Source organism: Streptomyces sp. NPDC058001, from assembly GCF_042886315.1.
Taxonomy (GTDB): domain Bacteria; phylum Actinomycetota; class Actinomycetes; order Streptomycetales; family Streptomycetaceae; genus Streptomyces.
Genome location: NZ_JBHVQT010000011.1, coordinates 187,396 through 243,548, shown reverse-complemented (window position 1 = coordinate 243,548; position 56,153 = coordinate 187,396). Strand labels below are relative to the sequence as shown.

At 70.1% G+C, this 56,153-nt stretch carries 52 protein-coding genes and 1 tRNA gene (1 of these 53 running past the window's edge); 24 read left to right on the top strand and 29 right to left on the bottom strand.

What is annotated here, in order from left to right; translation table 11 throughout:
- Positions 1-707: the 5' portion of a pyruvate dehydrogenase (acetyl-transferring) E1 component subunit alpha gene (gene pdhA, locus ACFVT5_RS27785; protein ID WP_389893895.1), read on the bottom strand. 442 nt of this gene lie to the left of the window's left edge; 707 of the gene's 1,149 nt are visible here — the first part of the coding sequence; the start codon lies at positions 705-707; its stop codon lies off the left edge, out of view.
- A 212-nt stretch (positions 708-919) separates the two neighbouring features.
- Between pdhA and ACFVT5_RS27780 the strand changes: the two genes are divergently transcribed.
- Positions 920-1,453, top strand: a complete 534-nt coding sequence (locus ACFVT5_RS27780) for an Lrp/AsnC family transcriptional regulator (protein ID WP_389893583.1) — start codon at positions 920-922, stop codon at positions 1,451-1,453.
- 83 nt (positions 1,454-1,536) lie between these two features.
- On the opposite strand, the gene ACFVT5_RS27775 is transcribed toward ACFVT5_RS27780, so the two are convergent.
- Together ACFVT5_RS27775 and ACFVT5_RS27770 are read right to left on the bottom strand one after the other, a co-directional pair.
- Positions 1,537-2,127, bottom strand: a complete 591-nt coding sequence (locus tag ACFVT5_RS27775; protein WP_389893893.1) for a TetR/AcrR family transcriptional regulator — start codon at positions 2,125-2,127, stop codon at positions 1,537-1,539.
- Between the two features lie 17 nt (positions 2,128-2,144).
- Positions 2,145-3,659 (bottom strand): 3-hydroxyacyl-CoA dehydrogenase, encoded by a 1,515-nt coding sequence (locus tag ACFVT5_RS27770; protein WP_389893580.1) that lies wholly within the window; start codon positions 3,657-3,659, stop codon positions 2,145-2,147.
- Between the two features lie 148 nt (positions 3,660-3,807).
- Here ACFVT5_RS27770 and paaN point away from each other — a divergent pair, with 148 nt between their 5' ends.
- The gene (gene paaN, locus ACFVT5_RS27765) at positions 3,808-5,499 is read left to right on the top strand and encodes a phenylacetic acid degradation protein PaaN (protein ID WP_389893577.1); all 1,692 of its coding nucleotides are present in this window, start codon (positions 3,808-3,810) and stop codon (positions 5,497-5,499) included.
- 48 nt (positions 5,500-5,547) lie between these two features.
- Here paaN and ACFVT5_RS27760 read toward each other — a convergent pair whose 3' ends face one another.
- Genes ACFVT5_RS27760 through ACFVT5_RS27750 form a run of 3 tightly spaced genes read right to left on the bottom strand, consistent with a single transcriptional unit; the run spans position 5,548 to position 8,774 of the window.
- Complete coding sequence (locus ACFVT5_RS27760) at positions 5,548-6,363, bottom strand: TrmH family RNA methyltransferase (RefSeq protein WP_389893574.1); 816 nt, start codon at positions 6,361-6,363, stop codon at positions 5,548-5,550.
- 30 nt (positions 6,364-6,393) lie between these two features.
- Positions 6,394-7,692 carry an HTTM domain-containing protein gene (locus tag ACFVT5_RS27755; protein ID WP_389893571.1) on the bottom strand — a complete coding sequence of 433 codons (1,299 nt, stop codon included), beginning with the start codon at positions 7,690-7,692 and terminating at the stop codon, positions 6,394-6,396.
- Positions 7,689-8,774 carry a DUF5819 family protein gene (locus ACFVT5_RS27750; RefSeq protein WP_389893568.1) on the bottom strand — a complete coding sequence of 362 codons (1,086 nt, stop codon included), beginning with the start codon at positions 8,772-8,774 and terminating at the stop codon, positions 7,689-7,691. The genes ACFVT5_RS27755 and ACFVT5_RS27750 overlap by 4 nt, the downstream gene beginning before the upstream one ends.
- A gap of 209 nt (positions 8,775-8,983) precedes the next feature.
- Between ACFVT5_RS27750 and paaA the strand changes: the two genes are divergently transcribed.
- The 6 genes from paaA to ACFVT5_RS27720 all read left to right on the top strand — a co-directional run bounded on the left by paaA (position 8,984) and on the right by ACFVT5_RS27720 (position 14,019).
- Entirely contained in the window at positions 8,984-10,033 is a 1,050-nt protein-coding gene (gene paaA / locus ACFVT5_RS27745) for a 1,2-phenylacetyl-CoA epoxidase subunit PaaA (RefSeq protein ID WP_389893565.1), read from the top strand.
- Positions 10,030-10,326, top strand: coding sequence for a 1,2-phenylacetyl-CoA epoxidase subunit PaaB (gene paaB / locus ACFVT5_RS27740; RefSeq protein WP_389893562.1), 297 nt, complete (start codon positions 10,030-10,032; stop codon positions 10,324-10,326). The genes paaA and paaB overlap by 4 nt, the downstream gene beginning before the upstream one ends.
- Positions 10,323-11,057, top strand: coding sequence for a 1,2-phenylacetyl-CoA epoxidase subunit PaaC (gene paaC, locus ACFVT5_RS27735; RefSeq protein WP_389893559.1), 735 nt, complete (start codon positions 10,323-10,325; stop codon positions 11,055-11,057). The genes paaB and paaC overlap by 4 nt, the downstream gene beginning before the upstream one ends.
- Positions 11,051-11,713 (top strand): 1,2-phenylacetyl-CoA epoxidase subunit PaaD, encoded by a 663-nt coding sequence (gene paaD / locus ACFVT5_RS27730; protein ID WP_389893556.1) that lies wholly within the window; start codon positions 11,051-11,053, stop codon positions 11,711-11,713. Before paaC ends, paaD begins: the two co-directional genes overlap by 7 nt.
- Positions 11,713-12,771 carry a 2Fe-2S iron-sulfur cluster-binding protein gene (locus ACFVT5_RS27725; protein ID WP_389893553.1) on the top strand — a complete coding sequence of 353 codons (1,059 nt, stop codon included), beginning with the start codon at positions 11,713-11,715 and terminating at the stop codon, positions 12,769-12,771. Before paaD ends, ACFVT5_RS27725 begins: the two co-directional genes overlap by 1 nt.
- A gap of 114 nt (positions 12,772-12,885) precedes the next feature.
- Positions 12,886-14,019, top strand: a complete 1,134-nt coding sequence (locus ACFVT5_RS27720) for an acyl-CoA dehydrogenase family protein (protein WP_389893550.1) — start codon at positions 12,886-12,888, stop codon at positions 14,017-14,019.
- Positions 14,020-14,044: 25 nt separating this feature from the next.
- On the opposite strand, the gene ACFVT5_RS27715 is transcribed toward ACFVT5_RS27720, so the two are convergent.
- From ACFVT5_RS27715 to ACFVT5_RS27700, 4 genes are all read right to left on the bottom strand, one after another.
- The gene (locus ACFVT5_RS27715; protein WP_389893891.1) at positions 14,045-14,374 is read right to left on the bottom strand and encodes a rhodanese-like domain-containing protein; all 330 of its coding nucleotides are present in this window, start codon (positions 14,372-14,374) and stop codon (positions 14,045-14,047) included.
- A 52-nt stretch (positions 14,375-14,426) separates the two neighbouring features.
- Complete coding sequence (locus ACFVT5_RS27710) at positions 14,427-15,311, bottom strand: J domain-containing protein (protein ID WP_389893547.1); 885 nt, start codon at positions 15,309-15,311, stop codon at positions 14,427-14,429.
- A gap of 203 nt (positions 15,312-15,514) precedes the next feature.
- A complete protein-coding gene (locus tag ACFVT5_RS27705; RefSeq protein ID WP_389893544.1) occupies positions 15,515-17,020 on the bottom strand; it encodes a DUF2252 domain-containing protein in 1,506 nt (501 codons plus the stop codon).
- A gap of 91 nt (positions 17,021-17,111) precedes the next feature.
- Positions 17,112-17,531: a winged helix-turn-helix transcriptional regulator gene (locus ACFVT5_RS27700; protein WP_389893541.1), complete on the bottom strand. Its 420-nt coding sequence runs from the start codon at positions 17,529-17,531 to the stop codon at positions 17,112-17,114.
- A gap of 179 nt (positions 17,532-17,710) precedes the next feature.
- Here ACFVT5_RS27700 and ACFVT5_RS27695 point away from each other — a divergent pair, with 179 nt between their 5' ends.
- Positions 17,711-18,367 carry an FMN-dependent NADH-azoreductase gene (locus ACFVT5_RS27695; protein ID WP_389893538.1) on the top strand — a complete coding sequence of 219 codons (657 nt, stop codon included), beginning with the start codon at positions 17,711-17,713 and terminating at the stop codon, positions 18,365-18,367.
- A 200-nt stretch (positions 18,368-18,567) separates the two neighbouring features.
- Here ACFVT5_RS27695 and ACFVT5_RS27690 read toward each other — a convergent pair.
- Positions 18,568-18,654, bottom strand: a tRNA-Leu gene (locus ACFVT5_RS27690).
- Between the two features lie 699 nt (positions 18,655-19,353).
- Between ACFVT5_RS27690 and ACFVT5_RS27685 the strand changes: the two genes are divergently transcribed.
- The 6 genes from ACFVT5_RS27685 (at position 19,354) to pknB (ending at position 27,604) form a co-directional block, all read left to right on the top strand.
- Positions 19,354-20,283, top strand: coding sequence for an FhaA domain-containing protein (locus ACFVT5_RS27685; RefSeq protein WP_389893535.1), 930 nt, complete (start codon positions 19,354-19,356; stop codon positions 20,281-20,283).
- A gap of 10 nt (positions 20,284-20,293) precedes the next feature.
- Positions 20,294-20,809, top strand: a complete 516-nt coding sequence (locus ACFVT5_RS27680; protein ID WP_389893532.1) for an FHA domain-containing protein — start codon at positions 20,294-20,296, stop codon at positions 20,807-20,809.
- 132 nt (positions 20,810-20,941) lie between these two features.
- The gene (locus ACFVT5_RS27675) at positions 20,942-22,510 is read left to right on the top strand and encodes a Stp1/IreP family PP2C-type Ser/Thr phosphatase (RefSeq protein ID WP_389893889.1); all 1,569 of its coding nucleotides are present in this window, start codon (positions 20,942-20,944) and stop codon (positions 22,508-22,510) included.
- A 25-nt stretch (positions 22,511-22,535) separates the two neighbouring features.
- A complete protein-coding gene (locus tag ACFVT5_RS27670) occupies positions 22,536-23,954 on the top strand; it encodes an FtsW/RodA/SpoVE family cell cycle protein (protein WP_389893529.1) in 1,419 nt (472 codons plus the stop codon).
- Positions 23,951-25,420 (top strand): peptidoglycan D,D-transpeptidase FtsI family protein, encoded by a 1,470-nt coding sequence (locus ACFVT5_RS27665; protein WP_389893526.1) that lies wholly within the window; start codon positions 23,951-23,953, stop codon positions 25,418-25,420. Before ACFVT5_RS27670 ends, ACFVT5_RS27665 begins: the two co-directional genes overlap by 4 nt.
- Positions 25,421-25,588: 168 nt before the next feature.
- On the top strand, positions 25,589-27,604 hold the full coding sequence (gene pknB / locus ACFVT5_RS27660) for a Stk1 family PASTA domain-containing Ser/Thr kinase (RefSeq protein ID WP_389893523.1): 2,016 nt from the start codon (positions 25,589-25,591) through the stop codon (positions 27,602-27,604).
- 89 nt (positions 27,605-27,693) lie between these two features.
- Here the strand turns inward: pknB and ACFVT5_RS27655 are convergent, their stop codons facing one another.
- From ACFVT5_RS27655 to ACFVT5_RS27630, 6 genes are all read right to left on the bottom strand, one after another.
- A complete protein-coding gene (locus ACFVT5_RS27655; protein ID WP_389893520.1) occupies positions 27,694-28,425 on the bottom strand; it encodes a class E sortase in 732 nt (243 codons plus the stop codon).
- Positions 28,426-28,495: 70 nt separating this feature from the next.
- A complete protein-coding gene (locus ACFVT5_RS27650) occupies positions 28,496-29,848 on the bottom strand; it encodes a class E sortase (protein ID WP_389893517.1) in 1,353 nt (450 codons plus the stop codon).
- Positions 29,845-30,486 carry an aminodeoxychorismate/anthranilate synthase component II gene (locus tag ACFVT5_RS27645; protein ID WP_389893887.1) on the bottom strand — a complete coding sequence of 214 codons (642 nt, stop codon included), beginning with the start codon at positions 30,484-30,486 and terminating at the stop codon, positions 29,845-29,847. The genes ACFVT5_RS27650 and ACFVT5_RS27645 overlap by 4 nt, the downstream gene beginning before the upstream one ends.
- An 11-nt stretch (positions 30,487-30,497) precedes the next feature.
- Entirely contained in the window at positions 30,498-30,674 is a 177-nt protein-coding gene (locus tag ACFVT5_RS27640) for a hypothetical protein (protein WP_389893514.1), read from the bottom strand.
- Positions 30,675-30,796: 122 nt separating this feature from the next.
- On the bottom strand, positions 30,797-31,522 hold the full coding sequence (locus tag ACFVT5_RS27635) for a class E sortase (protein WP_389893885.1): 726 nt from the start codon (positions 31,520-31,522) through the stop codon (positions 30,797-30,799).
- A 43-nt stretch (positions 31,523-31,565) separates the two neighbouring features.
- Positions 31,566-32,345 carry a DUF881 domain-containing protein gene (locus ACFVT5_RS27630; protein WP_389893512.1) on the bottom strand — a complete coding sequence of 260 codons (780 nt, stop codon included), beginning with the start codon at positions 32,343-32,345 and terminating at the stop codon, positions 31,566-31,568.
- 152 nt (positions 32,346-32,497) lie between these two features.
- Between ACFVT5_RS27630 and crgA the strand changes: the two genes are divergently transcribed.
- Positions 32,498-32,752 carry a cell division protein CrgA gene (crgA, locus tag ACFVT5_RS27625; RefSeq protein WP_389893509.1) on the top strand — a complete coding sequence of 85 codons (255 nt, stop codon included), beginning with the start codon at positions 32,498-32,500 and terminating at the stop codon, positions 32,750-32,752.
- A 303-nt stretch (positions 32,753-33,055) separates the two neighbouring features.
- Here the strand turns inward: crgA and ACFVT5_RS27620 are convergent, their stop codons facing one another.
- Positions 33,056-33,958 (bottom strand): rhomboid family intramembrane serine protease, encoded by a 903-nt coding sequence (locus tag ACFVT5_RS27620; protein WP_389893506.1) that lies wholly within the window; start codon positions 33,956-33,958, stop codon positions 33,056-33,058.
- Positions 33,959-34,107: 149 nt separating this feature from the next.
- Complete coding sequence (locus tag ACFVT5_RS27615) at positions 34,108-34,635, bottom strand: peptidylprolyl isomerase (RefSeq protein ID WP_389893503.1); 528 nt, start codon at positions 34,633-34,635, stop codon at positions 34,108-34,110.
- 329 nt (positions 34,636-34,964) lie between these two features.
- On the opposite strand from ACFVT5_RS27615, the gene ACFVT5_RS27610 reads away from it, so the two are divergent.
- Complete coding sequence (locus ACFVT5_RS27610) at positions 34,965-35,699, top strand: DUF5324 family protein (RefSeq protein ID WP_389893500.1); 735 nt, start codon at positions 34,965-34,967, stop codon at positions 35,697-35,699.
- Between the two features lie 686 nt (positions 35,700-36,385).
- On the opposite strand, the gene ACFVT5_RS27605 is transcribed toward ACFVT5_RS27610, so the two are convergent.
- The 4 genes from ACFVT5_RS27605 to ACFVT5_RS27590 are packed head-to-tail and all read right to left on the bottom strand — an operon-like array spanning position 36,386 to position 40,642.
- A complete protein-coding gene (locus ACFVT5_RS27605; protein ID WP_389893498.1) occupies positions 36,386-37,471 on the bottom strand; it encodes a FecCD family ABC transporter permease in 1,086 nt (361 codons plus the stop codon).
- Positions 37,471-38,490, bottom strand: a complete 1,020-nt coding sequence (locus ACFVT5_RS27600) for a FecCD family ABC transporter permease (RefSeq protein ID WP_389893495.1) — start codon at positions 38,488-38,490, stop codon at positions 37,471-37,473. The genes ACFVT5_RS27605 and ACFVT5_RS27600 overlap by 1 nt, the downstream gene beginning before the upstream one ends.
- A 25-nt stretch (positions 38,491-38,515) precedes the next feature.
- Positions 38,516-39,577: an iron-siderophore ABC transporter substrate-binding protein gene (locus ACFVT5_RS27595; protein WP_389893492.1), complete on the bottom strand. Its 1,062-nt coding sequence runs from the start codon at positions 39,575-39,577 to the stop codon at positions 38,516-38,518.
- Between the two features lie 45 nt (positions 39,578-39,622).
- Positions 39,623-40,642, bottom strand: coding sequence for a MarR family transcriptional regulator (locus ACFVT5_RS27590; protein ID WP_389893489.1), 1,020 nt, complete (start codon positions 40,640-40,642; stop codon positions 39,623-39,625).
- Positions 40,643-40,846: 204 nt separating this feature from the next.
- Between ACFVT5_RS27590 and ACFVT5_RS27585 the strand changes: the two genes are divergently transcribed.
- Both ACFVT5_RS27585 and ACFVT5_RS27580 read left to right on the top strand, forming a co-directional pair.
- Positions 40,847-41,782: an ABC transporter ATP-binding protein gene (locus ACFVT5_RS27585; protein ID WP_389893486.1), complete on the top strand. Its 936-nt coding sequence runs from the start codon at positions 40,847-40,849 to the stop codon at positions 41,780-41,782.
- A 5-nt stretch (positions 41,783-41,787) separates the two neighbouring features.
- Positions 41,788-42,684 carry an ABC transporter permease gene (locus ACFVT5_RS27580; protein WP_389893483.1) on the top strand — a complete coding sequence of 299 codons (897 nt, stop codon included), beginning with the start codon at positions 41,788-41,790 and terminating at the stop codon, positions 42,682-42,684.
- Between the two features lie 66 nt (positions 42,685-42,750).
- On the opposite strand, the gene ACFVT5_RS27575 is transcribed toward ACFVT5_RS27580, so the two are convergent.
- Entirely contained in the window at positions 42,751-44,070 is a 1,320-nt protein-coding gene (locus ACFVT5_RS27575) for a UDP-glucose dehydrogenase family protein (protein WP_389893480.1), read from the bottom strand.
- A gap of 360 nt (positions 44,071-44,430) precedes the next feature.
- Between ACFVT5_RS27575 and ACFVT5_RS27570 the strand changes: the two genes are divergently transcribed.
- The 3 genes from ACFVT5_RS27570 to galU all read left to right on the top strand — a co-directional run bounded on the left by ACFVT5_RS27570 (position 44,431) and on the right by galU (position 47,930).
- Complete coding sequence (locus tag ACFVT5_RS27570) at positions 44,431-45,750, top strand: glycosyltransferase family 2 protein (protein WP_389893477.1); 1,320 nt, start codon at positions 44,431-44,433, stop codon at positions 45,748-45,750.
- Positions 45,743-46,882: a glycoside hydrolase family 26 protein gene (locus ACFVT5_RS27565; RefSeq protein ID WP_389893474.1), complete on the top strand. Its 1,140-nt coding sequence runs from the start codon at positions 45,743-45,745 to the stop codon at positions 46,880-46,882. Before ACFVT5_RS27570 ends, ACFVT5_RS27565 begins: the two co-directional genes overlap by 8 nt.
- A 94-nt stretch (positions 46,883-46,976) precedes the next feature.
- Complete coding sequence (galU, locus tag ACFVT5_RS27560; RefSeq protein ID WP_389893471.1) at positions 46,977-47,930, top strand: UTP--glucose-1-phosphate uridylyltransferase GalU; 954 nt, start codon at positions 46,977-46,979, stop codon at positions 47,928-47,930.
- A 35-nt stretch (positions 47,931-47,965) separates the two neighbouring features.
- Here galU and ACFVT5_RS27555 read toward each other — a convergent pair whose 3' ends face one another.
- Positions 47,966-49,120: a glycoside hydrolase family 26 protein gene (locus ACFVT5_RS27555; RefSeq protein WP_389893468.1), complete on the bottom strand. Its 1,155-nt coding sequence runs from the start codon at positions 49,118-49,120 to the stop codon at positions 47,966-47,968.
- Between the two features lie 221 nt (positions 49,121-49,341).
- On the opposite strand from ACFVT5_RS27555, the gene ACFVT5_RS27550 reads away from it, so the two are divergent.
- Together ACFVT5_RS27550 and ACFVT5_RS27545 are read left to right on the top strand one after the other, a co-directional pair.
- On the top strand, positions 49,342-50,103 hold the full coding sequence (locus ACFVT5_RS27550; protein WP_389893465.1) for a hypothetical protein: 762 nt from the start codon (positions 49,342-49,344) through the stop codon (positions 50,101-50,103).
- A gap of 381 nt (positions 50,104-50,484) precedes the next feature.
- Positions 50,485-51,558, top strand: coding sequence for a TauD/TfdA family dioxygenase (locus ACFVT5_RS27545; RefSeq protein WP_389893463.1), 1,074 nt, complete (start codon positions 50,485-50,487; stop codon positions 51,556-51,558).
- Positions 51,559-51,680: 122 nt separating this feature from the next.
- Here the strand turns inward: ACFVT5_RS27545 and ACFVT5_RS27540 are convergent, their stop codons facing one another.
- The 4 genes from ACFVT5_RS27540 to ACFVT5_RS27525 are packed head-to-tail and all read right to left on the bottom strand — an operon-like array spanning position 51,681 to position 56,010.
- The gene (locus ACFVT5_RS27540; RefSeq protein WP_389893460.1) at positions 51,681-52,844 is read right to left on the bottom strand and encodes a hypothetical protein; all 1,164 of its coding nucleotides are present in this window, start codon (positions 52,842-52,844) and stop codon (positions 51,681-51,683) included.
- Positions 52,841-54,052 (bottom strand): Dabb family protein, encoded by a 1,212-nt coding sequence (locus ACFVT5_RS27535; RefSeq protein WP_389893458.1) that lies wholly within the window; start codon positions 54,050-54,052, stop codon positions 52,841-52,843. Before ACFVT5_RS27535 ends, ACFVT5_RS27540 begins: the two co-directional genes overlap by 4 nt.
- A gap of 21 nt (positions 54,053-54,073) precedes the next feature.
- Positions 54,074-54,661 carry an aromatic-ring-hydroxylating dioxygenase subunit beta gene (locus ACFVT5_RS27530; protein WP_389893455.1) on the bottom strand — a complete coding sequence of 196 codons (588 nt, stop codon included), beginning with the start codon at positions 54,659-54,661 and terminating at the stop codon, positions 54,074-54,076.
- Positions 54,658-56,010 carry an SRPBCC family protein gene (locus tag ACFVT5_RS27525; RefSeq protein WP_389893452.1) on the bottom strand — a complete coding sequence of 451 codons (1,353 nt, stop codon included), beginning with the start codon at positions 56,008-56,010 and terminating at the stop codon, positions 54,658-54,660. The genes ACFVT5_RS27530 and ACFVT5_RS27525 overlap by 4 nt, the downstream gene beginning before the upstream one ends.
- Positions 56,011-56,153 lie beyond the last annotated feature (143 nt).

Genomic DNA, 56,153 nt, shown 5'->3' with positions numbered 1-56,153 from the left:
CCGTCGACCAGGCGTCCGCGCATGCCGTACCCGACGGCCTTGTGGGCCAGGGACGGCGCGGCGGTCTGCTTGGCGAGCGGTACGGAGATGGCGAAGCCGTTGTTCTGCACCAGGAAGACGACGGGTGCCTGCCAGACGGCCGCGAAGTTCAGCGCCTCGTGGAAGTCGCCCTCGCTGGTGCCGCCGTCGCCGACCATGGCGAGCGCCACCACGTCGTCGCCGTTGAGGCGCGCGGCGTGCGCGAGACCCACGGCGTGCGGGAGCTGGGTCGCGAGGGGGGTGCTGAGCGGCGCGACGCGGTGTTCGGACGGGTCGTAGCCGGTGTGCCAGTCGCCGCGCAGCAGGGACAGCGTCTCGACGGGGTCGACGCCGCGCGCGACGACGGCGAGCGTGTCCCGATAGCTGGGGAAGAGCCAGTCCTGTTCCTGGAGGACGAGGGCGGCGGCGACCTCGCACGCCTCCTGTCCGGTGCTCGACGGGTAGACGGCGAGCCTGCCCTGCCGGGTGAGGGCGGTCGCCTGCGTGTTGTAGCGACGGCCCCGGACCAGCTCCGCGTACAGCCGGCGCAGCAGGTCGACGTCGGCCGTACGGCCGGCCGGGGTGCCCAGCACGCGGTACGGCTCCGCGTCGGGCAGCAGCGGGGCGGGGTCGGTACGGGGCTGCCAGGCGGGCGGCGGCGTGGGGCGGTATGCGCCACGCTGCTCCATCACCGGCGTGCTCTGCCTCTTCACGCGTGCACCTCCTCGTCGAAGCGGTCTCCCCCAGGGGAGCGGTCGAGGCGCGACAACGTGACTCGCCTCACCTACCGATTGTTCGGTCGTCGGCACATTTTGGCTACAGGCACCGTCAGGCTGTGGACAAACGGTTCTCCACAGCTTGGGATGGACGCAGTACGTCCATGGTAGAGAGGCGGGGGGACATGGCATCTGAACGAATGGCCGAGGAACAGGACGCGGGCGGCACCGATTCCGTGGCGCGCCCGCAGGAAACCGTCCCCGACCTCCCTCCGCGCCCGCTGGACGCGATCGACCGGGACATCCTCCAGATGCTCCAGACGGACGGCCGTGCCTCGATACGGTCGGTCGCCGAGCGGGTCCATGTGTCACGCGCCAACGCGTACTCGCGCATCAACCGCCTCATCGAGGACGGCGTCATCCGTGGCTTCGGCGCCCGGATCGACCATGAGCGCGCGGGGCAGGGCGCCTCCGCGTACATCACCCTGAAGATCGTGCAGAACTCCTGGCGCACGGTCCGCGAACAGTTGCGGGCGCTGCCCGGCGCCTCGCACATCGCGCTGGTCAGCGGCGACTTCGACGTCCTGCTCCTGGTGCACACGCCGGACAACAGGGCGCTGCGGGAGCTGGTGCTCACCAAGCTCCAGGCGATCCCCGAGGTGCTGAGCACCCGCACGCTGCTGGTGTTCGAGGAGGACAACCTGGAGCAGGCGCCCTGACGGGACCGCGCGCGCCGCGCGCTGGGTGCCGACCCCGGCCTACAGGGCTGTCCAGCCGCTGGGCCACCGGGTCGCCGGGCCGCTCAGGGCTCCGCGCGGAGCCCTTCGAAGACCATCCGGACGACGGCGTCGGCGACCTCACGGTCCCCGCTGCCCCGCCCGTCGGGCCGGTACCACTCCACGATCGAGTTGATCATCCCGAACACCAACCGGGTCGCGAGCCGCACCTCGATGTCACCCCGTACGTCCCCGTCGGCGGCGGCGGCCTTCAGCAGTTCGGCGACCTGGTGGTCGAAGTCCCTGCGGCGCTCCAGCGCCCACCGCTCGGTGGGCGTGTTCCCGCGCACCCGCAGCAGCAGCGTCACATACGGCAGTTCGTCGGTCAGCACCTCGACCATGCGCCGGGTGACGTGCTCCAGGCGCTCCACGGGGCGCCCCACGCGCGCGTGCTCCTCTTCGAGGATCGCGAACAGTCCGTCGATGGCCCGGCTGACGGCCCGCCGCAGCAGCTCCTCCTTGCCCGCGACGTGGTGGTATATCGAGGACTTGGAGATACCGGCCGCCTTGGACAGGTGCTCCATGGAGGTGCCGTCGTAACCGCGCTCGATGAACACGCCGACGGCGACGGCGAGCAGGGAGTCCGGCGTGTACGTGTCGCGCTTGCCGGGGGGCATGGCGCCCTGGGCAGTGGTCATGAGGCGGACTCCCGCTTCTCTGAGGCGTACGCGTGACGGTAGAGCGCCAGCGAGGGCGCGTAGCGTCCGGAGGGGTCGCGCAGATGCAGGTCGTCCAGAAGGGAATGCGCCCAGGTCCTGCCGAGTCTGCGGTTCCATTCGAAGGGCCCCAGCGGGTAGTTGACACCCAGCCGCATCGCCGTGTCGATGTCCTCCTCGGTGGCGACGCCTTTGGCGACGGCGTCCATGGCCAGGTCGATCAGCCGGGCCACCGTCCGCGCGACGATCATGCCGGGGACGTCGCCGATCACGCTGACGTCCTTGCCGAGCGCCTGGAAGAGACCGATGGCCTCCCTGAGAGTGCGCGGCGACGTGTCCTGTGAGGCCGCCAGGGCGATCCGGGTCGCCGAGCGGTAGTCGAAGGCCAGGTCGAAGTAGACGACGTCACGGAACTCGACGGAGGTCTGGCCGTCCGCGAGCGCGAGCTGTCCGCCGCCGGGCAGCACCAGCCGGGTGCCGTGGTCCTCGTCCTCCTCGCGCACGGGGACGCCCGCCTCACGGATCAGGTCGAGCAGGTCACCCGCGGGTCCGAGGTCGCCCTCGACGACGACATGCGCGGGCGGCGGCACGGGGTCCGCGGTGTGCGGTTCGGGCTGCTCGGCGTCGTCCCCGTACGCGTACCAGCCGCGGCCCGCCTTGCGGCCGAGCATGCCGGACTCGACCAGCCGGCGCTGGGCCAGCGAAGGGGTGAACTTCACGTCGTGGAAGAACGCGTCCCACACGGAGCGCGTGACGGCCTCGTTGACGTCCTGCCCGATGAGGTCGGTCAGTTCGAAGGCGCCCATCTTGAAGCCGCCGCACTCGCGCAGGACGGCGTCGATGGTGGCCGGGTCGGCGCCCTGGTGCTCATGCACGGCGAACGCCTCGGCGTAGAAGGGGCGCGCGATCCGGTTGACGATGAACCCGGGGGTGTCCGCGCAGGCCACCGGGGTCTTGCCCCAGTCGCTGGCCATCTCGTACGCGCGCGTGGCCGACGAGAAGTCCGTCGCGAAGCCGGAGACCACCTCGACCAGGGGCAGCAGCGGCGCCGGGTTGAAGAAGTGCAGTCCGAAGAAGCGGCCCGGGTGGGCGAGTGCGCCACCGATGGCGGTCACCGACAGGGACGACGTGTTGGTGGCGAGCAGGCAGTCGTCGTCCACGACCTCCTCCAGCGCGCGGAAGAGCTGCTGCTTGACGTCGAGTCGTTCCACGATCGCCTCGACCACGAGGCCGGAACCGGCCAGCGCGGCGAGGGCCTCGGCGGGCTGGAGCCGGGCGGTGGCCGCGTCCCGTTCGGCGGCGGTGAGCCGGCCTTTCTCGACGAGCCGGTCGAGGCAGGCGGCGAGGGCGACGGCGGCGGTCCGCGCGCGCCCCGGGACGGCGTCGTACAGCCGCACCGGGTGACCGGCGACGAGCGCGACCTGGGCGATGCCCTGGCCCATGGTGCCGGTGCCGACGACGGCCACGGGGCTGCTGAGGTCGAGTGCTGTCATGCTCGCGATCCTCCCGCACCGGGTTGTCCACAGGTTCAGCGGACCCCCTTGTCCCGACCGATCGTTCGGTTACTCTAACTCTGTCCGCCCTTTCCTGCCCAGCTCGCCGGCTCGACGAAGAGCTGCCCCGACGAGGAGTTGGTCCCTGATGGTCGCCGAACTCACCGCGCATCAGCTGGTCGAGAAGCACCGGCCGGTGCTCGACCAGGCCCTGGAAGCGATCCGTACCCGCGCGTACTGGTCCCCGCACCCCGAGCACCCGAAGGCGTACGGCGAGCACGGCAGCCTGAGCGCGGCCGAGGGCAAGTCCGCCTTCGACGCACTGCTCGGCACCCGGCTCGACCTCGCCCAACCCGGCACGGACGACTGGGTCGGCGGCGAGACCTCGCCGTACGGCATCGAGCTGGGCGTCACCTACCCCCACCCGGACCTGGACGTGCTGCTGCCCGCCATGCGCGCGGGGACGCGCGCCTGGCGCGACGCGGGCGCTGAGACGCGCGCCGTGGTCTGTCTGGAGATCCTGGCCCGCATCAGCGCGCGCACGCACGAGTTCGCGCACGCGGTGATGCACACCAGCGGGCAGGCGTTCATGATGGCGTTCCAGGCGGGCGGGCCGCACGCGCAGGACCGCGGCCTGGAAGCGGTGGCGTACGCGTATGCGGAGCAGGTCCGCACCCCCGACACCGCGGAGTGGACCAAGCCGCAGGGCAAGCGTGACCCGCTCGCGCTGACCAAGCGGTTCACGCCGGTGGGGCGCGGTGTCGCCCTGGTGATCGGCTGCAACACCTTCCCGACGTGGAACGGCTACCCGGGCCTGTTCGCCTCACTCGCCACGGGGAACGCGGTGCTGGTCAAGCCCCACCCGCGCGCGGTGCTGCCGCTCGCCCTCACGGTCCAGGTGGCCCGCGAGGTGCTCGCCGACGCGGGCTTCGACCCGAACCTCGTCGCACTGGCCGCCGAGCGTCCCGGTGAGGGCATCGCGAAGACGCTCGCGCTGCGCCCCGAGATCAAGATCATCGACTACACAGGGTCGACCGCGTTCGGCGACTGGCTGGAGACCCACGCCCGGCAGGCGCAGGTCTACACGGAGAAGGCCGGCGTCAACACCGTCGTCGTGGACTCGACCGACGACTACACGGGCATGCTGTCGAACCTCGCGTTCTCACTGTCCCTGTACAGCGGCCAGATGTGCACGACACCGCAGAACCTGCTCATCCCGCGCGACGGCATCACGACGGACGCGGGCCCCAAGTCGTACGAGGAGGTCGTCGCCGACCTCTCCGCCTCGGTCGCCGGACTCCTGGGCGACGACGCCCGCGCGGGCGGCCTGCTGGGCGCGCTGGTCAACCCGGACGTCCGCGCCCGCCTGGAAGCCGCTCCCGGGCTCGGCGAAGTCGCCCTGGCCTCACGCGAGATCAGCAACCCGGAGTTCCCGGACGCCGTGGTCCGTACGCCGGTGATCGTCAAGCTCGACGGCGCCAAGCCGGACGCGGAAGCCGTGTACCTCGAAGAGTGCTTCGGCCCGGTCTCCTTCGCCGTCGCCGTCGACTCGGCGGCCGACGCGCTGGAGTTGCTGCGGCGCACGGTGCGCGACAAGGGCGTGATGACGGTCGGCGCGTACACCACGTCGGACGAGTTCGCCGAGGCCGTCGAAGAGGTCTGCCTGGAGGAGTGCGCCCAGCTCTCGCTGAACCTCACGGGCGGGGTGTACGTCAACCAGACCGCCGCGTTCTCGGACTTCCACGGCTCGGGCGGCAACCCGGCGGCGAACGCGGCCCTGTGCGACGGGGCGTTCGTGGCCAACCGGTTCCGGGTCGTAGAGGTACGCCGAGAGGGCTGACGGGACAGTGGGTCGCGGAAGTCCGTCCAAGCGGTACCCGGGCTCCGCTCAGACGGACTTCCGCGACCCGCGCTCCTGGCGTGCGAGCGCCGTCCCGGAAGTCGTCGACCAGTGGAAGAGGGTCATCGCCACACTGGTCGCCAGGTTGTAGCTGGACACCTGGGCCCGCATCGGCAGCGACAGGACGTGGTCGGCACGCGCGCGGAGGGGTGCGGACAGGCCGGTGCGTTCGGAGCCGAACGCGAGCACCGCGTCGTCGGGCAGTTTCAGGCCCCGGATGTCCTCGCCCTCCGCGTCGAGCGCGAACAGCGGCCCACGGGGCAGCGCGTCGACGTCCATCCGCTCGACGGCCGTCGCGTAGTGCAGCCCCGCGCCACCGCGTACGACGGTGGGGTGCCAGGGGTCGAGCGTGCCGGTCGTGATCACTCCGGTCGCGCCGAAGCCGGCCGCGAGGCGGATGACGGCCCCCGTGTTGCCGAGGTTGCGCGGGTTGTCGAGCACGACGACGGGCGCGGTCCTGGGCAGCCGCGCCAGCGCCGCGAGCTGGTCGGTGCGGGACGGGCGTACCGCGAGGGCCGCGACGCCCGTCGGGTGCACGCGCGGGACGAGGCCGCGCAAAGTCGCGTCGGGCACCTCGACCAGGAGAGCGTCCAGGGCCGCCGTCACATCGGGCGCCAGTTCGTCCGCCAGGGCCAGCGTCGCGGCCCGGTCGGCGGTCAGGGCGACGGGAATCCGCGCGTGGAAGCGCAGGGCGTGCTTGAGGGCGTGGAGGCCGTCCAGCAGCACGGCGTCGTCGGCGAGCCCCCGCCAGGCGCGCACGGCCCGGTCGCCGTCACCGCTGTCGTGCGCTGCCGTCACCTTCATGCGGGCCAGCCTACGTGCGCGCCGGGACGGTCACCGGCCCGCCGGCGGAGGCGGCCCCTCCGCCGGAAGAGGGGTCCCCTGCCGGTCGGGAACGGGTCCCCACGCGCGCGGGTCGCCGCCGCTCCCGGCGACCGGCATCTCAGCGGTGCGCTGCCCCGGCACCTTCCCCTGCGCGCCGCCGCCGCGCGGCAGCACACGTCCCCGCACACGTCCCCGCGCGCGGGAGGCCCATCCGCCCACCCGGCGCAGGAACGACGTCGGCAGGAAGACCGCGTCCGCCGCGATCATCGCCAGCGAGAAGAACGGCAGGCCCAACGTCACCGCTATGACCGCGTGCTCACCGATCATGACGGCGAGCAGCACGTTCTTGACACGGCGGTTGAACAGCGTGAACGGGAACGCGACCTGCACGATGACCGTCGCGTACGTGACGACCATGATGAACAGCCCGTACGACGACATCAGCTCGGACAGCGCGGGCCACGGCGAGAAGTAGTCCAGGTTGAGCGGGTAGTAGACCGCCGTACCGTCCTGCCAGCGGCTCCCCTGGATCTTGTACCAGCCCGCCGTCGCGTAGATCAGACACGCCTCGACCATGATCACGAGGAGCCCGGCGTTGTGCGCGAGGTTGGCGATGACGTCGAGAAGGAGCCGGGGCTCACTTCGCGGCGCGTGCCGGTTCACCAGCCACCACAGGCCGTGCACCGCCCACAGGCCCCAGAAGATCAGCAGCCAGCCCCAGCCGAGTTCGCCCATGAACGTCACCGCGGACAGGACGAGTCCGAGCACCCACCACAGCACCGGTCCCACGACGTCCTCGCGGAAACGCCCTCCACGCGCGTGTGCCTCACGGGCCCGCCGCGCCCTGCGCGCGTCCAGCGACCAGACCTGCCCGCAGCGGGTGACCACCAGATACATCGACATCAGATGGATGACGTTGTCGCCGCCGTCGCCCATGAAGATGCTGCGGTTCTGGAGGGACAGCACACCGACCATGAACAGCACGGACATCACACGCGTGTGCCAGCCGAGCATCAGCAGCAGGCTCGACAGGATCGCGCAGCCGTAGACGATCTCGAACCAGACCTGGCTGTCGGACCACATCAGGGCCGTGAACGCCTCGTTGCCGGCGATGAGCTGCTGCGCCATGTCCCAGCTCCAGGGCCCGTCGGGCCCGTACAGCTCCTGGCGGTGGGGGAGTTCGCGCAGCAGGAACAGCAGCCAGGTGGCCGAGAAGCCGATCCGTATGACGGCCGTCTGGTAGGGGCCCAGGGCGCTGCCGGTGACACGGTCGATGCCCCGCGCGAGCGGGTCGCGGTTACGGCTCACCGGGCTCCCGCCTCCGTCCGGGCGTCGTCCTGCGCGCGGGTGCCGTCGGCGGCGGCGACGGAACGGTCACCGTCCGACACGGACCACCAGGCGAGCTGCCGGTACACCGGACGCGAGTCGACCGTCTCCTTGCTCCACGACGGGGGCGGCACGTTCGTGGTGCTGGAGCGCACCTGTATCCGTACGACGACGGCCCCCTGTCCCCCGGGCCGCTCGTCCTGCACGCGCTGGACGACGATGCGGCGGATGTAGCGCTCGGACAGTTCGCCCCGCATACCGTTCGGACGGTTCTCGTTGTCGTGCGACGCCACGAAGAAGTCCCAGGCCCGACGCAGTTCGTTCTGGTCCGTGTGGCTCGGCAGCAGATTGCCGTCTATGGCGGCACCGTCGCGCGCGGAGAGGTCGTACCAGCCGGTGGTGGTTGAGGATCCATCGGCGCTCCGCACCTCGGCACGGGCCTGCACGGCGACGTTCTGTTGCAGGGGATTGGGCGCGAACAGCTTCCAGTTCTGCTCGAACTCGGGATAGATCCACTCGTCGACGACCTGCCCGTGCCGCTTGGTCAGGGTGTTCGACGGGGCGACGTGCAGAAACACCATCGCGATCTGGACGCAGGCCACGAGCGCGACGACGGCGAGGGTCAGCGCGGCGACGATCTGGTACGGGAAGGACAGCGCGGCTATCCCGGAACGAGCCCCGGGCGGCGCGTCGTGGGGCGGGGGTGCGGGAGGTGCGAGGGGTGCGGGGTGGGTGGGGTGGGTGGGGTGAGTGGGGTGAGTGGGGTGAGTGGGGCGCCCGGACGGAGCAGTGCGGGGCGACGAGGAGGGAGGGGACGGGAGAGGCTGATCCGAGGGGCCGTCCGGTCCGGCCGGTCCGTCCACGCCGCCCGGGTGGCTGTCCGGGTGGTCGTCCCGGTGGTCGTCCGGTCCGGGGCTCGCGGCGCCATCCTCACCCCGCGTCCCCGAAGCCCCCGCCGAGCGGGCCCGCCGCTCGGCACCCCGGTCGACGCCCTGGTCCGCGCCCTGGTCGGCACCCGGGTCCGCGTCCGCGACGGCGTCCGCGTCCCTGTCGTACGAGTCCATTCCGCCCCGATCCCCTCCCCGATCCCGGCCGTTCGCCGCGGCCGGTCCCCGCCACGTCGCACCGGCACGGTACTCAGGCCCGTCCGCCGAGCACAGCGTTCGCGAGGTTATCCACAGGGTTGACACCTTACGGCGCCTGGTCCCACCATTGAATTCAACGGACCGAACGATCGGTCGGTCCGCCTGGCTCACGAATCGAGGGGACCGGCATGACGACAGCAGCAGCGCGGCAGACGGCCCGACCGACGCCGGACGGGACCGCGGCCGACGCCGCGACCACCGCGGCGTTCGAGGCCGTCTTCGATGCCGCGGTCGCGGCCGACGAGCGCATCGAGCCCCGCGACTGGATGCCCGACGCCTATCGCGCCACCCTCGTGCGACAGATGGCGCAGCATGCCCACTCGGAGATCATCGGCATGCAGCCCGAGGCCAACTGGATCACCCGCGCACCCTCCCTGCGCCGCAAGGCGATCCTGATGGCCAAGGTGCAGGACGAGGCCGGGCACGGCCTCTATCTGTACAGCGCCGCGGAGACCCTCGGCACCGGCCGCGACGAACTGCTCGACAAGCTCCACTCCGGCCGCCAGAAGTACTCCTCGATCTTCAACTACCCCACCCTGACCTGGGCAGACGTCGGCGCGATCGGCTGGCTGGTGGACGGCGCCGCGATCACCAACCAGGTCCCCCTGTGCCGCTGCTCCTACGGCCCGTACGCCCGTGCGATGGTCCGCATCTGCAAGGAGGAGTCCTTCCACCAGCGCCAGGGGTACGAACTGCTGCTCGCCCTCAGCCGCGGCACCCCGGCACAGCACGACATGGCACAGGACGCGGTGAACCGCTGGTGGTGGCCGTCGCTGATGATGTTCGGCCCGCCCGACGACGAGTCGGCACACAGCGCGCAGTCCATGGAGTGGAAGATCAAGCGCCATTCCAACGACGAACTGCGGCAGCGCTTCGTGGACATCTGCGTACCCCAGGCGGAATCCCTGGGCCTGACACTCCCGGACCCGGACCTGAAGTGGAACGAGGAGCGGGGACAGCACGACTTCGGCCCGATCGACTGGACGGAGTTCCGCGAGGTCCTGAAGGGCAACGGCCCGTGCAACGAAGAGCGGATCACCCAGCGCCGCACGGCCCATGAAGAGGGCGCCTGGGTCCGGGAAGCGGCGGCGGCCCACGCGCGCAAGTGGAGCGACACCACCGGACAGAGCTCCGGCACAGGGCAGCACGACACCACCAGTGGGAAGGCGACGGCATGAGTGACTCGACGGCGACGGACTGGCCGCTGTGGGAGGTCTTCGTGCGGTCCCGGCGCGGCCTGTCCCACACCCACGCCGGCAGCCTGCACGCACCCGACGCGGAGCTGGCCCTGCGCAATGCCCGCGATCTGTACACACGGCGCGGTGAGGGCGTCTCGATCTGGGTGGTCCCGTCCACCGCGATCACGGCGTCGTCACCGGACGAGAAGGACCCCTTCTTCGAACCGTCCGCGGACAAGCCGTACCGCCACCCCACGTTCTACGAGATCCCGGAAGGGGTGAAGCACCTGTGACGATCACCGCATCCGCCACGGCCCTGGCGCTGGGCGACGACGCGCTGGTGCTGTCGCACCGGCTGGGGGAGTGGGCGGGCCACGCACCCGTCCTCGAAGAAGAGGTCGCCCTGGCCAACATCGCCCTGGACCTCCTCGGCCAGGCCCGGGTCCTGCTGTCCCTCGTCGGCGACGAGGACGAACTGGCGTATCTCCGCGAGGAGCGCGCCTTCCGCAACCTCCAGCTCGTGGAACAGCCCAACGGCGACTTCGCCCACACCATCGCCCGCCAGCTCTACTTCTCCACCTACCAGCGTCTGCTGTACGGGCAACTGGCCGTCGGCGACAGCGAGTTCGCACCCCTCGCGGCGAAGGCCGTCAAGGAGGTCGCCTACCACCAGGACCACGCCGAGCAGTGGACACGGCGCCTCGGCGACGGCACCGACGAGAGCCATGAGCGGATGCGGCGGGCCTGCGCGGCGCTGTGGCGGTACACCGGCGAGATGTTCCAACCCCTTGACGGCCCGGATGGTCTGGGTGGCCTGGGCGTCGACCTGGAGGGCATGGAGGCCGCCTGGCTGCGCTCGGTCGGCGGCGTCCTGGCGGAATCCACGCTCAGCCTGCCCGAGGGCCCACGCTCCGGGGCATGGACGGCCGGCGCGGGCCGCCAGGGCCTACACACGGAACCGTTCGGACGGATGCTCGCCGAGATGCAGCATCTGCATCGCAGCCACCCGGGGGCGACATGGTGACCGACCCGACCGTGACCCCCGGGGCGACGGGCACGCTCGACACCGTCCTGGAGGCCGAGCTGCGCCGGCTCGCCGGATCCGTCCCGGACCCCGAACTGCCGGTGCTCACCCTGGCCGAGCTGGGCGTCCTGCGCGCGGTGCGGCTGAGCGGACCCGACAGCGTCGAGGTGGACCTCACCCCGACCTACACCGGATGCCCCGCCCTGGAGTCCATGTCGACGGACATCGAGAAGGTGCTGCACGCCCACGGCATGGCGGAGGTGACGGTCCGCCCGGTACTCAGCCCCGCCTGGACGACCGACGACATCTCCGCCGAAGGCCGCCGCAAACTGCGGGAGTTCGGCATAGCGCCACCGCGCACCCAGCGCACCGCGGGCCCGGTGACCGTAACCCTCGGCCCGACCCGCACCGGCATCAGCACCGGCACCGGCACCGGCACCGGCACCGGGCCGGAACACCAACCGGAACCGGTGCTGGAGCCGGAACAGGTACAGGTACAGGATCTGGAACCGTCGCAGGACCTGGAACCGGTGCGCTGTCCGCAGTGCGGCTCGGCCGACACCGAACTACTCAGCCGGTTCTCGTCGACGGCCTGCAAGGCGCTGCGCCGCTGCCTCGCTTGCCGTGAACCGTTCGACCACTTCAAGGAGTTGTGATGGCCCGCTTCCACCCGCTCCGGGTAGCGGCGGTCGACCCGCTCACCGACGACGCCGTCGCCCTCACCTTCGACGTGCCGCCCGAACTGCGCCCCGCCTACCGCCACGCACCCGGCCAGCACCTCGCCCTGCGCCGCACCCTCAACGGCGAGGAAGTCCGCCGTACGTACTCGATCTGCTCCCCCGCGCCCGGCCCCGAAGGACCCCGGACCCTGCGGGTGGGCGTGCGCCTGGTCGACGGCGGCGCCTTCTCGACGTACGCGCTGAAGGAACTCGCCGTGGGCGACGCGGTGGAGGTGATGACCCCGGCGGGACGCTTCACGCTGGAACCGGTGCCCGGACTGTACGCGGCGGTGGTCGGCGGCAGCGGTATCACCCCGGTCCTGTCCATCGCGGGAACCCTGCTGGCGCGGGAACCGGAGGCCCGGTTCTGTCTGATACGCAGCGACCGGACCGCGGCGTCGACGATGTTCCTGGAGGAGGTAGCCGATCTCAAGGACCGCTTCCCCGAACGGTTCCAGCTGGTCACGGCCCTGTCGCGCGAGGAGCAGCAGGCGGGGCTCCCCTCGGGCCGCCTCGACCGGGAGAGGCTGACCGGGCTGCTTCCGGCGCTGCTGCCGGTCGGGCAGGTCGCGGGCTGGTTCCTGTGCGGGCCCTTCGGGCTGGTGCAGGGAGCGGAGCGGGCACTCAGGGAACTGGGCGTCGCGCGTTCCCGTATCCACGAGGAGATCTTCCACGTGGACTCCGCACCACCACCGGCACCCTCGTCGTCGGCGCCCTCGCACAGTTCCCTCACGGCACAGTTGGACGGCCGCGCCGGGACCTGGCCGGTGCGGGATGGCGAGTCGCTTCTCGAAGCGGTCCTGCGCAACCGGCCGGACGCGCCGTACGCGTGCAAGGGCGGGGTGTGCGGGACCTGCCGGGCGTTCCTGGTCTCGGGCGAGGTGCGGATGGACCGGAACTTCGCGCTGGAGCCCGAGGAGACGGAGGCCGGATTCGTCCTGGCGTGCCAGTCGCATCCCGCGACGGAGAAGGTGGAACTGGACTTCGACCGCTGACACCCCCTCACACGAGGTCGCCTCCGGCCCGTTCCCTTCTTGTAGAACCTGTTCTATCTTGACGCTCCGTCAGATCGTTGGACCGGGTCGGCCGGGTGCGCGGGAGGACTGGCAGTGGACTTCACCTTCACCGAGGAGCAGCAGGCGGCCGTCGAAGCGGCGAAGGCGGTGTTCTCCGGGGTCGCACCCGACGGGGTGCCGAGCCCCGCTCGGACGCCGGGCGCCGTCGCCGACGACTTCGACCGCGCGCTGTGGGCCCGGCTCAGGGACGCCGATCTGCTGAGCCTGCCGCTGGCTCCGGAGTACGGCGGGGCGGGGCTGAACGCCATCGCGCTCTGCCTGGTGCTGCGCGAGGCGGGGACGGTACTCGCCCGGGTCCCACTCCTGGAGAGCGTCGCCGCCGCGTACGCGATCCAGGTCCACGGCGACGACGCGCTGAAGCGGGACATCCTCCCCCGGGCCGCCCGGGGCGAACTCGTCCTGACCGTCGCGGCGAACGGCCGCAGCGGACACGACCCGGCCGACCGCGCCGTCACGGCACACCGGGACGGCGACGCCTGGGTCCTCGACGGTACGCATACGGCGGTGCCCTGGGCCTACAACGCCGACCTGATCCTCGTACCCGCCCACACCGGCGAGGGCCGCACCCTCCTCGCGCTGGTTCCGCGCGGGCACAAGGGCGTGGCGCTCGGCGAGCAGATCTCGACCACCGGTGAACGGCTGGGCGAACTCCGACTGGAGTCGGCCCGCATCCCGGCCGACAGGGTCGTCGAGGCCGAAGGGGCGTGGGAGTGGCTGCGGGATCTGCTGGCCACGGGGACGTGCGCGCTGGCGCTCGGCCTGGGCGAGACGGTGCTGCGGATGACCAGTACGTACACGGGGAAGCGGGAACAGTTCGGGTTCCCGGTCGCGACGTTCCAGGCGGTGGCCGTACAGGCGGCGGACCGCTATATCGACCTGCGCGCCATGGAGGCGACCCTGTGGCAGGCCGCGTGGCGGATCAGTACGGAGGCGGACGGGGCGCTGCCCGCCTCCGGTGATGTGGCGGTGGCGAAGATCTGGGCGTCGGAAGGGGTACGGCGGGTCGCCCAGACCGCGCAACATCTGCATGGCGGCTTCGGCGCGGACACCGAGTATCCGCTGCACCGGTATCACGCCTGGGCCAAACATCTGGAACTGTCCCTCGGCCCGGCGGCGGCCCACGAGGAAACCCTCGGCGACCTGCTGGCGGCCCACCCACTGGGCTGACCCGCCAGGCCGAGTCCCGGCGGGGTCAGATCACGGTGCCGGGCTCGCCCTTGGCATCCACGACGGGGCGCCCGGTGGCGGCCCAGACCTGCATGCCACCGTCCACGTTCACGGCGTCGATGCCCTGCTGCACCAGATAGGTGGCGACCTGTGCCGAACGCCCACCCGAGCGGCAGATCACATGGATCTTGCCGTCCTGCGGCGCGGCCTCCGTCAACTCGCCGTACCGGGCGACGAATTCGCTGATCGGAATGTGCAGCGCGCCATCGGCGTGGCCCGCCTCCCATTCATCGTCCTCGCGGACGTCCAGCAGGAAGTCACCGTCCGCGAGATCAACGACCGCGACTGTGGGCACACCAGATCCGAAATGCATGCACCCGACGCTACCCGACGCCCGGACGAACGGTTCAGCCGATCTCCTGGACCAGCCGGCTCAGCTCGGATTCCCGCTCGGCGACCTGGGCGAGGAGCTGCTCGGCGATCTCCTCCAGCAGGGTGTCCGGGTCGTCGGGCGCCATCCGGAGCATGGCGCCGATGGCGCTCTCCTCCAGTTCGCGGGCGACGACGGTCAGCAGCTCCTTGCGGTGCGACAGCCATTCGAGGCGGGCGTACAGCTCCTCGCTCCGGCTGGGCTCCCACTCCGGCGGTACCGGTCCGGCGGCCCACTCCTCTGCCAGCTCCCGCAGCAGGGCCTCGTCGCCCCGGGCATAGGCGGCGTTGACACGGGCGATGAACTCCTCGCGCCGGTCCCGCTCCTTGTCGTCCTGGGCCAGGTCCGGGTGCGACTTGCGGGCCAGCTCGCGGTAGAGCTTGCGGGCCTCGTCACTGGGCCGCACCCGCTGCGGCGGCCGAACCGGCTGCCCGGTGAGCATCGCCGCGGCCTCCGGCGAGAGCCCGTCCGAGTCCATCCAGTCGTGGAACAGTTCCTCCACGTTGGGCATGGGCATGACCCGAGCGCGCGCCTCGTCCGCCTTGCGCCGGTCCTCGGGGTCCCCACTACGGGCCGCCCTGGCCTCGGCGATCCCCGCGTCCAGCTCGTCCAGGCGCGCGTACATCGGGCCGAGCTTCTGGTGATGCAGACGGGAGAAGTTGTCGACCTCGATACGGAAGGTCTCCACCGCGATCTCGAACTCGATCAACGCCTGCTCGGCGACCCGTACCGCCCGCTCCAACCGCTCCTCGGGCCGGGCCCCGGACTCCCCGGCGGCCCCCGGCTCTGCGGCCCGCCCGGCATCGGCGGTCTGCCCCTCGGGGCCCTCGGTCTCGCTCGCCCCGGCTTCCGAACTCGTCACCCACCCCACCCTAGGCCACCTGAGGGAACGGTTCCGCCGAGCGGTCACAGAAGCGGAACCGAAGAGACACGGCAAGAACGCGCTACCCCTGGGGCCCTCCCCCTCCCCCCCACCCTCCCCGCCCCCACCCTCAAAGTTCCCGCCGAAGCCGAGCACCCCGCCCTGCATACGCCTGCGCTGGATACGCCCGCGCCGGCCCCCCCTCAAACCCCCAGTTCCGCCGTCACCCTTCCCTCCCGTATCGCCGCGACCAGCGTGGCGTGGTCTGCCTCTGTGCGGTTGGCGTAGGTGATCGCGAAGGTGGCTATCGCTTCGTCCAGTTGCTCGTTCTTGCCGCAGTAGGCCGAGATCAGGCGGGGGTCCGCGCTATGGGCGTGGGCGCGGGCCAGGAGGGCTCCGGTCATGCGGCCGTAGTCGTCGAGCTGGTCGGCGGCGAGGGCGGCGGGGTCGACGCTGCCCTTGCGGTTGCGGAACTGGCGTACCTGGAAGGGAAGTTCGTCGACCGTGGTCCAGCCGAGCAGGATGTCGCTGACGACCTGCATCCGCTTCTGCCCGAGCACGACCCGCCGGCCCTCGTGTCCCGCGTCCGGGGCGTCGAATCCGGCGGTGGCCAGGTGGGGGAGGAGAGCCGACGCGCGGGCCTCCTTCACCTGGAGGACCAGCGGCTCGCCCCGGTGGTCGAGGAGCAGCACCACATACGACCGGGTCCCGACGCTGCCCGTGCCGACCACCCGGAACGCCACGTCCTGGATGGTGTGGCGGGCGAGCAGCGGGAGGCGGTCCTCCGAGAGCGTGTCGACATAGTCACCGAGGGCCGCCGCGACCGACGCCGCCTCGGCGTCGGGTACGCGGCGCAGCACAGGTGACGCGTCGACGAACCGGCGACCGCCGCCGTCCACCGCCGCCGTCGACTTCGCGGCGAATCGGCCGCTGGTGTTGTTGCGGGCCTTCTCGGCCACCCGGTCCAGGGTGCCGAGGAGGTCGTGCGCGTCGGTGTGCGAGACGAGTTCCTCGTCAGCGATGGCGTTCCACGCGTCCAGGACCGGCAGTTTCGCGAGCAGGCGCATGGTGCGGCGATAGGCGCCAGCGGCGTCGAAGGCGGCCTTGCGGCAGGTGTCCTCGTCGGCCCCCGTCTCCCGTCCGGCGAGGACGAGTGACGCTGCCAGTCGCTTGACGTCCCATTCCCACGGGCCGTGCACGGTCTCGTCGAAGTCGTTGAGGTCGATGACCAGGCCGCCGCGCGCGTCCCCGTACAGCCCGAAGTTCGCCGCGTGGGCGTCGCCGCATATCTGGGCTCCGACGCCGGTGACGGGGGTGCGTGCCAGGTCGTACGCCATGAGTCCCGCCGAGCCGCGCAGGAAGGCGAAGGGGGTGGCGGCCATTCTGCCGACCCGTATCGGTGTGAGTTCCGTCAGCCGGCCCTGGTTGGATTCCTGGACCGCCGTGACGGCGTCGGGCCGGGCACCGTCCACCGTGAGCGCCGCGTGCGCGCTACGGGGTACCCGCTCGCGCAGCGCCTTGCCCGCGTCCTTGACCGAGCCGCCTGCCGCCGAGACGCCCGGCGCCGAAGTGCCGTGAGCGAACCCACGCACCCTCGGCAGCCGCCCCGCCTCCGTGGCCAAGCCCGTCCCCACCGCACCGTCGGCCACCCCGAACGCCTCCCCCGCAGCCGGTACGGATCCCTGGCGGTATCCGTACCCGATGAACATCAACTGGCCACGACCGTACCGCCGCCCATGAATCGGCGTCAGACCCTGTGGACAAGCCTTGACCTGTGGAAAACCCGTTCACCCGCCGGGACTAGCAGCCCGTACCTCGCGTGCCCCCCGCACCCCCGGCGCCCTCCGCACCCGACAACTGCCCCGGACAGGCCCCGCCCTCTTCCGGCAGATGCTCCTCGGCCCACTGGCCGAGTTTCTTGAGGGCGGGTTCCAGGGCCGCGCCGGCTTCGGTCAGTCGGTAGGACACCCGCAGCGGGGGGCCCTCGACGACCTCGCGTACGACGAGGCCGGCCGCGGCGAGTTCGGTGAGGCGGTCGGACAGCATGCGCTCACTGATGCCCGGGATGGCCCGGCGTAGATCGGCGAAATGCACCGGTTGTCCGATGAGGACGGCGACGATCAGGCCGGTCCAGCGCTTTCCGAGCAGCGCGAAGACACGGGTCATACCGACATCGACCTGCGCGCAGGACTCTTCGCCATGCGTTTCCGGGGTCCCCATGCCTCACAGGGTACTGCCCGCGAGGGAGGAGGTGAAAAAAAGTAAGCACCTATGCTAAGAATAGCTACGAAGGAATTCGCGAGCGGTGGCGCCAACCTCGCCCCCCACCTCGCCCCCTTCCTCCCGCTTCCCCTCTCTCCCCTTTCCTCCCGCTTCCCCTCCCCCCTTTGGAGATCACCATGGCCACCCTCCTGCACCTGGACTCGTCCCTCTTCCCGGAGTCCGCCTCCGCGTCCCGTGCCGTGACGGCCGCGTTCCGTACCGCGTGGGAGGCCCAGCACCCCGAGGGCACGGTGCTGTACCGCGATCTCTCGGCGAACCCGGTTCCGCACCTCGACGGGCTCGCGGCCTCCGCCGGGTTCGCGGATCCGGCCACGCACAGCCCCGAGCAGGCCGCCGCGTTCGCGGAACGGGTCGTGCTGATCGAGGAGTTGGAGCGCGCGGACGCCCTGCTGATCGGCGCCCCGATGTACAACTTCTCCATACCGTCCACGCTGAAGGCATGGCTGGACCAGGTGATCCTGGTGGGCCGCACCGCGGGCCCGACCTCGTCGACGAAGGGCAAGCCGGTCACGGTCGTCGCCAGCCGCGGCGGCTCGTACGCGCCGGGCACTCCCCGGGAGTCCTTCGAGTACGTGCAGAACTACCTGGGCGACCTGCTCAGCGAAATGCTCGGTCTCGACGTCGACTTCATCGTCCCGGAGCTGACCCTGGCCCGTACGGCGCCGGCCATGGCGGAACTCATCCCGCTCGCCGACGCCTCCCGCGAGAAGGCCCTGGAGGACGCGGCCACCAAGGCCAAGTCCCTCGCCGCCCGACTCATCTCGGCGGCCTGAGCGCTCCGCTGGAGGACCGGTACGGATCCACTGGAGGACCGGTACGGAAACGCGGAAACCGCGAGGCGCCCGCACCGGCATCGACACCCGCACCGACCCCGGCACCGGACAGGTCCGCACCCTGAGAGATACGCCACACCACCGCCCCCCGCCGGGCACATGAAAGAGGCCCTCACGGCGAACCGTGAGGGCCTCTTCGCTGGTGCGCGAGGGGGGAGTTGAACCCCCACGCCCTTTCGGGCACTGGAACCTGAATCCAGCGCGTCTGCCTATTCCGCCACCCGCGCATGGGTGCTGTCTTCCGGCCCCCGGCAGGGGGGTGAACGCCGTCCGACATGCAGAAGATTAGCACGGGGGAGACGGTGGATTCACATCCGTATTCGGCGCCCCTGACCAGCCAGGCTCGCCCCTGGCCGGCCTCCCGGCCAGGTCCCGCGCCCACCCGCCGCGCCCCCCTCGACGCATGGAGTCCGTCACATCGGGAACCCGGCAGGACTGTGAGTAGTTGAGTCATTACCGGAGTCGGCACAGGCACCCGCACCACAAGGCACCCGCACCGTCCCTCCCACGCCCCGCCACGCCCCTCCGCACCCCGCCCCACCCCGCGACACCCCGTCCCGTCACCCCTCCCGTCACCCCAGCCACCCTCGCCGCCCCCGCCCCTTCGTCCCCGTCATGTCTCAACCTGGCACCAGCCTCGCCCCCTGGCGCCGGAGTGGGCGGGGGTGTTCTCCGGGTGCGCGACACTGGCTCCAGGCCCCCTCTACGATCCCCTTGTCGGAGAGGTCCGCCCGGCCCGTGACCGGGCCCCGTAGGGCCGGGTCGCGTACAGCCGGGTCACGGAAGGATCCCGGGCCCCCTCACAGGGCATTCCTGTGAGGGTCGACACTCGTCGGCCGGGCAGACAGGGGGAACCAGCCGATTTACCGGCGCGTGGATACGATCAGTAAGCAGTACCAGGACGGCAACGAAGGAGGAGGTGCCCCATGGGAGTCCTGAAGAAGTTCGAGCAGCGCCTCGAAGGTCTGGTCAACGGCACCTTCGCCAAGGTCTTCAAGTCCGAGGTCCAGCCCGTCGAGATCGCCGGCGCGCTCCAGCGCGAGTGCGACAACAACGCGACGATCTGGAACCGCGAGCGCACGGTGGTGCCCAACGACTTCATCGTGGAGCTGAGCGCCCCCGACTTCGAGCGGCTGAGCCCGTACTCGGGACAGCTCGGAGACGAACTGTCCGGCATGGTCCGGGACTACGCGAAGCAGCAGCGGTACACCTTCATGGGCCCCATCAAGGTCCACCTGGAGAAGGCCGAGGATCTCGACACCGGTCTGTACCGCGTCCGCAGCCGCACCCTCGCGTCCAGCACGTCCCAGCCGGGGGCCGGCGGTGGCCCGATGCCTCCCGGCGCCCCGGGACGCGGCGGACCCCCGCCCTCGGCGAACTCGGCGCACCCGGCACCCCCCGCGAACCCGGCGGCGGGCCGCGGCGGCTACGGCTACCCCCAGCCCGCGGGAGCGGCCGGCTATCCCCCGCAGCCCGCGGGAGCGCCCCCGATGCCCGCTGCACCGCCTCCAGGCGGCCGGCCGGGCGCCGCGGACCGCCGCCCCGGCGCGGCCCCAGGACCGCTGCCCGGGACCCAGGTGCGGCACTGGATCGAGATCAACGGCACCCGCCATCAGATCTCCCGCCCGACGCTGGTGCTGGGTCGCAGCACCGAAGCCGACGTGCGGATCGACGACCCCGGCGTCTCGCGCCGGCACTGTGAGATCCGGACCGGAACGCCCTCGACGATCCAGGATCTCGGGTCGACCAACGGCATCGTGGTGGACGGACAGCACACCACCCGCGCTACGCTCCGCGACGGCTCGCGGATCGTCGTGGGCAACACCACCATCATTTACCGGCAAGCCGAAGGGTGAAGCGGGGGCAATGTCAGAGCTGACCCTGACGGTCATGCGGCTGGGTTTCCTGGCCGTTCTGTGGCTGTTCGTGATCGTGGCCGTCCAGGTCATCCGCAGCGACCTGTTCGGTACGCGTGTCACTCAGCGCGGTTCGCGCCGTGAGAGTCCGCGCCCGCAGCAGAACGCCCGGCAGGCCGCGCCTCCCCAGCAGCGCGGCCAGCAGCAGAGCGGTGGCCGCCAGCGGCGCGGTGCGCCGACGAAGCTGGTCGTCTCCGAGGGCACCCTCACCGGCACCACGGTCGCTTTGCAGGGCCAGACGATCACGCTCGGCCGGGCGCACGATTCGACGATCGTGCTGGACGACGACTACGCGTCCAGTCGGCATGCCAGGATCTATCCGGACCGCGACGGCCAGTGGATCGTCGAGGACCTGGGTTCCACCAACGGCACGTATCTCGACAGGAGCCGTCTGACGACTCCGACACCGGTTCCGCTGGGCGCGCCGATCCGCATCGGCAAGACCGTCATCGAGCTGCGGAAGTAGTACGACAATGAGCGAGCGGAGCGAGCGAGCCGACGCGGTCCGTACAACGGACGCCAGCGCGCTCCCGACCGGAGGGTGGGCAGTGTGGCTCGACACGACCGGCTGTACCCGGAGCCGACGGGCGAGGTGCGTATGAGTCTGTCACTGCGCTTCGCCGCCGGATCGCACAAGGGCATGATCCGCGAGGGCAACGAGGACTCGGGCTACGCCGGTCCCCGGCTGCTCGCGATCGCCGACGGCATGGGCGGCCAGGCCGCGGGCGAAGTGGCCAGCTCCGAGGTGATCTCGACCCTCGTGACGCTCGACGACGACGTGCCGGGCTCCGACATCCTCACCTCGCTCGGCACCGCCGTGCAGCGCGCCAACGACCAACTGCGGCTGATGGTCGAGGAGGACCCGCAGCTGGAGGGCATGGGCACGACGCTCACCGCCCTGCTGTGGACGGGACAGCGCCTCGGCCTCGTCCATGTCGGCGACTCGCGCGCGTATCTGCTGCGGGACGGTGTGCTGACGCAGATCACCCAGGACCACACCTGGGTGCAGCGGCTCGTCGACGAGGGCCGGATCACCGAGGAGGAGGCCACCACGCATCCGCAGCGGTCGCTGCTGATGCGCGCGCTGGGCAGCGGTGATCACGTCGAGCCCGATCTGTCGATCCGTGAAGTCCGCGCGGGCGACCGGTACTTGATCTGTTCCGACGGTCTCTCCGGTGTCGTGTCGCACCAGACGATGGAGGACACCCTCGCGAGCTATCAGGGCCCGCAGGAGACCGTGCAGGAGCTGATCCAGCTCGCACTGCGCGGTGGCGGCCCGGACAACATCACGGTGATCGTCGCCGATGTCCTCGACATCGACAGCGGGGACACCCTCGCCGAGCAGTTGTCGGACACGCCGGTCGTCGTCGGCGCGGTCGCCGAGAACCAGCTCCAGTTGCACGACGACGGCGCCATGCAGACGCCCGCGGGCCGCGCCTCGGGTCTGGGTCGGCCTGTCCCTGGACAGGGCGGCGCGGGCGGTGGCGAGTTCGGGCCACCGGACAGCGGCGACCCGGCCGGGTACGCGCCCGAGGGGGGCTTCGGCGCGTACAGCGACGAGGACTTCGTCAAGCGGGGCGGCGGCCGGAAGTGGCTGAAACGGTCGTTCTATGTGGTGCTGGCGCTCGCGGTCGTCGGCGCCGGCCTCTACGGCGGTTACCGCTGGACGCAGACGCAGTACTTCGTCGGTAGCAAGGGCGAGCATGTGGCGCTGTACCGGGGGATCAGCCAGGACCTGGCGTGGGTGAATCTGTCGAAGGTCCAGAAGGACCACCCCGAGATCGAACTCAAGTACCTGCCGCCGTATCAGCGCAAGCAGGTCGAGGCGACGATCGCCGAGGGCGGCCTGGTCCAGGCCAACGACAAGATCGACGAGTTGGCCACGCAGGCGTCGGCGTGCAAGAAGGACGCGCAGCGCCGGGCGGCCGAGAGTGAGAACGCCAAGACCGGTGAGGGTCAGGCGGGCGGCACGGACGGCACGGCAAAGGCGCCGCTCAGCCGGTCCGGCACGGCGAAGCCCCCCGCGACCCAGGCGTCGGCGACCACACAGCCGACCGCGCCCGGCACTCAGCCCGCGAACAAGACCAAGACCGCACCGACTCCCACACCCGGCCCCAGCCTCTCCGACGAAGAGCAGAAGCTGGTCTCGCTGTGCGGTAAGCAGTAAGAGCCGTGAGGGGCCCTGTCACGCCATGAGCAGCACTACCAACACGACGACGCACACCTCGACGATCGGCTCGATCGGCGCGCCCAGTCGGCGCAACACCGAGCTGGCCCTGCTGGTGTTCGCGGTGATCATTCCCGTGTTCGCCTATGTCAATGTCGGGCTCGCGATGAACGGCGAGGTGCCGACCGGACTGCTGGGGTACGGCATCGGGCTCGGTCTGCTGGCCGGCGTGGGGCATCTCGTGGTGCGCAAGTTCGCGCCGTACGCGGACCCGTTGCTGCTGCCGCTGGCGACGCTGCTCAACGGCATCGGGCTGGTGGTGATCTGGCGCCTCGACCAGTCGGACCGCCTTCAGGCGCGCAGCACCTTCGTGGAGGCGGCGCCCCGGCAGCTGCTGTACTCCGCGATGGGCGTGGCGCTGTTCGTGGCGGTCCTGCTGCTCCTCAAGGACCACCGGGTACTCCAGCGCTACACGTACATCTCGATGGTCGCCTCGCTGGTGCTGCTGCTGCTGCCGCTGGTGCCGGGTCTCGGTCTGAATGTGTTCGGCGCGAAGATCTGGATCTCGGTCGGTGGTTTCACCATTCAGCCCGGTGAGTTCGCGAAGATCGTCATCGCGATCTTCTTCTCGGGCTATCTCATGGTGAAACGGGACGCGCTGGCGCTGGCCAGCCGCCGCTTCATGGGTCTGTATCTGCCGCGCGGCCGTGACCTGGGCCCGATCCTCGTGGTCTGGGCGATGTCCATCCTGATCCTGGTCTTCGAGACCGACCTGGGTACGTCGCTGCTGTTCTTCGGCATGTTCGTCGTGATGCTGTACGTGGCCACCGAGCGCACCAGCTGGATCGTCTTCGGTCTGCTGATGTCCGCCGCGGGCGCGGTCGGTGTGTCCACCTTCGAGCCGCACGTCCAGCAGCGCGTGGACGCCTGGCTGCACCCGTTCTCGGAGACGGTGATGCAGCAGAGCAGTGACCAGATCGCCCAGTCGCTGATGGCGTTCGGATCGGGCGGGGTACTGGGGACCGGGCTCGGGCAGGGCCACTCCGACCTGATCGGTTTCGCCGCCAACTCCGACTTCATCCTGGCCACGTTCGGCGAGGAGCTGGGCCTGGCCGGAATCATGGCGATCCTGCTGATCTACGGGCTGATCGTGGAGCGCGGTGTCCGTACGGCGCTCGCCGCCCGCGACCCGTTCGGCAAGCTCCTCGCCGTCGGGCTGTCCGGCGCCTTCGCGATCCAGGTGTTCGTGGTCGCCGGCGGCGTCATGGGTCTGATCCCGCTGACCGGTATGACCATGCCGTTCGTCGCGTACGGCGGTTCGTCCGTGATCGCCAACTGGGCGCTGATCGGCATCCTGATCAGAATCAGCGACACCGCGCGCCGCCCGGCGCCGGCCCCCGCCCCGAGCCCCGACGCCGAGATGACCCAGGTGGTCCGACCGTGAACAAGCCCCTGCGCCGGATCGCGATCTTCTGCGGCCTTCTCATCCTGACCCTGCTCCTGCGGGACAACTGGGTGCAGTACGTCCAGGCCGATGACCTCCAGACCAACAAGAACAACCGCCGCGTCACCATCGAGCGGTACGCGCAGCCGCGCGGCGACATCATCGTGGACGGCAAGTCGATCACCGGGTCCAAGAAGACCGACGGCAGCGACTTCGCGTACAAGCGGACGTACAAGAACGGGCCGATGTGGGCGCCCGTGACCGGGTACGCGTCGCAGGCGTTCGGCGCGACCCAGTTGGAGTCCCTGGAGGACGGGATCCTCACCGGCAATGACGACCGGCTCTTCTTCCGCCGCACGCTGGACATGATCACCGGCAAGAAGAAGGAAGGCGGCAACGTCGTCACGACCCTCAACGCCGCCGCGCAGAAGGCCGCGTTCGAGGGTCTTGGCGACAAGAAGGGCGCGGTCGCCGCGATCGACCCGACGACGGGCGCGATCCTGGCGCTGGCGTCGACGCCGTCGTACGACCCGACGACGTTCGCCGGGAACTCCACGACGACGGACACCAAGGCGTGGCAGAGCCTGCAGAAGGACAAGGACCCGGACGATCCGATGCTCAACCGGGCGCTGCGGGAGACCTATCCGCCCGGTTCGACGTTCAAGGTGGTCACCGCCGCCGCGGCGCTTGAGCACGGCCTGTACACGGATGTGGACGCGAAGACCGATTCGCCGCAGCCTTACGACCTGCCGACCACGCGGACCGAGTTGAAGAACGAGGGCAACATCCGCTGCAAGGACGTCCCGCTGCGCGAGGCGCTGCGGATCTCCTGCAACACCGTCTTCGGCAAGATCGGCGCGGATCTCGGCAAGGACAAGATGCTGGAGACCTCCGAGAAGTTCGGCTTCAACTCGGAGCAGTTCACTCCGGTCCGCTCCAACGCCTCCATCTTCCCGACCACGATGGACCAGCCGCAGACCGCGCTCAGCTCGATCGGTCAGTTCGAGACCGCGGCGACACCGCTCCAGATGGCGATGGTGGCGTCGGCGATCGCCAATGACGGCACGCTGATGGAGCCGTACATGGTCTCGGTACTCCAGGCGCCGAGCCTGGACGTGATCGAGAAGCACAGCCCGAAGAAGATGAGCGAGCCGCTGAACAAGGAGAACGCCCAGAAACTCCAGTCGATCATGGAGACCGTGGTCAAGGAGGGCACCGGAACCAAGGCGCAGATCCCCGGCGTCACCGTGGGTGGCAAGACCGGTACCGCGCAGCACGGCGTCGACAACAGTGAGAAGCCGTACGCCTGGTTCCTGTCGTATGCCAAGACGGGCGACGGTTCGCCGGTCGCGGTCGCCGTCGTCGTCGAGGACGGCAGTGCCATCCGCGACGACATCTCCGGCGGTGGTCTCGCGGCCCCGATCGCCAAGGACGTGATGCAGGCGGTCATCGACAGTAAGAAGTGACCCCGGTCACGTTCCCTTCACATCGGTGCACGTTGCGATACCGGTCCGGTATCGGGTGACGGTCACGGCCGGAGCAGGTAGGACGAGCCGGGTACGGTATGCCCGGACAGCACACCGCCGGACCGCACGACGGTGCGGTCGGGACCGACGGAGAGGGCTGGAATAGCTATGGAAGAGCCGCGTCGCCTCGGCGGCCGGTACGAGCTGGGCCAGGTGCTCGGCCGCGGTGGCATGGCCGAGGTCTATCTCGCGCACGATACCCGCCTCGGCCGCACCGTAGCCGTGAAGACGCTGCGTGCGGACCTCGCTCGCGACCCGTCGTTCCAGGCCCGGTTCCGCCGTGAGGCCCAGTCGGCCGCCTCCCTCAACCATCCGGCGATCGTCGCGGTCTACGACACCGGCGAGGACTACGTCGACAACATCTCGATCCCGTACATCGTCATGGAGTACGTGGACGGGTCGACGCTGCGTGAGCTGCTGCACTCGGGGCGCAAGCTGCTGCCCGAGCGGGCCATGGAGATGACCATCGGCATCCTCCAGGCCCTGGAGTACTCGCACCGCAACGGCATCGTCCACCGTGACATCAAGCCCGCGAACGTCATGCTGACGCGCACCGGGCAGGTCAAGGTCATGGACTTCGGCATCGCACGCGCCATGGGCGACGCCGGGATGACCATGACGCAGACGTCGGCCGTCATCGGTACCGCGCAGTACCTCTCGCCCGAGCAGGCCAAGGGCGAGCAGGTCGACGCGCGCTCCGACCTGTACTCGACGGGTTGCCTGCTGTACGAGCTGCTGACCGTGCGGCCGCCCTTCATCGGGGACTCGCCGGTCGCGGTCGCGTACCAGCACGTCCGTGAGGAGGCGCAGCCGCCGAGCGTCTTCGACCCCGAGATCACGCCCGAGATGGACGCGATCGTCCTGAAGGCACTGGTCAAGGACCCGGACTACCGCTACCAGTCGGCGGACGAGATGCGCGCCGACATCGAGGCGTGCCTCGACGGCCAGCCGGTCGCCGCGACCGCCGCCATGGGGTCCGTCGGCTACGGCGGATACGGCGACGACCAGCCGACGACGGCCATGTCCGCGCAGGGCGGGGCCGGGGCGCCGACATCGATGCTGCCGCCGATGAACCCGGACGACGGCGGCTACGGCTATGACGACCGGCCCGACCGGCGCCGGCAGAAGAAGAACAACACCTCCACGGTCCTGCTGGTGGTCGCGGGCGTCCTCGTCCTGGTCGGCGCGATCCTGATCGGGAGGTGGATCGTCAGCGGCGACAGCAGCGCGGGCGACACCTTCGCGGCGCCGAACTTCGTGGGGCAGACCCTCCAGGACGCCGAGGGCATGGCCGCGAACCGCGAGCTGAAGCTGGAGACCACCAAGAAGCCGTGCGAGGACCAGCCCAAGGGCAGCGTCTGCGCGCAGGACCCGACGGCCGGTACGCAGGTCAGCAAGAACGACGTGGTCACGCTGACCGTGTCGACCGGGGCGCCGAAGGTGGCCGTGCCGAACGTCATCGACATGGACATCAAGGAGGCGAAGGCCAAGCTGGAGGGCGACAAGTTCCAGTTCGACGTCAAGGAGAAGCCGGTCGAGTCGGGCACTCAGACGCCGGGCACCGTCCTCGACCAGGACCCGAGCCCGAGCACCGAGGTCGAGAAGGGCTCCACGATCACGCTGGACGTCGCCAAGGAGAAGGCGAAGTCCACGGTCCCGGACGTCAAGGGCCAGAGCTGTGCGGACGCCACGAAGCAGCTCCAGGACAACAAGCTGACCGGCACCTGCACCGAGGTCGAGAACAACGACGTCGAAGCGGGCAAGGTCTTCAAACAGACCCCGGAGTCGGGCACCCAGGTCGATCCGGGCTCGGTGGTCAACCTTCAGGTGGCGAAGGCGGCCCAGCAGCAGGTGGCCGTACCGAACCTGGGCAACGTGTCCCTCAAGGACGCCAGGAAGGCGCTCGCGGACGTCGGACTCCAGGTCGGACAGATCAACGGTCCCCAGGACGACAACGCGATGGTCTTCGCATCCAACCCGCCTGCGGGCACCCAGGTCGCCCCCGGCAGCCAGGTCGCACTCCAGACGTTGCCCGGCGGCGGGAACAACGGCGGAGGCAACAACGGCGGAGGCGGCGACGGTGGCATCTTCGGCGGCCAGAACGGCCTGAGCCGCAGGAACTGACCCCGAGAGCCGCACGGTCGAAGGACCGACGGACAGAGCCCCGGCCCCCGCGAAGGGGACCGGGGCTCTGTCGCCCTCCGGCGGAGCGGCTAACCGAGTTCCTTCGGCGGGGTCCGCTTGTTGTCGACCTTCTCCGTGCGGACCAGTTCGCCCCACACCACATAGCGGTACGTGGAGGTGTACACGGGCGTGCACGTGGTGAGCGTGATGTAGCGGCCGGCCTTCTTGGCGCCGGACTCCTTCGGGATCGGCTCCAGAACCTTCACGTTGTACTTCGAGGTGGACGGCAGGACCGCGTACACCTTGTACACGTACCAGGTGTCCTTCGACTCGAAGACGATCGGGTCACCCTTCTTGATCTTGTGGATGTTGTGGAACTTGGCGCCGTGCCCGTCGCGGTGCGCGGCGAGCGTGAAGTTGCCCTTGGCGTCCTGCGGCAGCGCCGACTTGACGGGGTCGGTGTAGTAGCCGGCGACACCGTCGTTGAGGACCTTCGACGTGGTGCCCTTCTCGACCAGCACCTCGCCCTTGACCATCGATGGGACGTGCAGGAAGCCGATGCCGTCCTTGGTGTCCAGGGCGCCGGGACCGCTGTCCGCCCAGTTGTCCCGTACCTTGCTGCCCTGCTTGTCGGCCTGGCGGTCCGCGACGACGTTCGTCCACCACAGCGAGTAGACGACGAACAGGCCGAGCACCAGGCCCGCGGTGATGAGGAGTTCACCGAAGACGCTGACCGCCATGGCCACCCGGCCCCGCGCCCGGCGCCTGGGTGCGGACGGGGGCGTGTCGGTGCGCTCGTCGTGGTCGGTCGTCGCTGCCACTGCATCTGCCTTGTCTGCTCTGTCCGGCTGTTCTGCTCCGGCCGGCTGGTTCGGGGTGGCGTCGGGTGGGTCAGCCGACGAGCGCATCCGGTTTCCCCTTGCTGCGCGGCCGTTCCTCGACCATCTTGCCCCAGACGATCATCCGGTACTTACTGGTGAATTCGGGGGTGCACGTGGTGAGGGTGATGTACCGGCCGGGGCCCGTGAACCCCGATCCCGGCGGGACCGGCCTGATCACACCGATGTTGCTCGGCGGGGTCTGCGGCAGGATGCTCGCCATCTTGTACACGTAGAACGCGTCCTGCGTCTCCACGACGATCGGGTCGCCGGGCTTGAGGCGGTTGATGTAGCGGAACGGTTCGCCATGGGTGTTCCGGTGCCCGGCCACCGCGAAGTTACCCGTCTTGGCGTCCGGCATCGCCGTCTTGAGGGCGCCCTCGGCGTAGTGGCCGACCATGCCCCGGTCCAGGACCTTCTGTTTGTCGATGCCCTCGGCGACCGGGACGACCACGTCCAACTTGGGGATGTGCAGCAGCGCGAAGCCCTGGCCCGGCGCGAAGGTGCCGGGGTTGCGCTTGCCCTTGGCCCAGTCTTCCTGGAGGTGGTTCGCGGCGCCGTTGGCCTGTGCCTGGGCGCGGACGTTCGTCCACCAGAGCTGGTAGGTGACGAACAGCAACATCAACACGCCCACGGAGATGAACAGTTCACCGATCGCGCGGCTCGCCAGCACGCCGGCGCCCGGCTTCTGCGCACGCGCCTGGCGGCGGGCCTCGACCCGGGAGAGCGGGGCACCGGACGCCGAGGACTGCGCCGGGGAAGGGGAGTCGGTGGCCCGGTGCCCCCCGCCGCCCCGCTTGGCGGCCTTGCGGCGCGCGGCCCGGCCCTCGAAGGGGGGGTCGGGGGACGGGCTGGGAGTCGGGCTGGTAGACGGGCTGAGAGACGGTTCGAAGGACGATGCGGGGGGCGTCCCCTCCGCGGCTATTCGCCGCACATCGGCGGTCCGCAACGCCACCGTCTCGTCGTCCGGAGGCGGCACCTGACGCACGGGCTCGGGCTCCGGTACGGGCGCCTCCGGCACGGACACCTCCGGTACGGGCGTCGGTGCCTGTGTCGGCGCCTGTGCCTGTGTCGGCGCCTGTGCCTGTGTCGGCGCCTGAGGCGTCCCGTACCAGTCCTGCGCGTACCGCTCCGGGTCGTACCACTCCGGTTCCAGCGCGGACGGCTGCCGTGCCGGTTCGGCGGGCCGCTGTCCCGGCAGCGGGTCGCTCAGCGGATCCGCGAGCCCCTGCACCGCCGCCTCGAAGGCACCCGGCGCCTCGAACGCACCCGGCACCTCGTACGGCTCCTGTCCGTACGAGGTCCCGTACTCCCCGGAGTCTCCGAATCCGGAGCCGGAGTCGCGCTCGGGGCGCACTGCGGTCACGCCGTGGCCCTGCCCACCACCGGGGCGAGCCCCGCCGACCGCCCCACCGCACTGGTGTCGCCGCACTCCACAAGCCAGTTGGCCAGCATGCGGTGGCCGTGTTCGGTCAGCACCGACTCTGGGTGGAACTGCACGCCCTCGACGGCGAGTTCACGGTGGCGCAGGCCCATGATGATGCCGTCGTGCGTACGGGCCGTGACCTCCAGCTCGGCCGGGACGCTGTCCGGCTCGGCGGCCAGCGAGTGGTAGCGGGTCGCGGTGAACGGTGACGGCAGTCCGGCGAAGACGCCTTTGCCGCCGTGCTCGACCGGCGAGGTCTTGCCGTGCAGCAGTTCCGGCGCCCGGTCGACGACCCCGCCGTACGCCACCGCCATCGACTGCATACCGAGACAGACACCGAAGATCGGCACCCCGGTCGCGGCGCAGTGCCGGACCATCTCGACGCAGACACCGGCCTGTTCGGGGGTTCCGGGCCCCGGCGACAGCAGCACGCCGTCGAAGCCGTCCTGCGCGTGCGCCGTGGACACCTCGTCGTTACGGAGCACTTCGCACTCGGCGCCGAGCTGGTACAGGTACTGGACGAGGTTGAAGACGAAGCTGTCGTAGTTGTCCACGACGAGGATGCGCGCGCCGCTCACGGGCTGGGTGCTCACGGGGTGGCCGACCTTCCCTCGTCGACGGTCACGTCGTTGAAGGGGAGCAGGGGCTCCGCCCACGGGAACACGTACTGGAAGAGCACATAGACGACCGCGAGAGCAAGGATCAGCGACAGAAGCGCCTTCACCCACGCGTTGCCCGGCAGATGCCGCCAGATCCAGCCGTACATGCCGTCCCTACTTGCCGTCGAGGATGTGTGCAGCCCCAGACTAAGGGGCCGCACGTGGGGTAGGTGGGTCAGCTGTGCAAAGCCCCGGATCGGTCTGCGCAAAGCACCCGCCCGAGCCTGCCTCAGCGTCGCAGCGCCGGCGGTTTCCCCCGCTCGACCGGCTGGGTCGAGTCCAGATGGGCCCAGACGATCAGCCGGTGGCTGTGCCCCCACTCCGGCTCACAGGTGGTGAGGGTGAGATAGCGCCCGGGACCGCTGTAGCCGGACGCGCGCGGTACGGGATCGATGACGGCGACATCGGTGGGCAGCGTCTTGTAGGGGCCCTTGTCGATGCGGTACGTGAACCAGGTCGTGCCGTCGGTGAGCACCACCGCATCGCCTCGGCGCAGTCGCGGGAAGTCCTTGAAGGGGTCGCCGTAGGTGCGGCGGTGTCCGGCGACCGCGAAGTTGCCTTCCTGGCCGAGCTGAGCGGTGCCGGAGTAGTGGCCGAGTCCCTTCTTCAGGGTGTCGGTTCCGGTGCCCTGGAGCACGGGCTTGTTCCACGTGAAACCAAGCCGCGGGATGTACATGACGGCGAAGGGCTTGCCGTTCACGTAGGGGGCGGGCCTGGGCGCGGGCTCGGGAGTGGACTTGCTGTCGGCGGCCGGGGTTTCCGTCGGGTCCGGTGCCGGTGCCGGCGCCTCGGGGAGCGCGCCCTGGGCCCAGGAGTCCTGGAGCCGGGAGATCTGGTCGTCCATGGCGCCGTCGGCCTTCACACCCGTCCAGAACAGGACGTAGACCACGAACAGCACGATCACGGCGCCGACGGTGACACACAGTTCGCTGAACGTCCTGATGACCACCCGCACCGACACCGTCGGCCCTCCCGTCCCGGGACCTCGAACGACCGGACTACCCCACCGGCTCCGCCTGATGGAGATCCACTGTGCCCGAGTAGCCGGGAAGAGTCACCGCCCCGTCGTCCTTCACTTTCCAGCCGAGCCCGTACGCGTTGACGTACAGCATGTAGTTCTGGATCTCGGGGGACGAGGTGAGCGCCTTCTTGAGCTTGCCGGGGTCCCCTATCGCGGTGATCTTGTACGGGGGTGAGTAGACGCGGCCCTGGAGGATCAGGGTGTTGCCGACGCAGCGGACGGCGCTGGTGGAGATCAGCCGCTGGTCCATCACCTTGATGCCCTCGGCGCCGCCGTTCCACAGGGCGTTCACGACGGCCTGGAGGTCCTGCTGGTGGATGACCAGGTCGTTGGGCTGGGGCTCGGGGTAGCCGGGGAGTTTGGGGGTGGCGTCGGGCGGGGCGTCGTTCAGGGTGACGGAGACGGCGTCGCCGGTGAGTTTGCGGGTGCCGGCCCGCTTCTCCAGCTCCGTGAGCCGGTCCCCCTCGGCCTTGGTGCCGGTGTCCTGCCGCCCCACGAGGGAGTCGACATCCTGACGCAGGGCCCCGTTCGACTCTTCCAGATCGCCGTTCTTGCGGCTGCGCTCCTCGATGAGATCGGAGAGCTTCAGCAGTGAGGCGTCCGTACGGATATTGGTACCTTTGGCCGTATTGAAGCTGGTGAAGAAGATCAGCCCGGCCAGCGCGAAGACCGCTACGGTGAGCACCCGCACCGGGCGCCAGCGTCTTTTCCGGGCAGGGCTGGTGCCCATGCCGGGGGAGTCGGCAGAATTGCTCAACGTACCCTTACTCCTTACGGCGCCGAGGAAGCACTACGCTAACGGACGCCCGGGGGAGCACTGGGTTTCCCCTTGTACTTCCCCGTACGCTGCCCCGGAGCCCGCCACAGTTCCCTGCGCGGCCACGCAGCGCATCGACAGGAGAGACCCTCGTGCCGAAGTCACGTATCCGCAAGAAGGCCGATTACACGCCGCCGCCGTCGAAGCAGACGACCACCATCAAGCTGACCAATCGCAGCTGGGTCGCGCCGGTCATGCTGGCGATGTTCCTGATCGGCCTCGCCTGGATCGTCGTCTTCTATGTGACGGACGGCAAGCTTCCGCTGGACGCCCTCGGCAACTGGAACATCGTCGTCGGCTTCGGATTCATCGCGGCGGGCTTCGGCGTCTCCACCCAGTGGAAGTAACGGCGCCCTACGCCTGGGTGGACATAGCTCTGCCCCAAGCTATCCGGGGAGTTATCCACAACCCTTGTCCACAGTGGGGAAAAGGTCAGACGATCTGTGGATAACCTCTCCGGTGTTGACGCCGGTGTGACTGGACTACCGGGATCCGGACCCCTGTTCGCCCCTTGCCCTTCCTGGGGAAACCCAGGTCAGGGGCGAGGGGCACAGTTGTTCCCCACAGCATGCACAGGTTCGGGTACACGCTGTGGACAACCCCCCGCTGAGCAGGACTTCGGCCCTCCCGGAGAGGGAGCCGGGCCGGAGCTAGGCCAGGGCAACGGTCCGTAGCACGATCGTCACAATAACGACGAGCAGGACGGCCCCACAGGTCCCCCACTGCACCAGTGCTCGTCGCTCGCGCGGGGCGTGCACCATGCCGTACGCGATGATCACACCGGCGATGAGACCGCCGACATGAGCCTGCCACGCGATACCGGGGACGCTGAAGGTGAAGATCAGGTTGATCACCAGCAGGGCGATGACCGGCCGCATGTCGTAGTTCAGCCGCCGGACCAGGACGGCCGTCGCGCCGAAGAGGCCGTAGATCGCGCCCGAGGCGCCGAGGGACCCTGAGGACGGCGAGACGAGCAGATAGGTGAGGGCGCTGCCCGCGAGGCCCGACACCATGTACAGCGAGAAGTACCGCACCCGGCCGAGCGCGGCCTCCAGCGGACCGCCCAGCCACCACAGGCTCAGCATGTTGAACGCGATGTGCCACAGCTCCTGGTGCGCGAACATCGACGTCACCAGGCGATACCACTCACCGCCCGCGACACCCTGCGTCGGCGTGAACGGGGCCGGCGGCCAGGCGCCGATCAGGGTGAGATCCGTGACCAGCCGGCTGTTGGCCTGGATCGCGAGGAACACCGCGACATTGACCAGGATCAGGAGCTTGGTGATCAGCCGGGGGTCACGGGCGATCGAGCCGCCCGCGAGGGTACGCGGCTGATTGGCCGTCGGTGCGTGTCCCGTGCCCGAGCCGCCGCGCACGCATTCCGGGCATTGGAAGCCGACCGAGGCGCTGACCATGCACTCCGGGCAGATCGGGCGCTCGCAGCGGGTGCAGCGCACCCCTGTCTCGCGGTCCGGATGCCGATAGCAGCCCGGCAGGCTGTGCGCGTCCTGCGGGCCCTGTGAACCCCGCGGTCCGCCTGGCGCCTGATCCATGAGGGTCCCCTCCATCTCCGTACTGAGGCCCGTCCCCGCGCTGGGGCCACCGGGGCCAACACACCGCCCCGCCCTTCCTGACGGATGGGCGGGGCGGTTTTGTTCCCCGAACGGGGTGCCGCGAGCCTGGTTCCCCTACGGGACGCGGTTCAGCGGGTCTCCACGACGACGGACTCGATCACCACGTCCTCGACGGGACGGTCCGTACGCGGGTTGGTGCGGGTGCCGACGATGGCGTCCACGACCTTCTGGCTGGCCGGGTCGGTGACCTCGCCGAAGATGGTGTGCTTACGGGTCAGCCAGGCCGTCGGCGACACCGTGATGAAGAACTGCGAGCCATTGGTGCCCGGACCGGCGTTCGCCATGGCCAGGAGGTACGGCTTGTCGAAGGCGAGGTCCGGGTGGAACTCGTCCTCGAACTGGTAGCCGGGGCCACCGGTGCCGTTGCCCAGCGGGTCACCGCCCTGGATCATGAATCCGCTGATCACCCGGTGGAAGACCGTACCGTCGTAGAGGCGGTCGGTGGACTTCTTGCCGGTCTCCGGGTGGGTCCACTCGCGTTCGCCGTTGGCAAGCTCGACGAAGTTCTTGACCGTCTTGGGCGCGTGGTTGGGCAGGAGCCTCACCACGATGTCGCCTTGGTTGGTCTTCAGGGTGGCGTAAAGCTGCTCGGCCACGATCTGCCTTCCGTTGTCCTCTGTGAACCCCACGATCCTCGCACGAGCACGTACGCCCGTCGCCCGGCGGTCGCCTCTCGGCACCGTCGCGCGTCATCTCCCGTCTCGATTACGGCCGCGCCCGCCTTCGCCGAAGGAGGCGCCGGGTCGTCCGATCCGTGGCATCGTCGGTATGAGGCTCCCCCTTGCCCGGAATTGACCCGGATGCCCGCCCTCGCATGCCGGGGTCGCGTCCGGCAGGCATGATCCGGAAAAGGGTGGAAAGGTGAACTGTGACTTTTGGGGCACGCCCCCGAACGCCTACGAACGCCACCGAGGAGGAGGTTCCCGTGACCCGCATGGAGAGCGTGCGCGCCGCGACCGGTTCGGCGAAGGACAGCGTGCTGCACGCCGCGGACGTGGTGGCGCCCTACGCCGACACGGCCAAGGATCGGGCCGCGCAATACGCGCAGTACGCGCAGGAGGCCCGGCTGCGATTGGCCCCCAAGGTCTCGTATGCCGCACAGCAGGCGGCCGAACAGGCCCGAGTGCAGTACGGCGCGTATCTCGCGCCGCGGATCGATCAGGCCCGTACCCATGTTCCGCCCAAGGTCGACCTGGCCGCCCAGGAGGCGGCCGAGCGGACCCGTAGGGCGGCTCGACAGGCCGCCGAGTACTCACGTCAGGCCGCGGACTACTCACGGCCGCGGATCGAGCACGCCGTCGCCGTGGCCGGGCCCATGCGCGACGAGGCCGCGTCCCGTGGTGCCGCCGCGCTGGCCGCGCTGCGCGGGCAGGTTTCGGCCCGGGAGATCCAGCGGCTGGTCCGCCGGCACGAGCGCAGGGCGCGGGCCGGGCGGGTCGTCAAGGGGCTCGCCCTGGTCGGGCTGCTCGCCGGTGGGGCCTTCGCCGCGTGGAAGTGGTGGGACAAGCAGGCCAACCCGGACTGGCTGGTCGAACCGCCCGCCGCCACGGAGGTCTCCGACGGTGGGAAGCGGTTGGGTTCCGTGGACGGCAGCGGGCTCGATCCCGAGGTCGAGGCCAAGCAGGCGGAGGCGGATTCGCGGCGGAACCGGCGCGAATAGCGCTCCGCGCTCCGCGCGAGGGCCGGGGAATCCGCACCGGATTCTCCGGTCCTCTCGCATGTTCCACGTGAAACATTGCCCTGCCGGGGGCCGGAGGCTCCCGGCCTCAGCTGGAAGTGATCCAGACGGATCAGAGTGTCGGCCCCGGACGCCGTCGCCGATTCCGCCGGACACCCGCCGTCGGGGCGGGCCGCCGCTGCGGCGGGAAATGGTCCTGGCGGACCAGACTGCCGCTGCGGGAAGTGGTCCTGACGGAACAGTTCGCCGCGCCGGGCGATGTGATCCAGGCGGAACAGACCTGCCAGCCCCGGATGCCGTCGACCATTCCGCCGGACACTCGCCGTTGGGGCGGGCCTCCGCTGCGGCGGGAACTGATCCTGGCGGACCAGACTGCCGCTGCGGGAAGTGGTCCTGACGGATCAGTTCGCCGCGCCTGGCCGTGATCCAGGCGGATCAGACCTCCCGGCCCCGGATGCCGTCGACCATTCCGCCGGACACCTGTCGTCGTGGCGGGCCGCCGCTGCGGTGGAAAGTGGTCCTGGCGGACGGATCAGTTCGGCCGGGCCGGGCCGTGATCCCGGCGGAACAGAGTGCCGTGGCGGGATTTCGTCCTGGCGGATCAGACTGCCGGCCCTGACTGCCGTGATCCCCGACTGCCGGCCCCGGCTCCCCTGATCGTCGCTTTCTCAGCGGAGCGTCTTGTTGGCCAGGAGCCACAGTAGGTAGGGGGCTCCCACCAGTGCTGTTAGGGCGCCTGCTGGGATTTCCAGGGGGGTCAGGGCTGTGCGGGCTGTCAGGTCTGCTGCTGTCAGTGTCAGGGCTCCGGTCAGGGCCGAGCCGGTCAGGGGGAGGTGTGGGGTGCGGGTGAGGCGGCGGGCGAGTTGGGGGGCCGTCAGGGCGACGAAACCGATCGGTCCGGCCGCCCCCGTGGCGCTCGCGGCGAGGATCACGCCGAGCACGGTCAGCCCGAGTTGGGCGCGCCGTACCCGGAAGCCGAGCGCGGTGGCGGTGTCGGCGCCCAGGCCGAGCGGGCGCAGGGCGCGGGCCGCCCACACGAGGGCGGGCAGGGACAGCACGAGTACGAGAGCCAGCGGACCCGCCTGGTCCCAGCCCCGGCCGTTCAGGCTGCCCGTCAGCCACAGTTTGACCAGCTCGGCCTGTTCCAGCTCGCTGTCCGTGAGATAGAGCTGGACGACGGCCGAGAGCGCCACGCCGACACCGACACCGGTCAGGACGAAGCGGCTCGCCCGCATCCCGCCCCGCCATGCCACCGCCCACACCAGGGCGGCGGCGGCGAGACCGCCGGCGACGGAGACCAGGGGCAGCGCGTTCGGCGAGGCGGTCATCCCGGTGGCGAGGGCGAGCACGGTGGCCGCCGCGGCGCCGTGTCCGACGCCGATGACGTCGGGCGAGGCCAGCGGATTACGGGTCACGGACTGCACCAGCGCCCCGGCGAGCCCCAGCGCGGCGCCCACCAGCGCGCCGAGCACGATCCTCGGTACCCGCAGCTCCCCCACGACCAGCCGGTCCGGCCCCTGACCGCCGCGCAGGATCCCGTACACCTCGCCGGGCGTGACCCAGGTCTGCCCGGCGCACGCGGACAGGGTCGTCACGGCGGCGAGGAGCAGGAGCAGCACCACGGCGACGACGGCGGAACGGCGGTGCCAGAGGAGGGAGAAGGGGCGGCGGGAGCCGGGGACGCGCAGTACCCGCAGCCCGGCGGAGCGCGGATACGTACTCCTCGTACCGGAATCCCGTGTGACCGTGTCCATCAGACGTCCCCCACCGCGCGGCGCCGCCGCACCAGCCAGATCAGTGCCGGAACTCCGACCAGCGCGGTCATCACCCCGGCGGGCACCTCGCCGGGCGGCCGGACCACGCGGCCCGCGACATCGGCGGCGAGCAGCAGACAGGCACCGAGCAGCGCCGACATGGGCAGCGTCCAGCGGTGTCCTTCGGGGACAAGGCGGCGGGCCAGATGCGGTACGGCGAGCCCGACGAAGGCGACGGGTCCGGCCGCCGCCACCGCCGCCGCGGTCAGCAGGGTCGCGCCGAGCGCCGCCGTGACCCGTACCCGCTGGACCTGGTGGCCGAGGGCGCGGGCCGTCTCATCGCCCAGCACGAGGCCGTCGAGGCCGCGCGCGCAGACGAGCAGCAGCAGCGCCCCGGCCGCGAGGAAGGGCAGCATCCGCGTCACCGTGCCCGCGTCCCGCCCGTCGAGCGCGCCGACCTGCCAGAACCGGAACTGGTCGAGCGTCGCCGAACTCGACGTCAGGGCCACGGTGGTGGCGCCGGTGATCATCGCGGAGAGCGCGGTACCGGCGAGCGCCAGCTTGACCGGATCGGCGCCGCCCCGGCCCCGGTTGGCGATGGCGTACACAAGGCAGGCGGCGAGTACGGCGCCCGCGAACGCGTACCAGACATATCCGGCGAAGCCGTTGGCGTGGCCGGTGGCGATGGCGAAGACGACACCGGCGGCGGCGCCCTGGCTGAGCCCGAGGATGCCGGGGTCGGCCAGCGGATTGCGGGTCGCCGCCTGGAGCGCGGCGCCTGCGAGCCCGAGCGCGGCCCCGGCGGCGAGCCCCACGGCGGTACGGGGCAGGCGCAGGGACCGTACGACGAGGGCGTCGGGACCGGCGCCGTCCGCACCGTGCAGCAGCGCGTCCACGACGGTGCTCAGCGGTACGGGCCGCGAGCCCACGGCGAGGCTGAGCGCGACGGCGGCGACGGTGAGCGCGAGCGCGAGGACTGGCCACGCGGTGCGGCGGGCGATCCGTGCGGCGGAGGCCATGATGGACGGGACCGGCTCGGAGGGGTCAGCCGAGCCGGTCGGTGAGTCCGTCGAGGACGAGCTGTGCGGCAGTCGGGCCCGCGTTCAGGTACCAGGGGTCGTCGTCCACCTTGACGGCGTGTCCGGCCTTGACACCCTGGAGGGACTTCCACAGCGGCCCGGCGAGCACACTGCCCGCGTCGGTCTTGGCGGGGTCGCCCTGCACGGAGTAGAAGATCCAGTCGCCGTCGGCGGTGTCGATCCGCTCGGCGCTGATGTCCTCCGAAATGGCGAGGAACTCCTGGGACTTGGGCCGCGCGACCCCCAGGTCGACGGCGATCGACCCGGTGAACGAGGACACCCCGAACATCCGGGTCCGGCCGGGCGTGAACCGGACCATGGAGACCTCGGCGCCCTTGTCGGCGAGCGCCGCGCCCTTTGTCTTCGCTTCCTTCGCAAACCCGTCCAGGAGACTTTGTGCCTGCTCGCCCTTGCCGATCGCGGCGCCGACGAGCAGCAGGTCGCTCTTCCAGTTGATGCCCTGGCCCTTGGTGACGACGGTCGGCGCGATGGCCGAGAGCTTGGGGTAGAGGTCGCCGAGGGAGTCGTTGACGAGGATCAGATCGGGCTTGGCGCGGGCCAGGGACTCCAGATTGGGCGCGGTGCGGGTGCCCGCGTCGGTCATCGCCGCGAGCTTCTTCTTCTCGGTGGGGAAGGCGTCGGCGAGATAGCCGGGGACGAGTCCGGCGTTGTCGGCGCGGGTCGTGGCGACCGGAACGGTGCCGAGGGTCAGCAGGTCGTCGAGCTGTCCGGTGGACAGTACGGCTATCCGCTCGGGCGCCTTCGGCAACTCCGTCTTGCCCTTGAAGTGGCCGACGGTGCGCGGGAATTCGCCGTCCCCCGCCTCCGTACCCATCCCGGCCGGTACGGCGCTGGGCGCGGCCGTGGGTCCCTTCCCGTCCTCCGCCCCCGTGACGGCGTTACGGGAGGTGTCGCCACCGCTGTCCTTGCCGGCGCCGGAACCCCCGCTCCCGGACTCACCGCACCCGGCGACCAGCCCGCCGACAACTACCGCGACCAGTACGGCCCTCACCCCTCGCACCCGCATGACCGCACTCCCACGACTCGCCACTCACATTAGGTAAGGCTTACCTTAACGTGCACGAGGGCGTGTGCGGAACGCCGGGTTCCCCGAGAGCCCTTGGCGCTGTGCGGGGGTGAGACGGTCGGGGCGGACGGTGATCGCGTACGTGAATGTCGGCGTCTCCGTGGACGTATCGCGCGCGGTGCGCACGACGGCGAGTGGGTCGGAGAGGTCCGGGTGCCGCTCGATCTCGCGCAGGGCGTCCATGACGCGGTCCTCGGGCCAGTCCAGTGCGGCGGCCAGGCGATGCGCGGTCAGAGGCGGTGTCCGGGCGAGCGCGGCCTGTGTCAGTGCCGCGAGCACGGTGAGCGCGTCGCTGAAGACGGCGGCCGTGGTGCCGCCGGCCATGTCATCGCTGAGCTGCGTGAAGAACCGGCCCATCCGGTCGAGCCGCACCCCGGTCCGCGTCGCGCCGTCGAAGACACCGACGCCCCGCCGGGAGAGATCGGCGAGCGTGGCGTTCGTCCGGGCGTTCGTCATCCACGTACGCAACCAGACGTCGTCGTCGATGAGATACCGCTCTCTGCGGTGGGCGCCTTCGCGTTCACGGCGGACCAGGTCCAGCCCTTCGAGACAGCCGACGGCCTTGGACACCGAGGCGGGGCTGACCCGCAGCCGCCGTACCAGCTCGGCGGCGGTCAGGGCCCCGGATTCGGTCGTGACCAGGGACGCCAGCACCCGCGCCGCCATGCGGGGCAGCCCGGTACCGGCGATCACCGCGGCGAACTCGTCCACAAAGGCGCGCACGGCCTCGGGGTCACGGCCCTTGCCGCCGGCCTCCGTGTCGCCAACCTCCGTGTCGGGGGCGCCCGGTGGCGGGACCGGGTGGTGTCTGCGGGCGCGGCGGGCGGTGGCGTGGTGGGCGTGGTCGGCCCGGTACCCCTCGGGCCCGCCGTTGCGGGCCACCTCCCGGCTCACGGTCGACGTCGGCCGGGCCAGCCGCCGGGCGATCTCGGCATACCCGAGCCCATCCGCCAGCGCCGACGCGATGTGCCGCCGGTCCTCATGCGTGAGCCTGCCTCCAGGCATCCGTACCCGCTTTCGTTCACCCTCAGCCCATTGCAACGGCAGCTCATGAGGATTGCGTTCGCCCTCATAATCATTGCAATAGAGTACCGAATTGCCACTCCACACACCCGAATTTATCCCCGAACTCATTGAAACCACACTGAACGCAACGTAGCTTTCGCAGCGGCCTGAAGGGATCGGGCGCGAACCCGTACGGGGAGTGGGATGACGACGAACACCGCGGCGACGGCGAGGGCCGAGAGCGTCGCAGCAGATGCCGAGAGCGTCGTACTCGATGTCGAACGGCTGCGTATGCGCTACGGGCCGCACGACGTCCTGCACGAGGTGACATTCCGGGCCCGCCGGGGCGAGGTCCTGGCGCTGCTCGGTCCGAACGGTGCGGGCAAGACCACCACGATCGAGATCCTGGAGGGCTTCCGGATGCGCTCGGCGGGCCGCGTCGAGGTACTCGGCACGGACCCGGCGCACGGCGACGAACTCTGGCGTGCGCGGATCGGTGTCGTCCTCCAGTCCTGGCGCGACCACGGCAAATGGCGGGTACGGGAACTCCTCGCCCACCTCGGCCGGTACTACGCCCCCTATGCGAGCGGCGGGGTCCGGCGGCCGTGGGACGCCGCCGAACTGGTCGAAGCGGTCGGCCTCACCGCGCACGCCGACAAGAAGATCAAGACGTTGTCCGGCGGCCAGCGCCGCAGGCTGGACGTGGCGATCGGCATCGTGGGCCGCCCCGAACTCCTCTTCCTGGACGAGCCGACTGCGGGCTTCGACCCCGAGGCGCGGTACGAGTTCCACGACCTGGTCCGCCGTCTCGCCGACGAGCACGGGACGACCGTCCTGCTCACCACGCACGACCTGGCGGAAGCCGGCAAACTCGCCGACCGTGTGCTGATCCTGGTCGGCGGCCGTATCGTCGCCGACGGCTCGGCCGACGACCTGGCCCGGCGGACGGCGGGCGAGGACGAGGTGCGCTGGACGCGCGACGGCCGCCGCTTCATCCGCTCGACCACCGAATCGACGGCGTTCGTACGGGGGTTGTTCGCGGAGTACGGGGACGCCATCGGGGAACTCGAAGTGCGCCGCGCGTCGTTGGAGGATACGTACCTGGCCTGGGTACGGCAGGACGAGGGGTCGGGCCGGTGAGGGGGGTGCCGAAGGGGGCCACGACGAGGGCGAAGAAGAGCACTGCGGGGGCGAAGGGGGCCACGGGGGCCGCGTTGCGGGCGGGCTGGGCGCGGGGTGTGATCGAACTGCGGCAGTCGTTCACGAACGGGCCGGAGTTGGTGTCCCATCTGCTCTGGCCGGTCCTGATGCTGATCGCGCTGTTCTTCCTGCGGGACAGGGAGTTCGGTGCGGGCGGGCCGCTCCTCGGCACGCTGGCGCTGCCGAGCATCCTGGGGATGAACGCCGCGATGGGCATGGTCGGCATGAGTCAGATCCTGACCGCCGACCGCGAGGACGGCACACTGCTGCGGGCCAAGGCGACACCGAACGGCATGCTCGGTTACCTCGTCGGCAAGGTCGTCTCGGTGGGCGGCGGTCTCCTCGCCGACCTGGCGATCCTGCTGGTCCCGGGCCTGTTCCTCATCGACGGTCTGACGACCGGCAGTCCGGGGACCTGGCTGACCCTGAGCTGGGTCCTGGTGCTCGGGATGGCGGCGACGCTGCCCGTGGGCGCGGTCCTGGGGTCGGTGTTCACCAGCGCCCGGGGCCAGGGCCTGGTCCAACTCCCGGTCCTGGCGCTGATCGCGATCTCCGGCATCTTCTACCCGATCACCTCGATGCCCGGGTGGCTGCAAGGGATCGCGCAGTGCTCGCCGATCTACTGGCTCGGCCTCGGCATGCGCTCCGCACTGCTCCCGGACTCGGCGGCGGCGGTCGAGATCGGCGCGTCCTGGCGGGTCCCGGAGACGGTCGCGGTGCTGGGGGCCTGGGCGGTACTGGCGCTGGCCGTCGCCCCGTTCGTGCTGCGCCGTATGGCCCGCCGCGAGTCGGGATCGGACCTCGGCGCACGCCGGGAGAGGGCGCTTCAGCGGGTGGGGTGACCGGTCACCGGTCACCGGTATGCCCCGCCCCGCGCCCCCTCACGACGTCACGACGTCACGGAAGCCTCAAGGCCGCCCCAGCGCCCGATAGGTCCACCCCGCCTGCCGCCACCGTGCCGGATCCAGCGCTCCCCTGCCGTCGACGATGCGCGGCTCCGCGACCTGACCGCGCAGCCACTCCGGGTCGAGGGTGCGGAACTGCTCCCACTCGGTCAGCAGCAGGATCGCGTGCGCGCCCTGGACGGCGTCGTCCAGGCTCTGCGCGTAACCGAGGCTGGGGAAGACCTTGCGCGCGTTGTCCATGGCCTTGGGGTCGTAGACGGTGACGTCGCCGCCCATGAGCTGTATCTGTCCGGCCACATTGAGCGCGGGCGAGTCCCGTACGTCGTCCGAGTCGGGCTTGAACGCGGCGCCGAGTACCGCGATCTTCCGGCCGAGGAACCGCCCTTCGCACAGCTCACGGGCGAGGTCGACGGTGCGGGAGCGGCGCCGCATGTTGATGGCGTCGACCTCCCGCAGGAAGGTGAGGGCCTGGTCGACGCCGAGTTCACCGGCGCGGGCCATGAACGCGCGGATGTCCTTGGGCAGGCACCCGCCGCCGAACCCCACACCGGGGCGCAGGAACCGGCCGCCGATCCGGTCGTCGTGGGAGAGCGCCTCGGCCAGCCGGCTGACGTCCGCGCCACTGGCCTCGCACACCTCGGCCATGGCGTTGATGAAGGAGATCTTGGTGGCGAGGAAGGCGTTGGCGGAGGTCTTGACCAGCTCGGCGGTCGGAAAGTCGGTGACCACCACGGGAGTTCCCTGCCCGATCACCGGCTCGTAGACCTCTTCGAGGGTCTCGCGCGCCGGATCGGACCGGGTGCCGAACACCAGCCGGTCCGGGCGGAGGGTGTCCTCGACCGCGAAGCCCTCGCGCAGGAACTCCGGATTCCAGGCGAGTTCGGCCAGCTCGCCCACCGGGGCGAGTGCGGCGAGCCGGTCCGCGAGCCGCTGCGCGGTGCCCACCGGCACGGTCGACTTGCCGACCACCAGGCAGGGCCGGGTCAGATGCGGGGCGAGCTGTTCGATCACCGCGTCGACGTACCGCAGATCCGCCGCGTAACCGTCCCTGACCTGGGGCGTTCCCACGCAGGAGAAGTGCACGTCACCGAAGTCGGCGGCCTCTTCGTACGAGGTGGTGAACCGCAGTCGGCCGCTCGCGACATGCTTCGCGAGCAGATCCTCAAGTCCCGGTTCGTAGAAGGGCACCCGGCCCGCCTGGAGTGCCGCGATCTTGTCGGGGTCGACGTCGACGCCCAGCACCTCATGGCCGATCTCGGCCATACAGGCGGCGTGCGTGGCACCGAGATAGCCGGTGCCTATGACTGTGACACGGAAAGGCATGCGGCCCTCTCGGTCAGCCGCAGTGATGTGCGGTCGGTGGCTTGATGTGAAGCCACACCTTAAGCACACGCGATCGGCACACGTCCCATGACCGTTCCGCCCAGATGAGTCCTCGAAAGGTTGTACAAAGTCGAGCTTCTGTTCGGACTCGATCCGGGAACAATCCCATCTCACGACCTGAGAGCAAGCGGTGTCATGTCCGACTTATTCATCTTTGCCGCTTAACAAGTCCGCTTAATGTGTGTAGACCCCTTGGGGTTTTCCGCGACACAGTCGTCGCGATCTCGCCACACTTCCACACACGATGATGGATACGAGCGGTCGTGCCCTGCGCCCAATCGCCGGCTCCGGGAATGGCCCATGCTCGCGTTTCTGCTTGAGATCAGAGAATGGTGGAATCACGGGACGGTCTACCCGTTCGCCGTTTTCATGACGATGATCTGGGCGCTGTGGGTGCTGCGCATCCTGCTCGCCCGCCGCTACAAGCCGTGGACCCGACCCTACTACGCGACCACATCCGTGATCATTCCGGTCGTGGACGAACCGGAAGATCTCTTCCGGTCCGTGCTGCGCCGCATCATCGAGCAGCAGCCCACCGAGATCATCGTGGTGATCAACGGCCGCCGTAACCCCAACCTCGAACGCATATGCACCGATGTCGGCGTGATGTGGCTGTGGACGGAGATCCCCGGCAAGCGCAACGCCCTGCGGGTCGGTCTCGAACACGCCACGGGCGAGATCTCGGTGCTCGTCGACTCCGACACCATCTGGACCAAGGACACGCTCAGCGAGCTGATCAAGCCGTTCCGGGAGCGCAAGGTCGGCGGCGTCACCACCCGGCAGCGCATCCTCGACCCCGGCCGCGCGGTGCTGACCCGCTGGGCGGACTGGCTGGAGAGCGTGCGCTGCCAGTACTCGATGCCCGCCATGAGTGTCCTGGGCACGGTCGGCTGTCTGCCGGGCCGGACCATCGCGTTCCGCAAGCACATCCTCGACAAGTGCATGGACGACTTCCTCAGCGAGAAGTTCCTGGGCGTCTTCCTGGAGGTCAGCGACGACCGGACGCTGACGAACTACACGCTGAAGGCCGGCTACAAGTGCGTCTACCAGTCCACGTCACTCGTGTACACGGACGCGCCCCTTGAGCTGAAGAAGCTGGCCAAGCAGCAGTACCGCTGGGCGCGGGGATCGCAGTACAACACCCTGCGGATGTTCTGGTGGATGCTCCGGCACGCCAAGATCCTGTGGCTCTTCTACATCGCCGACATCCTCGTCCCGTTCGTCCTGATCGGTACGTTCGCCTCCTGGATCGTGGCGGCCTTCTCGCGGAACAAGCCCGGCATCTACAACGAGTTGCCCCTGCCCGAGGTCGCCTGGCAGTCCATGGCCTTCATCCTGGTGCTTGCCGCGATCATGTCCCTGCTCTCCATGGCGGTCCGGTTCGGCCGGCACTTCGCCTACCGGCCGCAGGACATGTTCTATCTGCCGATCTTCATGGTGATCAATACGCTTCTGCTGCTGCCCGTGCGGCTGCTCGGCTTCTTCCGTATGGCGCACAACGCCAGTTGGGGTACCCGCGCCGACAGCTTCGCCGGCGAACGCACCCGCAGCCCCCTGGTCGTCATTCCCTACCTTCTCGGCGGCGCCATCCTGTTCGGGTCGGTGATGATGAGTGTCTAGGGCGAGGAGCAACTCGCGCCGCAAGAAGCGTCTGCACTTCTGGAACCGGGGCACCGGCATCCGGCTGCGGCTGTGGATGGCGTTCAACATGGTGGTCCTGGCCGCCCTCAGCTACGGCGTGTATCTGCTGGTGCAGTCCAACTCCGGCCCGGCGTTCGCCGGTTTCGGGCGCGAGGAGAACAAGCCGGGCATCACCGAGCGGCTGAAGAACGGCTCGGACACCCAGGCGGTCCCGACCCGGGACAGCTTCCTGACCCCGAAGGGCAAGCACTTCGGGGTCAGCACCTTCGAGGCCCCCTGGTCCACCGACGAGATCGACAAGGTCGCCACCGCGGCCGGCACCCGACCGACCATGGTCGAGTACTTCGTGAAGTGGACGGAGAACTTCGAACCGGGCACGGTGGACGCCTCGTACCGTCAGGGCATGCTGCCCCTGGTGGCCTGGGAGCCCTGGGCCGGTAAGAAGGCCGGGGTCAACCAGCCCACGTACTCCCTCGGCTCCATCGCCTCCGGCGAACACGACGCGTACATCAAGCAGTTCGCCGAGGGTGTCGCCGAGCACAAGTGGCCCATCGCGCTCCGCTTCGCGCACGAGATGAACGGCGACTGGTACCCCTGGTCCGAGCAGCGCAGTGGCAACAAGTCGGGCGACTACGTCAAGGCGTGGCGTCACATCCACCAGCTCTTCGACGACGCCGGGGCCGACAACGTCATCTGGGTGTGGAGCCCGAACATCCTGCGGCCCGTACCGGATGTGAGCCTCAAGGCCCTCTATCCCGGCAAGAAGTACGTCGACTGGGTCGGCATGGTCGGCTACGCCGTGGAGGAGAAGACCGCGGCCCAGGTCTTCGACGCCACCCTGACCGCCCTGCGGAAGTTCACCGACCAGCCGGTGCTCATCACCGAGACCGGGGCCCAGCCGGGTGCCCGTAAGGCTCCCTGGACCTCCGACTTCTTCACCTGGCTCGCCAAGACACCCGATGTCATCGGGTTCGTCTGGTTCGAGCGCAGCGAGGAGGAGGGCGGCGGCGCGGACTGGCGCTTCACCGCTGACGCGGCGACCACCAGGGCCTTCAAGTCGGGCATCGGCAAGATCGACCTGGTGTCGGCCGCCGCGGGAAAGTCCGGCTGAGCCGAGCCCTCCCCTGCTCCGGCTGAGCCGGGCCTCCCCGTCCTCTCTTCCCGCACCGACCCAAGGGCCGGCGATGCCGTGCCCGGAGAGCGCCATGCCTGCCACCTTCCCGCGCGCCCGTAAGGCCGTCATCCCCGCCGCCGGTCTGGGCACCCGTTTCCTGCCGGCCACGAAGGCGACGCCGAAGGAAATGCTCCCCGTCGTGGACAAGCCGGCCATCCAGTACGTCGTGGAAGAGGCCACCGACAGCGGCCTGGACGACGTCCTCATGGTGACCGGCCGCAACAAGCGGGCCCTGGAGGACCACTTCGACCGCGCCTACGAACTCGAACAGCTCCTCGAACTCAAGGGTGACAAGGAGAAGCTGCTGCGGGTCCGCGCGTCCAGCGAACTCGGCGCCGTCCACTACGTCCGCCAGGGCAACCCGCGCGGCCTCGGGCACGCGGTCCTCTGTGCCGAACCGCACGTCGGCGACCAGCCGTTCGCCGTACTGCTCGGCGACGACCTGATCGACGCGCGCGACCGGCTGCTGACCCGCATGCTCGACATCCAGCAGCGGTACGGCGGCAGTGTCGTCGCGCTCATGGAGGTCGACCCCGACCGCGCGCACCTCTACGGCTGTGCCGCCGTCCGCCCGCCGGCCGACGCCGAGCAGGACGACGTACTGCGGGTGACGGACCTGGTCGAGAAGCCGGAGCCCGGCACCGCGCCCAGCAATCTCGCCGTCATCGGCCGCTACGTCCTCGCGCCCGAGGTCTTCGACGTCCTGCGCCGCACCCCACCCGGGCGGGGCGGTGAGATCCAACTGACCGACGCACTGTGCGAGTTGGCGGCCGATCCGTCCCTGGGCGGGCCCGTCCACGCGGTGGTCTTCCGGGGGCGCCGCTACGACACCGGCGACCGGGGCGAGTATCTGCGGGCCGTGGTCCGCCTCGCGTGTGAGCGGGAGGATCTCGGGCCGGACTTCCGGGCCTGGCTGACCGAGTTCGTGGCCTCGGACGAATCGGCCACGACCGGGGAACTGACCGCCTCCGGCGAACGGGCCTGATCCGCACGGCCGTTGGGTTACTTCGGCTACGTGGGCTACTTCGGTTTTTTCGACGGTACGGGCTCGCCGCCCGGAGCGTCCGCCAGCTCCAGACCGGCGAGCCCGCCACGGAACGCCCGCTGCGTCCCCGGGGTCTCCGCGAACCGCCAGTCCTGCTTGCCGCCGTGCTCGGGGCTCCGCTCGAACCAGACGAACCCGATCACATCGGGACGACCGCGCAGCCAGCCGAAGAAGTCCGCGATCCAGGCCGCCTTGTCCTTGCCGGGACGGGCGCCGGTCTCGGCGATCAGTACGGGCCGCTTGGTGAAGGCGCGGATCTCGCTCAGCGCCGGGTCGAAGACGTCCGCCGCCCGTGTCTCGAACTTGCGGTAGCCGCTCAGCCCGACGAGATCGACGTACGCGTCCCCGGGATACAGGGGCCGCAGCCGCGTCTTCTCCACGGTGCGCAGGATGTTCGGGCTCCACTGCCACACCACATTGCGCACGCCGACCTCGGCGAAGAGGTCATGAACGTGACGCCATGCCTTCACGTATGAACCGGCGTCGTTGCCGTTGGTGTTCTCGGCCCAGGGGAACCAGGTGCCGTTCATCTCGTGCGCGAACCGCAGGATCAGGGGCCGCCCATGGGCCCGTACATCCTCGGCGAACTGCTTGATGTACGCGTCATGACGGCCGCTGGTGATCTCCGCCAGCGCGTAGTCGGGCTGATCGGTGCCGGCCTCGACCGAACCCCACGGCTCCCAGGTCAGCAGTGGTACACCGCCCTGCTTGTACGCCTCGTCCACCGCTCCCGGCCGGTAGCCCTCGTTCCATTTGACGAAGTACTCCAGCAGATTCGGCTGTTTGCCCGCCCGGAGCGCCACCGCGTCGGTCTCGTCCGGCGACCAGGGCGTCTTGAGCGTGCTGATACCGAAGTACCGGCCGCTCGTCGGAATCAGCCGCTGAGCGGCCGTGCCCGCCGGGGCCGTGGCCCGTTCGGACGGCTTGTCCTGCCCGGAACCGTCCGTCGGAGCGGAGGACGACGCGGCGGGCCGACCGTCGTCACTCGCGCCCGAGCCCGAACAGCCGGTCAGCATCAGCGCGGACGCCAGCACCAGCAGCAGCGGACGCCGGAGCGATCGCCTCAGCGGGGCACGGGGAGCGGCGACGGCACGGGCCTGGGGGCCTGTGGGACCTATGGGGCGGGACACACGAGAAACCTACAGGCCACTCACACCGACTCCACATCGGCCGGAGCCCGACCGGCTTCGGCCGGGGCTCCGGCACCCGCGCCCGGCCGAATCGCGCCGTCGCTGTCGGTGGGGCTGGCTACCGTGGCGCTCCAGGGTGACCGAAGCCGACCGCCGACACACTGACCGCCGCACACCGGCCCCCGCACGCCGACCACCGCACACCCCGGAGGACCCCCCTCATGACCGACCTCTTCAGTGTGTCCGTCGACTTCATCCAGGGGGCCACCCTGCGCGGAAGAGTGCACCTCATCAACCCCGACGCCCCCTTCGTCCCGGAGGAGGCCACCTTTCCGCTGGCGCTGCTGACGGAGGCGTGGTTCGCCCTGTCGAGCGGGTTCCTCAGTGACGGGGACGGCATGCCGGGGCGGGAGGACCGGTACCCGGGCTCCGCGCTGCGGGGCAGGGCGATCGAGGCCGGCGTACGGCGGGCGGACGAGTACCGGGAGATCTTCGATCTCATCATGGGCGAGAAGGTACGCACCACCCACGACGGATACCTGCTCGCGGACGACGGCCGGACCGTCCTCGCGCCCAGGCGCCTGGCGAAGGCCGAGTACGGGGACCGGCTGGACACCGGCGGCGGGCACGACGGCATCTCCCGTTACGTCAGAACCCGGAGCCGACCCGACGAGTTCGGCCGCCGGGCCGCCGAGGTGGTGACCTCCTACACCCTGGGCCCGCTCCGCAATGTGCCGCTGTGGAGCGAGGTCGCGGCGGTGGAGGACCCGGACGAACCGTGGGAGGAGGGGGAGCGCGAAGCGATCGCCGATCTGACCGGCACAGCCGATCTCTCCGACTGGCAACCCTGGGTACTCATCAGCCTGCGCCCCCTGGACCAGCACCCCTACCGCGAGATCACGGTGACGGTACGCGACCCCGACTACCTGGAGCACCTGGTCACCGGAATGCGCTGGTCCACGACGCACACGGGGTACGTATAGGCGGCCTGTACGGAGCGGCATCGGCTTGCGCGGAGCGGAATGTACTGCATGACAAGATGCCGTCTCGTCCATTGACGAACGTCGTTCACCTCTCCTACGGTGGGGGAACTTCTTGAAAGGACGGGACCCGCATGAGGCCAGTCGCCCTGATCGGCGCCTTGCTCGTGTCGTGCGCCGGCCGTCGGACCTACGATGAACCGCTCAGGTACTCCCCGCCCCGGGAAGGACTGCGCCCCGGCACGGCTGTCGGCGTACCTCAGACCCCCTTCTGAGTGCCCGCGTCGCCGCGCGCGACGCCACGCCGCCGCACCGAAGCCATGGCCGCCCGTCGTGTTGTCGCCGACGGGCCCTTCCACCCACATTCGCGAGGAGCGCATCACCATGACCACCACCGTCCCCCATGAGCAGATCTCCGGGCCGTCCGCCTGGCGCGGCGACGAGCTGTCGAAGTCGACCGAGTGGATCTACGTCCTCAGTGACGCCGAGCGCGCCGAACTGGAAGAGCTGGGACGGCGTTTCGTCGCCGACGACCCGGACCTGCGCACCGTCACCGCCGCCGACTACCCGTTCGACGCCGCTCGTGCCCTGAACGACGAGTGTGCCCGCCAGATGGACGCGGGCCGGGGATTCATCCTGGTCCGTGGCCTGCGCACCGAGGAGTACGGCGCCACCATGGCCGCCGCCATCTTCTTCGTGATGGGCCTGCACCTCGGCCAGCCGATCGGGCAGAACCAGCGGGGCGACCTGCTCGACCATGTGATCGCCACGTCGAACAAGACGATGGCCGACGAGGGCGCGCTGCCCTCCCGGGTGCGGGACCGGCTGCCGTTCCACTCGGACAGCTCCGACGTCGTCGCCCTCATGTGCCTGCGCGGCGCCAAGGAGGGCGGTGCCTCCAGCCTGGTCAGCGGCACCACCATCTACAACGAGATGCTGCGCCGCCGCCCGGATCTCGCGCCGCGGCTCTTCGACACCTACCACTGGGACTGGCGGCGCCAGGACCCCGACTCCCCGGCACTGACGTACACCTCACCGATCATCGGCTACGTCGACGGCATCTTCAGCACCTATGCCGGCAGTTCGATGATCTTCAGTGCCCAGGAGTACCCGGACGTTCCGCCCCTGACGCCCGACCAGTCCGCGGCGATCGCCCTCTTCGACGAGATCTCGCAGGAGCCCGGCCTGCCGATCGACATGGACTTCCAGCCGGGGGATGTGCAGTGGCTGCTCAACTACGCCGCACTGCACTCGCGCACCAGCTACCTCGACCACCCGGAGCCGGAGCGCCGCCGGCATCTGCTGCGGCTGTGGCTCAAGCGGGACGTCGGCCGACCGCTCGTCCCCAAGTTCGGCAAGCACGTCGTCGAACTGGGTGCGCCCACCACACCCCCGATGCCCGGCGGCCGGTTCCAGATCGCCGACGCCACGAAGGTCAACGACGACTGGGGCGCGTGACGCCGTCGCGTCTCGATGACGCTCGGTGAACTCCTGACCGCCGCAGCCAAGGCGACATCTGGCTGCGGCGGTTTCATGCCGTGCTGAGGAAGAAATCCGGCTGAGCAAGAAATCCGGGTGGGCTACGCCGGCAACTCGGTCAACAGCCGCCGGTACACGCGCGCATAGGCGGTCAACTGCGCCAATGACAGTGCGTCGCGGCGGGGATCGTCGGCGGCCGGCTTCGCCTGCGGGCCGAGGCGTACGGTGTCGACGCCACGGGCACGCAGGACGACGCCATCGGTCGATCCCGTCCAGCCGGTGATCGCCGGCGGACGCGCACCGAACTCGTCGAGCCAGGCCGCACGGGCGGCCGTCACCACCGGCGCGTCGGCCGGCGTCGCCGCGGCTGCCGCGACCGGCTCGGCCGTCACATCGACCGCGCAGTCCCGCAGGTCCGACTCCGCGCACCGCGCCCGCAGCAGGTCGGCCAACTCGGCGGCCAGCGCGACCGGTTCCACCGGGTCACCGGCGACGACGTAGAGATCGACGCGCAGTTGGGCGGGCAGCAGGTCCGGCTTGTCCGGCCAGCCGCCGCTGATCGCGCCGATGCCGCACGCCCGGCCGGTCTGCCCCACCCGGGGGTCGGCGGCCAGATAGGCCGCGCGCCAGCGGGCCAGCTCGTCCAGGACGACGCCGGCCGAGGCGATGACTCCGCCGGACGGTGTGGCGGACTCCGCCGCCATCGCGGCGCCGGAACGGCCGGTGACCCGGACGGTCAGATAGAACGCGCCCGGCTCGTGCCACAACAGCGTCGGCGGACCGCACTTGGCCACGATCGCCGACCGGGGCAGCGGATACACGTCGGCGTAGGACTCCAGCCCTGTGACATGACCGGAGCGGCGGTGGGTGCCGGAGCCGGCGAGCAGCAGCCGCCCGGCACCCGCATCGGCGAAGGCGACCAGCGCGGCGGCGGCCGGGCCGCGCGCCACCCCGAGACCGAAGCCGGCCACCACGTCACCGTCCACGCCGAGCGGAGCGACCGGCGCCGAGCTGCCCGTGACGAGCCGATTCGCGGTGCCGCCGTCGTCCAGCGAGGTGTCGAGGTGGGAGTACAGCAGCGGTCCGTCCCCGTGCGCGGCGACCAGGCTGCCGCCCTCGGGGCCGTACTCCAGTACCTGCCACTCGACGCGCGGCCACCGGTCCGCGCACCAGGCGCGCAACCGGTGGGCCGCCGTCCGTTCCCTCCCGCGGGGTGCGGGGGTCGTGTCGAGCAGGTGCAGGACGTCGAGCAGTTCCTGCCTCAAAAACGTCCCCAGTCGTCGGCGGCCGGACGCCACACGTCGATGTTGCGCGGGTCGGCCGGCATCCTGCGGGGCCGGTGCGTCTCGTGCTCCTCGGGGGTGAACACCCGGTGTGCGTCGCACAGTTCGTACCGCGGGCCGAAGCGGGTGTCGTGCATGTAGAACGCGATCGACGTCGACGCCGAGTGGTTGACGATGTCGGAGGCGATCGGCGCGCCCTTGTACAGCGCGCGGGCACGCATCCGCATGACGTGGTCGAGGCTCTTCATCGCGAAGCACAGGTGCGCGACATAGTGCTCGGTGTTCTTCTGGATCGCGAGGCTGTGGTGGTAGCGGTCCTCGCAGCGGTAGAACGTGGTCGAGCCGACGACATGGTCCGAAGGCAGGAAGCGCAGGACGTTCTCGTAGAAGTCCCGCGTCTCCTCGAACTTCGCGGTGGCGATGAAGGGGTGCACCAGGTCGAGCGGCCGGATCTCGATGTGCGGCGGCTCGGCGTACTCCTGGAACTCGGTGAACAACTCGATGACCAGGCCGTTCGGGTCCTTCACCGCGAAGCCTTCGTCGCACAGCGCCTGCTGCCGCTCCTGAAGTTCCAGGACTTCGAGGCCGGCGCCCACGACACTTTTACGCAGTTGTTCGAGGACGTCCTCGCTCTCGACGCTGTACCCCACGGCGGTCGTCCACCCGTCGGTGCGCTCGGGCGCGTTGATCAGCTCGATCGCGTGGTGCTCGATGTCGGCGCGCAGATAGGCGTACTCGTCCGTACGCTGCTCCAGTTGCAGTCCTACGTGGTATTCGAGGAAGTCGATCGTCGCCTGCATGTCCGGGACCTCGATCCGGGCGTACTCCAGGCCGTACGGGCCATGCGGACGGGTGCTCACCGGCGGTGTCCTTCCTGCTGCGAGCGACGCACGCTCGGCGAACTCGAACGAGGTGATGGCCTGCTGGGCGATGACCGGCCGCCAGCGGGTGCGCACGAAGTTCTCGTGGGACTCACTGCCGAGATAGGCGAGCAGGTCGTCCTGCCCGTCGAAGTCGACGGCCATCGTGTGGGTGAAGGTCCGGTCGCGGGTGGAGATGTTCTCGCCGAGGACGAAGCCGCGCATGGCCGGGTACCGGTCCGGGAAGGTGCGCAGCTCCGCCAGCACGGACTCCCGCGTGGACTGATCGGTTCCGTCGGCGAAACGGAAGGACAGGGTGTGCCGGATCATGGGGTCACCTTCCGTCGCCGGCTAGAGGATGAAGCTGAGCCGGGCACCCGCGGCGAGCGACTCGTGGCCGAGTACCGAGCGCCGCAGGCGGAACCGGAATCCGTCCTCGGTCGGCACCAGCAGATGCTCGTACCAACCGACATAGGCGTCGAAGTGTCCGTCACGGGCGCGGTGCACCACGAAGGACGCCGTCACCCGGAAGGAATCCTCCGCGGCACCCGAGTCAACCGCGTCGCCCGTGCCCTCTGTGTTCTCCGTGTTCTCCGTGTTCTCCGTGTTCTTGAAGAGTCGTACGTTCGACACCAGGCGGTGGGTGCGTGAGTGCGGGTTCTCGGCGTGTGCCTTGCGGGACTTCAGGCGCTTGACGCGGGCGAGGAGCAGGTCCCAGTCGTCGTCCACGAACGATCCGGTCTCGTGCGGCGACCAGCCGGGACGGTAGTCGGTGGTCGGGATCTCGTAGCGGGCGCCGGGCTCGAAGAGGGCGAGCCAGGCGTCGTAGTCCCAGTGATCGAGGATGTCGGCCTCGGCGTAGAGGAAGTCCTCCACCTCCGGCCGGGTGACGGTGCGTCCCGCGCAGCGCACGGAACCTCGGTTGACGATCGCGGTCATCGCACATCCCTCCCCGTCAGGAAGGACGCGGGGCGCTCGCCGCTGGCGTCGAGGCCGTTGTCGACCCCTACGGCGTCGACCCAGTGCCGCCAGAATCCCCGCATCGCGCCTTCGTCGGTCGACCTGCCCTGCACGCCCTTGACCTCGTCGGCCATGCCGCGCGACATGTCGCTGTAGTCCAGTTCGGGCGCGGCGCTGCCGGCGGTGGCCTGGATGCCGCGCTGGACCGCCTCGTACGCCTCGATGTCGTCCGGTGTGGCGAGTCCGCCGGGGCCGACGAAGCTGACGACCGTCTTCATGCGCAGCGCGCGGGTGGCCGGGTCCTCGTCACGCGGGACCAACTGCCAGGCGCGCACATCGGTCTGGTCGGGCGCCACCGGCTCCAGCTGCCGGATCGACAGGCCCTCGATGTCGAACAGCAGCAGGTTCGGGAACACGAACAGGATGTGGCTCTCGTCGGCCACGTAGTGCGCCCGCCGCTCGCCGAGGCGCTCCGTCATCTCGGCCCGGTGCGCTTCGGTGCGGATGCGTTCGTCCTCGCCGAAGCGCGGTTCCCAGATCATGCTGATCCGTCCGCCGTGTCCGGTCAGGACCAGCAGCCCATGGCCGTTGCCGAGGTTGTAGGCGTACTGGTTGTCGTCGGTGACGGCGTAGCCGCTCTCCCGCAGATAGCCCACGAACGTGTTGTGCGTCGGCGCGAAGTGGTATCCGTCCATCGCGTTCTCGACGGCGAGTTTCCAGTTGCCCCGCACGCTGTAGAGCTGGGTGCCGGGCAGGGTGGTCATCCCGCCGGTGTGCTGCTGCTGGATCATCGTCATGTAGTCGGCCGCGTCGCCGAGGTAGTCGAGCAGCGGCGGGACGTCGGGGTCGAAGGAGACGAAGACGAACCCCTCGTGGGTCTCCAGGCGCGGCACACCGCGCAGGGCCATCGACTCCCGGAACTCGTCGCTCGACTCGTACGCGCCGGCGTCGGGGATCGCGGCGACCTCACCGCTGTTGCGGAACGTCCAGGCGTGGTAGAAGCACTGGAAAAGCTTGGTCGAACCCTCGTTCTCGCGGCACAGCACGGTGCCGCGGTGCGGACAGGAGTTCAGGAAGGCGTGCACCTCGCCCGCGCTGTCGCGGCAGAAGATCAGCGGCCGGCCGCCGAGGGTGCGGACCTTGAAGTCGTTGGGCTCGGGGATCTCGGTCTCGTGCCCGAGGTAGAGCCAGGTGTGCATCCACACCCAGCCGCGCTCCCGGGCGAAGATCTCCGCGCTGCGGTACGCCTCCCGGTTGACCCGGAAGGTGAGCTGGTCCCAGTCCTCTACGACCATCGGTGCCGGTACGGTCCGGGGATTGCTTCCCATAGGGAGTTTGCCTCTCACAAGTCCCGCCCGAGCAGCGTCTCGTGAGACGCCGTCTCGTATGTCGCATTAGACTCCCTCAGTGAACTCGACGGTGTCAAGCATCCGTCGCACGGTTGACACCCCGGTCCCGCGCAGCCATCATC

Excerpts from the sequence above, each read along its gene's own strand:
- ACFVT5_RS27780 (WP_389893583.1), top strand. The coding sequence starts at position 920 with ATGGCATCTGAACGAATGGCCGAGGAACAGGACGCGGGCGGCACCGAT.
- ACFVT5_RS27775 (WP_389893893.1), bottom strand. The coding sequence starts at position 2,127 with ATGCCCCCCGGCAAGCGCGACACGTACACGCCGGACTCCCTGCTCGCC.
- ACFVT5_RS27770 (WP_389893580.1), bottom strand. The coding sequence starts at position 3,659 with ATGACAGCACTCGACCTCAGCAGCCCCGTGGCCGTCGTCGGCACCGGC.
- paaN (WP_389893577.1), top strand. The coding sequence starts at position 3,808 with ATGGTCGCCGAACTCACCGCGCATCAGCTGGTCGAGAAGCACCGGCCG.
- ACFVT5_RS27760 (WP_389893574.1), bottom strand. The coding sequence starts at position 6,363 with ATGAAGGTGACGGCAGCGCACGACAGCGGTGACGGCGACCGGGCCGTG.
- ACFVT5_RS27750 (WP_389893568.1), bottom strand. The coding sequence starts at position 8,774 with ATGGACTCGTACGACAGGGACGCGGACGCCGTCGCGGACGCGGACCCG.
- paaA (WP_389893565.1), top strand. The coding sequence starts at position 8,984 with ATGACGACAGCAGCAGCGCGGCAGACGGCCCGACCGACGCCGGACGGG.
- paaB (WP_389893562.1), top strand. The coding sequence starts at position 10,030 with ATGAGTGACTCGACGGCGACGGACTGGCCGCTGTGGGAGGTCTTCGTG.
- paaD (WP_389893556.1), top strand. The coding sequence starts at position 11,051 with ATGGTGACCGACCCGACCGTGACCCCCGGGGCGACGGGCACGCTCGAC.
- ACFVT5_RS27725 (WP_389893553.1), top strand. The coding sequence starts at position 11,713 with ATGGCCCGCTTCCACCCGCTCCGGGTAGCGGCGGTCGACCCGCTCACC.
- ACFVT5_RS27705 (WP_389893544.1), bottom strand. The coding sequence starts at position 17,020 with ATGTTCATCGGGTACGGATACCGCCAGGGATCCGTACCGGCTGCGGGG.
- ACFVT5_RS27700 (WP_389893541.1), bottom strand. The coding sequence starts at position 17,531 with ATGGGGACCCCGGAAACGCATGGCGAAGAGTCCTGCGCGCAGGTCGAT.
- ACFVT5_RS27695 (WP_389893538.1), top strand. The coding sequence starts at position 17,711 with ATGGCCACCCTCCTGCACCTGGACTCGTCCCTCTTCCCGGAGTCCGCC.
- ACFVT5_RS27685 (WP_389893535.1), top strand. The coding sequence starts at position 19,354 with ATGGGAGTCCTGAAGAAGTTCGAGCAGCGCCTCGAAGGTCTGGTCAAC.
- ACFVT5_RS27680 (WP_389893532.1), top strand. The coding sequence starts at position 20,294 with ATGTCAGAGCTGACCCTGACGGTCATGCGGCTGGGTTTCCTGGCCGTT.
- ACFVT5_RS27675 (WP_389893889.1), top strand. The coding sequence starts at position 20,942 with ATGAGTCTGTCACTGCGCTTCGCCGCCGGATCGCACAAGGGCATGATC.
- ACFVT5_RS27670 (WP_389893529.1), top strand. The coding sequence starts at position 22,536 with ATGAGCAGCACTACCAACACGACGACGCACACCTCGACGATCGGCTCG.
- pknB (WP_389893523.1), top strand. The coding sequence starts at position 25,589 with ATGGAAGAGCCGCGTCGCCTCGGCGGCCGGTACGAGCTGGGCCAGGTG.
- ACFVT5_RS27640 (WP_389893514.1), bottom strand. The coding sequence starts at position 30,674 with ATGTACGGCTGGATCTGGCGGCATCTGCCGGGCAACGCGTGGGTGAAG.
- ACFVT5_RS27620 (WP_389893506.1), bottom strand. The coding sequence starts at position 33,958 with ATGGATCAGGCGCCAGGCGGACCGCGGGGTTCACAGGGCCCGCAGGAC.
- ACFVT5_RS27605 (WP_389893498.1), bottom strand. The coding sequence starts at position 37,471 with ATGGACACGGTCACACGGGATTCCGGTACGAGGAGTACGTATCCGCGC.
- ACFVT5_RS27600 (WP_389893495.1), bottom strand. The coding sequence starts at position 38,490 with ATGGCCTCCGCCGCACGGATCGCCCGCCGCACCGCGTGGCCAGTCCTC.
- ACFVT5_RS27595 (WP_389893492.1), bottom strand. The coding sequence starts at position 39,577 with ATGCGGGTGCGAGGGGTGAGGGCCGTACTGGTCGCGGTAGTTGTCGGC.
- ACFVT5_RS27590 (WP_389893489.1), bottom strand. The coding sequence starts at position 40,642 with ATGCCTGGAGGCAGGCTCACGCATGAGGACCGGCGGCACATCGCGTCG.
- ACFVT5_RS27585 (WP_389893486.1), top strand. The coding sequence starts at position 40,847 with ATGACGACGAACACCGCGGCGACGGCGAGGGCCGAGAGCGTCGCAGCA.
- ACFVT5_RS27575 (WP_389893480.1), bottom strand. The coding sequence starts at position 44,070 with ATGCCTTTCCGTGTCACAGTCATAGGCACCGGCTATCTCGGTGCCACG.
- ACFVT5_RS27570 (WP_389893477.1), top strand. The coding sequence starts at position 44,431 with ATGCTCGCGTTTCTGCTTGAGATCAGAGAATGGTGGAATCACGGGACG.
- galU (WP_389893471.1), top strand. The coding sequence starts at position 46,977 with ATGCCTGCCACCTTCCCGCGCGCCCGTAAGGCCGTCATCCCCGCCGCC.
- ACFVT5_RS27550 (WP_389893465.1), top strand. The coding sequence starts at position 49,342 with ATGACCGACCTCTTCAGTGTGTCCGTCGACTTCATCCAGGGGGCCACC.
- ACFVT5_RS27545 (WP_389893463.1), top strand. The coding sequence starts at position 50,485 with ATGACCACCACCGTCCCCCATGAGCAGATCTCCGGGCCGTCCGCCTGG.
- ACFVT5_RS27535 (WP_389893458.1), bottom strand. The coding sequence starts at position 54,052 with ATGATCCGGCACACCCTGTCCTTCCGTTTCGCCGACGGAACCGATCAG.
- ACFVT5_RS27530 (WP_389893455.1), bottom strand. The coding sequence starts at position 54,661 with ATGACCGCGATCGTCAACCGAGGTTCCGTGCGCTGCGCGGGACGCACC.
- ACFVT5_RS27525 (WP_389893452.1), bottom strand. The coding sequence starts at position 56,010 with ATGGGAAGCAATCCCCGGACCGTACCGGCACCGATGGTCGTAGAGGAC.